This window comes from Pseudoalteromonas sp. C12FD-1, assembly GCF_037414265.1.
GTDB lineage: Bacteria > Pseudomonadota > Gammaproteobacteria > Enterobacterales > Alteromonadaceae > Pseudoalteromonas.
Genome location: NZ_JBBEVD010000031.1, coordinates 1 through 57,671 on the forward strand (window position 1 = coordinate 1; position 57,671 = coordinate 57,671).

The window sequence follows — 57,671 nt, forward strand, 5'->3', positions numbered from 1 at the left end:
GCATTTGCTATGTGAAAGTAGGACATTGCCAGGCTCCAAATAAAAGAAAGCCGCTTCAGAAATGAAGCGGCTTTTTTCCGTCTGAAGGAAAGTAATATTCAGCATTTTCTTCTCTAAAGCGTAGCGTCTCCTAAGCAAAGCGCCTCTTTGTGAACAGTGTTTTGGCTATTCAATGCATTGGCTAATAATAGTGCAGCATTTCACTGTGACTCTCTACCGCTGTGGTCACCACGACATAACAACAAGGCTCCAAATACGAGAAAGCCGCTTCAGAAATGAAGCGGCTTTTTTACTGTCTGTAAGAAAGTGAAAATATTAGCTATCAGCTGCACAGCGTCAACCCGTACTTCTTAGCATGGGTTGAGTATCATGAAACCCGTGGATAAGGCTCGCAACAGAGCTCAAACCCTTTGCAATGATACCAATACGCAATAATACTTAATCATTTTGCCTAGCTATCAACACGTTTTTCCACTCTCAAAATAGAACGCTTAATTAAGTGAATTGGTATTACAGTACAAGCAGATATCTTAAGTTAACCAATTTATTAAGATGTATAAAAATAATAACTTATAGTTCAGACTATTTTGATCCACACTCTTTAACTTTGACTATAGTTATACCTCATAATAATTATTCTGCAGAATTATAAAATGTCGTTACTTTTTAATATTCAGCGCTTTTTCATATAGGTTGCTGAGTGTCTATGCGAAATAAAATATTTCAGATATTCGTTTTAATCGTGGGCCTACATCACTTACCGGCTAAATCAGGTGAGTTTGATTTTTCAGGCTACGCGCGTGTTATTGGTGGCTATTTAGATGAAAAAGATATCGAATATAGAGGTTACGACGACACTCTTAACTTTTCACCATCAAGCTTAATAGGTCTTCAAGCTGAGTATCAGTTTAATAAAAACTGGTCAGTGACAGGACAAGGGTTACTTAGATCTGATAGCACAACGGTATCTGGTGAGAGTGGACTTGAATGGCTTTATTTAACTTATACTCCCACAACCAATCTGCAGATAAAAGTCGGTAAGCTGCGCACCCCATTTTTTACAATGAGCGATTTCTCTGATGTAGGATTTGCTTATCCATGGATCAATCCGCCACAACAAGTGTACGACACGTATTTATTTAAAACATTTAATGGTATTGATGCAATTTACAAATTTGGCTCAGATGACTTTGATATCAGTATTGAAGGGTACTATGGCGAAGAGTCTGGAAGTATTGGCATAGGCCGTTTTAAAACAGGCTTTGAGGTTGATAATTTAGTGGGTGTGATAGGGAAGTTGAATATTGAAAATATAGAGTTTAGGGCTTCAAGGTATAACGGTAACATAGCGTTAGATCTTAAATCGATTAACCAACTACAAGATATTTTAGAGAATTTTAATTTTAGCCAAAGTGCAGCATCGCTGACAACGCAGGGCAGTGCACATGCAGATCAGTTTGGTGTTATTTATGATAATTTAGATTATTTTTTTAGAGGTGAGTGGGTAAAGATTAAAACACAGTTAGATATAATTCCGATTATACAAAGTTATTACTTAACCGTAGGCTATAACGATGCACCCTTTACTTATCATTTAACCTTTGCAGACAGCGATGTAGAGATTAATGCCACGCAGAATGAAATCCCTATCGGTGCTAATGTAGAGCTTGATCAGCTGGCACAGGCTTATAACAACATATTTGCAGAGTCGGCGCCTGACTCACTAAAAACATGGACACTCGGTATACGATGGGATGTGCTACCTAATCTGGCGTTAAAAGCGGAAGTATCTGCTTTAGAAGGCGATGAGGTTAGTAATTCTTTTTTTGTTATCCCTGAGGATGTTAGCTTTAATAGAAAAACGAATCTTTACCTTATTGGCTTAGATTGGGTATTTTGACGATGTATTGTAAGTTAACTTATGTGATTAGACATATAATACTGCTGTGTATTTTTACTTGGTCATTATTGTTTATTAGCGTACAAGCCTACGCGGATAATAGCCACACAAGTAAAGTGATCATTGTTGTTAATACGGCCAATAAAAACTTAGCTTTGAGTAAGCAGCAGATTCGCCATATTTATATGGGCGGCGCGATAAGTCGTCAATTTAAAGCAGTAAATTTACCCGCCGGAAACCCGTTACGAATCGACTTTAATACGAAATTGGTTGGCTTAACCGAATCCAGAATTCAGGCTTATTGGGCTCAGATGAGATTTACAGGGCGTAGCAAGCCACCCGTTGAATTTAGCTCGACTAAAGAAATTATTGCGTATTTATTGAAAGAAGAAAATGCAGTTGCTTACTTACCTGCTGATATAAAAATTCCGGACGAGCTAACTGTTGTAACGCTAACGCCCTAGTAGCGCTGACTTATTTTAAAGTTAGCGCTTTAAATGCCTCTTTTGCTTGAGCTTTAGCTGCTGGAATGTGTGATATAGCTACAGGCTTTGCAAAATAATACCCTTGCATTTCATTACTGCCATTTTCAATCAGGTAGTTAGCCTGGCTGGCTGTTTCTATACCCTCACTACATACCTTTAAACCTAAGCGTTTACTTAAATCGAGTATGGCCTTTAATACCGCTGCATCCTTTTCTGAACTGTCAAATTGATTAACGAACATACGGTCAATTTTGATGGTATCGATATCTATTTTTGTAAGGTAGCTTAGCGATGAATATCCCGTTCCAAAATCATCAAGGGCTATAGAGCCGCCCATTTTTTTTATTTGATTAAAGAATTCATTGGAGTTTTTAAAATTATCCAAGTAGCTTGATTCGGTTATTTCAAACTGGATATTTGCAATGTCGACGTTGTATTTAACCAATTTATTTTTTACAACATTTATAAAGTGATTATCTTTAAGATCATGGCTCGATAGGTTTAAAGAAACGAGTACATGGTTACCTATAGTTTGTTTTAATGTGGGTAAATCTTGAAATACCCTAGAGACAACCCACTGTGTGATTGCTTTTATTTTACCTGCTTGCTCTGCAATGGGTATAAACTCGCCTGGTGAAATAAAACCAAGCTCTTCACTTTGCCACCTAATAAGGGCTTCAAGGCCATTAATTTCACCATTGGCAGCTATTTTTAACTGATAGACAACTTCAAACTCATTTTGCGCAATTGCATGACTAATTAAATTAGCAACTTGAGCCATTCGCTTGCTGTTTTCTAACATTTCTTTATGAAAAACAGTGTACGACCCTTTACCTTTTTCTTTTGAGGCATACATTGCTATATCTGCATTACTAATTAATGTATTAATATCAAACCCAGCCTCTTTGGCATGGGCAATCCCAATACTGACTCCGGTGGGTATATCCCATTGGTTAATAGTAAAAGGCGTTTGCATTGAGCTGATAATTTGCTCCGCAATAGTAGTAACCAGGGCGTAATTATTTATATTGCGCAGCATTATTAAAAACTCATCGCCCCCTAAGCGTGCAATAACATCGTTTTCGCGTATATGCTTTTTGATATTACTGGCTACCGCCTTTAAAAGTAGGTCGCCCGTTTCATGGCCAAGTGTATCGTTAACACCTTTAAAGCTATCTACGTCGAAAAACATGATTGCTATATCTTGCTCGTTGCTTTTACTGCGTGTTAACTCTTCTTGTAGTAAAGCCATAATAAACAGACGATTAGGTAAGCCAGTTAATATATCGTAGTTAGCAAGGTGCTCCATTGATTGCTTTTGCTTTAATAGTTGTGCGGTGTTTTTTTGATTAGTGAGTACTTGGGAGTGAATAGTGTTAAGCAAGTTATTAATATCTTTACCAAGTCGCGATACTTCGTCGCTGCCGGAGCTCTGATATTGAAGTTGGTAGTTAGTCGTTTTTTCTACTTTTTGCGTGAACTTAGAAAGTTTTAGTAGAGGGCTTAATAAATGTTGATATATCCAAAAAGAGATGATGATGGTGATCACTATACTAAAAAAAACGATTGGGGCTGCACTAAAAAATAAGCTCGCTTTGCTTTCATTTAGAGGCTTATTAAAGTCCTGAACAATTAATAAATAGCCTACAGGGAATTGCTCCTCACCAATTGTTTTTAAGGCTACTAAACCTTGGTTAGTCGCACTCACCGCATGAGGCAAACTTTGCGGCTTGATCCCTTGTAACTTGGGGGAAAACTCATCAAGCTTTAAGTAATTAGGATGAACATAGGACTGTATTAGTTGCCAATTACTATCAAATACATTTACAAACTTTATGTGCTCGTACCTATCTAACCCCAAAAGCTCAGTTGTGATAGAAAATAAGTCTATCTCTTGCGACATCACACGTAACAAATTATCTGAAATATTTGATGACATCGCATCGAGATTTTCTTCAACTGATTGGCGGTATAAATCCTCGTGCTCATTAATTGCTAAATAAAAAACAAAACTAGAGCTTAGTACGATTAAACAAGTCGTAATAATAATAAATTTGTTACGAATACTATGAAACATTTAGCCAAATCCCTTCTTACTGTCATGCTCTTTCACTAAAAGAGTTATTACTTATTGTTGTTATTTATTAATAGAAGGCTTACTCGTAGCGCTGATGTTACTTAACTAAATTTGTGAGTAACAGAATGTGTTTAAATTCATAGAGTAACTATAGCTGGTTATTTTATTTTAGGCAGACTTACTTTGTTGCAATTTCATTCTTGGCTTAATAAGTGACCTGTGTAAGACTAATGCGGTTATTTATTAAATCAGGTGACATGAATGTCGAATATAAAAGCTTGGAAACTTATGAGCCTGTTTTGTTTGTTTGCAGTGCTTATGGGTTGTCAATCTAAAGAAGAGCAACTACAACAAACAATTCAAGAGTCTATTAAAAAGGCAGATGTTGAGCTCGCACAGCTTGGTACCGCGCTTGATAATGGCACGATACGTAATGCTGTATTGCTTAAAGAATATGGCAAACTCCTTAAACAGCAACAGCCAGAACTTAGTCAGGTTGTTGATGTAATTACCCTTGATGCTACAAGGCAGGGTGCCCTTTACAGTGGTTTAGCACAACGACTTAAAGATATTAAAGGCACTTATTTAATCCCTCCTTACGAAGATACGCTACACAGTATTGATTTACTACGTGAGGCGGCTAAGCCTACGCTGTTTTCTGATGCGTTAACTGACCCGATTAATATGCTAGCCGATATGTCTAAGGGCAGCCTTGCGCGCGTTGGTGCTATTAGTAAAGAGGCAGAGGGCGCAGGCGAAGGTAATCAATTGGTGGGCAACCCTAATTACGGTAACTGGCAAACTAATAGTAATGGTATTAGCTTTTGGCAGTGGTATGGCATGTACCGTATTTTAGGCGATGTATTTGACCGTGTTGAATACGGACGTTGGAGCAGCCGCCGTAAATATAGCTATTACAACGATTACGGCCGCTATCGTTACTCAAGCCCTAAACAAATTAAAACGCAAAGTGCTTTAGAAACGCGTACGCGTCAATCGTACCAACGCCAAGGCAAACAGTTTACTAGCCCTTATGCGAGCAAAAAAACGGGTGCCTCGGGTTTAAGCCGCAGTAGTTATACACCGCCTAAAAGCCGCAGTAGTTACTCGCGTTCGAGTAGTTATAGCAACAGCTCTGGATCGGTACGCAATAGCGGTAGCAGAACCTCTCGTGGCGTGAGCCGTGGTAAGTAAAGAATAAGTTGGAGTTAGAAATATGTACGAATTTAATGGAATAACTACGTGGTCGCTACAAGCTTTGGCGATTGATTTTGCAATTATAGTGTTGTTATTTGTAAGCCTAAAATATATTAAAGGTTGGGTTTCAAATTTACATGCGAATGATGAAATAACAGAGCGCGATAACTTTGCGTTTGGTATTAGCTTTGCGGCAGGCTTAGTTGCTCTTGCCATTGTACTAACGGGTGTGAGTAGTGGCGCGTTTGCTGCGTCTTTACAACAAGAAGCCCTGCAAATGCTAGGCTATGGTGTATTAGCCATTATCCTGATTAAATTAGGCCACTTTTTTCAAGATAAGGTTGCGCTTCGCAAAGTCAGCCTGCACGACGAAATTGTAAAAGGTAATGTAACGGCCTCTATTATCGACTTTGGTCATGTAGTGAGTGTGGCTATTGTGATTCGCTCTGCACTTTTATGGGTAGCAACTGAGGGCTGGCACGGGCTGCCTATCGTTATTGCTGCTTTTATTATTGGCAGTGTTGCACTACTGCTTGTAAGCCAATACCGCGTACAGTTATTTAAGCGTACCAATAAGAGCGGTGATTGTTTACAGCAAGCTATTATTGATGGCAATTTAGCTGTAGGTATACGCTACGCAGGCTTTTTAGTGGGCAGTGCCTTAGCTATTACAGCAGCATCGGGTATTGCACCGTATGCGGCCGATAACATTAATGCTAGCCTGCTTTACTGGGCTATTAGTGCGATTACAAGTTTAGTGGCATTCATCATTTTGCATTTAATCACCATCAAAATAATTTTATCAGGTTGTGATATTTCAGATGAAGTTAACCGTCAAAAAAATGTGGGTGTAGGTGCTATTTCTGCTGCAGTGTCGTTTGCTGTTGGTATTACTATGGCAACTTTACTAGGCGCATAATCAGTGTCATCAACTACAACTAGCCCAAGTAAATCACGTTTACTTGGGCACGATATTTTACTAATCACTGTTATGGCCGTACTCGCTGGGTGCGGCCTTATTTATGAATACTTACTTTCGCATTACGCAGGGCGAGTACTGGGCTCTGTAGAAAGTGCTATCTATGCCATGATTGGCACCATGATAGTTGCCATGGGCTTAGGCGCATTTTTAGCCCGTTGGTTTAAAGATGCTTTTACCGCCTTTGCTTGGCTGGAAAGTATTATTGCCCTGATTGGTATGGGCTGTATTTTGGCAATAGCCGGTGTAATTGCTGTAAGTTACTCACTGCCTCATTTATTTTCTAGTATTTTTAATTTACCGCCAGATGTTGTGCTTAACGGCTATGTATTTCAAAAGCTGCAAGAGTGGTCACGCTTTTTACCTTATGTGTTTGGTTTAGTACTGGGTTTGTTTATTGGGATGGAAATACCGCTTATTGCGCGTATTCGCCAACATGTGTACGGGCGCTTTTTAGAAAACAATGCAGGCACCATTTATGGTGCCGATTATATTGGCGCCGGTATTGGTGCGGCTATTTGGGTAAGCATTATGCTGGCGATGCCTATAATGCAAGCTGCAGCGTGGACAGCGCTTTTTAATATATTGGCAGGGCTCGCCTTTTTATGGCGCTACCATACTCATGTGCGCTTTGCTAAGGCACTTTTAGTTTGTCATATAGTATTACTGGCATTGTTTGGGTTTATTTTAGTGATGGGAAGTAGCTGGATGAACAGCTTAAGTAATGTGCTTTACAAAGATAAAGTTATTTACTCACAAGCAACTAAATACCAGCATGTAGTATTAACTGAGCGCTTAAGCAAAAACCAGCCTGTGCCTATTACCGACTTGTATTTAAATGGGCGCTTGCAGTTCTCAAGTATTGATGAGCAAATATATCATTCAATGCTGGTGTATCCGGCAATGCTCGCATCAAACCGGCATGATAACGTATTAATTATTGGTGGTGGCGACGGGCTTGCCCTTAGAGATGTTTTAAAGTGGCCAGTGAGCAAGGTAACGTTAATTGATTTAGATGCACAGCTGCTTAATCTATTTGGCCATAAAGACGGTGATTTTACAGCACCTGAGTCTATAAGTAAGCGGTTATTAGCGCTAAATAAGCAATCGATGTTAGATCCGAGAGCCAATATTATTGTGGGAGATGCGTTTTTAGAGATTGAAAAGCTGCTTGATCAAGGTAAGCAATTTGACACTATTTTAATCGACTTGCCAGACCCTAATCACCCCGATTTAAACAAAATGTACAGCGACTATTTTTATAACCATGTGCGTCAATTGTTAGCCCCTGATGGCGCAATGGCAGTGCAATCAACCTCGCCTTATCATGCCAAAAAAGCATTTTTAAGTATTGCTAAAACGGTAAAAGCGGCAGGTTTTGATTATGTTGAGCAGTATCAGCAAAATATTCCTTCGTTTGGACAGTGGGGGTGGACTATTGCCACTAAAATGGGTCAACCAGCCAGTGGGCGAATTAAAAATGTAAGCGAAATGCCGGTGCCATCAAGGTGGGTAAGTAAAGAATATTTATTAGCCAGTTTTGTATTTCCTAACCAGTATTTTGAACAAGTTAAAAGTATTGAGGTCAATAGGTTAGGTTCAGGTCAGCTATATGATTACTACCGTAATGCGTGGCAGATAGAAAGCGAATTGTATAAAAATTAATAAAACATGGTTGACATAATATGTCGACCGTGCGAATCTTAACTCAGACATAATATGTCAAACAGCAAAAAGGCAGAGACATGGAATTAAATGAACTTTCAATAAAATTAGCTTCTTTTGAAACAGAAGGCGCTAACTTTGAGTCTTTCTTGATTGCCAACCCTGGTGAGCAAGATGTTTTACAAGTCATAGTTGATGGAAACGATGAGCTTCCAATTTTTGTAACGCAAACACAAGAGCAGTTGTTATGTATTAGCTACTTGTTTGGCGAAGATGAAGTAAAAAGTGAATTACGCAACGAGTTAAACGAAACACTACTACGTTTAAACGTGCCAATTCCACTGAGTGCATTTGCTAAAATCGATAACAAATACGCGATTTTTGGTGCACTGTCGGTAAATTCATCATTAGATGATATTACCCACGAACTAGTGACACTAGCAGACAACGCTATTGACGCACTAGAAGCCGTGACCTTGTATTTAAACGATTAGTAACTAGTTAGTGGAGTTAAGATTATGAGTATATTAAAAAAATTATTTACAGCAGTACGTGGCGGTGCGCGTGAAGCGGGTGAAGCAATTGTAGATGCAAACGGTATTCGTATTTTTGAACAAGAAATAGCAGATGCGCAAAATGCACTTAATCGTGCTAAAAAAAGCCTGACAGAAGTAATGGCTAAAGAAATGCAAACTAAGCGCAAAATTAGCGCGGTAGATGCATCAATTGCTGAGCACGAAGCGTATGCTGGCCAAGCACTTGAAAAAGGTAACGAAGCCCTAGCTTTAGAAATTGCAGAAAAAATTGGCGACTTTGAAGCTGAAAAAGCTGAAAACGAGCAAGTATTAGCAGGTTTCAGCAATCACATTGTAACGCTTAAGCAGCAAGTTAAAGACGCTGAAAAGTCGATTAAAGAAAACCAACGCCAGCTTACTATGGTTAAAACCACAGAAAGCGTACAGCAAGCAACAATGGCTGTTAACAGCACGCTTAATACTAATAGCTCGTCTATGACCTCGGCTCGTCAGTCGCTTGAACGTATTAAACAGCGCCAGCAAGATCGTAGCGACCAATTAGGTGCGGCAAAAGAGCTTGAAGCAGATGCAAACGGCGATGACTTAAAAGCAAAAATGGCTGAAGCAGGCATTGGCGATACAAGCCCAAAAAGTGCTGATATTTTAGCGCGCATTAAAGCCAAGCAAAACGGCTAATAGTTAGTACATTATTTATAAAAGGTAATTAAGCATAGCTTAGTTACCTTTTTTGCTTAAGGGATGCCTCATTATGTTTAATTTTTTCAAATCAAAAAAAGAGCCAGAACGTCAGCTTAACCATGCAAGTGAGCTTAAAAAGGGCGATATGTTTACTGTTATAGATTCATTTGCGTACCCGTCGTGGTTAAAAGGGCAAACGCTGCGTGTTATTGATATTCAAACCTATCAATATCAGCACAGTAGTGATACTGAGTTTGTGCTAGAGACGAACAGCGGTCAGGTAGTATTTTTACAAATTGAGCAAGATGATGGCGAGCAATGGGCTAATTTTTCAATAAAAATTCAGCGTGATGACGTAGAGCAAATATTTGGGCTAGACGAATTTGCACGTATTTTTGATGAAGAGTCGTTAACCCATATACAGGTGCAAAATACGCCAGAGCAGTTTATGCAGTTTTTAGCTAAAAGCTATCAGCAAAGTGAATCGCCTTATGTGTGTTATTTCCATAACAAAGATTTTCGTGGCCAGTCGTTACCGCGCTATGAGCAAGAAGGTGGCGAACCTTGTGAAATGATTTGTTTAGCGTCGCCGGACGAAGGGCACGGCTTAAATATTGAAATATGGGATGGCGGTGAGACTGAAGTGTCACTAACGTTAACACGCCCAATTACCGATATAGTCGACTTGTTTCCAGGAGATGCGAAGTGAGTGATGCTAAAGACAAGTGGTTACGTCAAGAGCAAGCCGTGCGTGCCACGCAAATGGCATTTGATTTAAGCAGCGAAGTACAAAAGTCGATAAAAAAGCAGGCGATTGACCAAGAGCTGACGCCCTCAGATATGATCCGTAAAATTTTAGGATTAGATGTAAAGTCTAAAAAAACACGTCAACGCCTATCGTTTAATTTAAACGATGATGAAATAGCCCAATTAGCAACACGGTTTAATGTCCAAAGTGACGATAAGCGAGCTGTAAAACAGCAAGTTGCCGAGCTTTTAATTACTCATACAAAAAAAGCTAAATAGTGAATCAACGCTCTGGAAAATTAATCTTTTTTAGAGCGTGGGCTCGATAAAAACAGTGATTTCACGTTCTTTGTATTAAGCCCTTATACTAATAACTATAAAGAAGTACTGCTTTGAATATTATACTAATTACCTACCTTATTATATTTGCTTTGTTTGGCACCGCAGCCAGCTATTTTGTGCGCTTTATTTATGCGTACTGGGTAAAAAAAGAAATGCCAATGAAATACATTGTTAAAGCAGGAATTTGCGTGGTGTTAGTAGTGGTTTTATCAGCGCTAATTCCGTTATTAAATTAACGCTTAATTTAAGGTTTAATAGTGTAAAGCTATTTTATATCAAACGCTTGGCATTGCTGATTAATACACAGGGTTTGTACTTCAAGCACGGGTGAGCAATCGGTTAAACCTTGCGCTTTGTTTTGCGCTTCTTGCTGCTGTGTAATTTTGTGTGCCACTTCTTCAGCATACTCTTGCGAGGTGTTAAGTGTTGAATACACAATATACTTACTTGGTCCACCACATGCTCGTGCACCGACTTCGAGTACCTTACATTGAAAGCTTGCGGTGCAACTATTATCACTCACAATGTTATTAAGATCGTAGTTCAAGTCAGACAAATTCTGATTTTTCTCAGTACCTGATGATGTGCTTGCACAGCCGCTAAGTAATAGCATAGCGCTGGTGGCAACACTCACAATTGATAATTTAATTGCTGATGGTAAACAACTCATAACCTTGTCCTTAAAATACACTTACCGCTGAGCCTTCAAGTTTAACACATTTATTTTCAACACACTGCGTGCTTGGCGAAGTTAAATGCTGGCATGTGCTCATCATTTCATTTTGTGTGTTGTAGGTTTTTTCAAGCGTTGTTATTTGCTTAGCAAGCGAACTGACTTGCCCCTCTTTAGCTGCTTTTGTTGAGTAAACAATATAATTACTTGGCCCGCCACAAGCTTTGCTTCCTACCGGCATAACTCTACATTGTGCCGATGTATCACACTGTGTATTGGCAATGAGCGTATTAAGTTCGCTTTTTGCGGTTTTAATGTCGTTAAGTGATACTTCTTTTTCAAAGGCTTTTATTGGTTGAGATGCATCAGTAGGGTTCCTGTGCTTGTTTTCACTGCTGGTTTGTTGAGGTACATCTTTATGCGGTACTTCTTTAAGCTCGTTCACCGAATTAGTGGGTGCATCTTGCGATGTTGTTTCGAGGCATGCAGTTAAACAAAGTGGTAAAAGTAGGGCTAACAGTGGAGTACGCATAACAAACCTTGATAGTGATGAATTATTCATCACTATCATACACGGTGCATTTTTAACGGCAATAAAAACTATATTATCAAGTAATTAAAGCCGTTTAGATTTACCTTTATAAACCGCCTTGGGTAAGTTTAGTGGGGTTAAGGAGTTTTTCTAATTCACTGCGTGGAAGGTCGGTTTCTTGCTCTGCTACATCAATTATTGGGCGAGCTTCTTTGTAGGCTTGCTTCGCTATTTTGGCTGCTTTTTCGTAGCCGATCACCGGATTAAGCGCAGTCACTAAAATTGGATTTTTGGCCAGTGCTTTATCAATATTGGTTTGGTTTACTTTAAAACTTGCAATGGCTTTATCTGCCAATGCTTGTGCGCTATTAGCAAGTAGCTCAATGCTTTGTAAAATATTATGTGCAATAACCGGTAGCATTACGTTTAGCTCAAAATTACCCGCTTGGCCTGCTACAGTGATGGTTGCATCGTTACCTATAACTTGAGCGCTTACCATGGCTGCCGCTTCTGGGATCACCGGGTTTACTTTGCCTGGCATAATCGACGAGCCAGGTTGCAGTGCTTCAAGTTCTATTTCACCAAGCCCAGCAAGTGGGCCTGAATTCATCCAGCGTAGGTCGTTGGCTATTTTCATTTGTGCTACAGCGAGTACTTTTAACTGACCTGAAAGCGCTACAATGGCATCTTGTGAGCCAATGTTGTAAAAAAAGTTACTGCTTGGTTTAAAACTTATACCTACATTTGCGCTTAAGTTTTTAGCAAATTTTGAGGCAAATTCGCCATCGGCATTAATACCGGTCCCAACAGCTGTCCCGCCTTGGGCAAGCTCGCACACTCGCTCTAAGCTATGGCGAATGCCAGAGGCTGCATTATTTACTTGTGATTGCCACGCGCTGAGTGTTTGCTCAAACGTAACGGGCATAGCATCCATTAAATGCGTACGTCCTGTTTTAACTATTTTGCCCACGTCTGCTTTTTTTTGCTCTAAGCTCTGCGATAGTTTTTCAAGTGATGGCAGTAATTCATAAACTACGTTAATTGCACTACTAAGCGCTATGGCTGTCGGCACTACATCGTTAGAGCTTTGCCCCATATTTACATCATCGTTGGGGTGAATAAGCTCATTACCAATGCGAGTTGCAAGCGTTGCGATAACTTCATTGGCGTTCATGTTAGAGCTGGTGCCCGAACCTGTTTGGAAAATATCAACAGGGAAGTGCTCGTAATGCTCGCCATCAATAATTTGTTGGCATGCTTGCTCAATAGCGTTGGCTTTACTTTTACCTAAGTGATTTAGCTCAAAGTTACTTTGTGCTGCTGCTTGTTTAATGTATGCAAGGGCTGTTACAAACTGTTTTGGCATAGTTAAGCCGCTAATAGCAAAGTTGTTAACTGCACGCTGGGTTTGCGCTTGGTATAGCGCATCACTAGGGACCTGTAATTCACCCATACTGTCCGATTCGGTTCTAAAATTGCTCATAAGTCGCTCCTTAAAAAGGGTTAAATTCGTGACTGAGTACGCGAGCTTCGCGCTCAAGTTTTAAAAATTTTTCAGTATCGTTATGTGCATAGTAAAAGCGTTTTAATGCCAATAAAGGTTTATATAATTGCTCAAGGCATTGCTTACGAATGGCATTGTGTATTAGAGGGTCGCACATTCTATTGATAATTTCATGGTAAGTGCGTAATAAATATAACTCTTGTAGTAAGGGGTTACGCTGTTTTTCAAAGCTTTTAGCAACGTTTAAAGCGGTTTCTATGTAGTGGGCTACCACCATAGGTGCGTGTAAGCCTGGACGTAAGCAGTTACAAGCAAGTTCATGATGATAAGGCTGTAATGCCTGAAAGGGAGACATAAAAAAACCGATTCAAGTTAACGATAATAGTTATCATTACATTTAATCGGTTTCAGTGTAAACAGTTATTATAAAAATTATTTGCAGCGTTTAATTGAGTATCAATTATAGCCAAGAATGAATATTTGGTCTGTTTCATGTTTTTTTAGCGCCTGTTGATTTTGGTTACAGTGAGAAAGTAAGTCGATTACAGTGGCTCTACTATCACAAGTGCTACTTGGCTTTTCGGTGCTTTTTTCTGTCACTGAGACAACGGCGTCTACAGCGGTGTAAGGGGGAGTATGCATAATTTTATCCTCGTATTTAATATTGGTAATACACCCTACTTAGGGTTGAATAAGTTAAAGCATAATACATACCATCGTATTAATTTTGTTCTAGTGCTATGAATTAACTTACTTTTATAAATTATCTATAAAACTTTAATTGTTTAGTGTCATTTTTTTGCGTTAATGTTGTGCAATAAGTTTCACTATTGGTGCAAATTATGAATAAACCTTTCTCACAAGCGTGTGAAAACAATAAGGGCCCTATTTTAGAGGTGCTTAAAACGGCTTTTAATAAAACAAAAACGGTACTTGAAGTAGGCTCAGGTACGGGGCAGCACAGCGTATATTTTGCTGAGAAATTACCGCATTTACAGTGGTATACAAGTGATCGCCGTATAAACCATGAGGGCATAAATTTATGGCATAAAGAGGCAAATTTAACTAATTTGCACGCCCCTCTTGAGCTTGATTTAAATTATGCATGGCCGGTAAATAATGTGGATGCCATTTACACAGCAAATACATTTCATATTGTAAGTTGGCAGTTGGTTGAGCAATTTTTTAAAGGGGTTGCAACGCACTTAGCAAGCAAAGGTGTAGTATGTATTTATGGCCCTTTCAAATATCAAGGGCAGTTTACAAGTACAAGTAATAAAGAGTTCGATCGCTTTTTAATGCAGCGTGATTCACTTAGCGGTATTCGCGATTTTGAGGCCATAGAGCAATTAGCAAAGCACGCTGGGCTTAAGCTCATCAGTGATACAGCCATGCCAGCTAACAATCAGTTATTGGTTTTTAAACGGCAGTAAATCAGCGCACTGCGCTTTATAAATTGCCATATGTTGTTGTTCTCTGTTTAGGTAGTCGTTTATTGCTGCTCTAAAGTCGGGTTCAACAATATAGTGGCATGAGTAGGTAAAAACAGGCTCAAACCCACGAGGTATTTTATGCTCGCCTTGGGCGCCTGAGTGAAAGCAATGTAAGTTATGCTTAATCGCAAATTCAATCCCTTGGTAGTAACACAGCTCAAAATGAAGGGAATCTATTTCTTCGCTGGCGCCCCAATAGCGGCCATACAAGGTGTTCTCACCTTGTAAGCTTAGCGTTGCCGCCACTATTTTGTTGTCTTTTTTGGCAAGCATAATAATTAGCTGATCGCCCATTAACGCCTGTAATAAAGCAAAAAACTCAATATTTAAGTACCCTAAATGCCCTGAGCGTTTTAAATAAGTACGCTGATAAAACTCACAAAATAGCTGCATTGTTTCAGGACTTAGGTGCGAGCCTTGTAGCCATTCAATGGTAATATTTTGCTGGGCTATTTTAGCACGCTCTTTTTTTAGCGTTTTTCGTTTGCGTGCGGTGAGTGTATTCAAAAAATCGTCAAAGGTTTTAAAGTCCTTATTAAACCACTGAAACTGAACGCCTACGCGCTGCATTATATCGTCAGTACACAGTGCTTGAGCCTGCATCTTTGGACAAAAGTTAACATGCCAGCCAGACCATCCTTGATCCACACTCGTTAAGTTTAATTGCCTTTTTATGTACTCGTATACGCTTTGTGTATCCGTATGTGCAATGGCAATGCGCTGACCTTCAATGGGGCTAAAAGGTACACCACATAGCCATTTAGGGTAATAGGCTAACCCGTGTTGTTCAAAGGCTTCTGCCCATGCCCAATCAAATACATATTCTCCGTAAGAGTGGCTTTTTAAATACCCAGGTGCCAGTGCGACTAATTCGCCACCTTCATAAACCGCTAAGTGCTTAGGCTGCCACCCAGTCTCGTTGTTTACACAGTGGCTGTGTTCTAATGCATATAAAAATGCATGGCGGGTAAAGGGTTCATTACCAAATAAACGCGTCCATTCGTGTACGTCTATTTGGTTAATATCACTAAACCATTGGTGGGTAAAAGTTGCCATTACTGCTTACCTTGGGCTGTATTATAGTGGGTGGTGACGTTTTAAACTAAAGTTAACACAAGCGCATTTATTTAATGCATTGTTGTTCTAATGCTCTTCAGTTTCAGCGTATTGCACTAAGCACGCGGTTAGCCTAACTAGATCTAGCGGTTTTGCAAGATGCTGATTAAAGCCAACAGCTAGAGCGTGGGCTTTATCCTCAGGCATAACATCGGCGGTCAGCGCAATAATAGGCAGCTCTTGCTCACTTTTAAATTGCCTAATGAGTGCTGTGGCTCTGTAACCATCCATTACAGGCATTTGGCAGTCCATTAAAATTAAGTCAAAGTGTTGCTCTTTTACTATATCTACTGCCGCTTCGCCATTTTCTACCATATGCGCAACAATACCCAATGAGCCTAGCATGGCTTTAATAACCATTTGATTTACAGAGTTGTCTTCTGCTACTAGCACTTTTAAGGCTGCCAATTTAATGCCCGAGTATACGAGCTCGGCTGGTTCTTGTACTGGGCTGGTGCGAAGCTCAACGTCAAATTTAAACGTAGAACCTACGTTTGGCTCACTTTGTAATGTGACGTTGCCGCCCATTAACTTACTGAGCTCTTTGACCACTGTAAGGCCCAGACCTGTCCCTCCATATCGCCTTGATGTTGAGTCGTCGGCTTGGGTAAAGGCGCTAAATAGCTTAGACTGCTGAGTAGGTTTTATACCGATACCTGTATCTGTAACGGTTACGGTTATTTTTACCCTGTCTGTACTAATAAACTCTCCGGCAAAGTCTATATGAACTTTCCCTTGCTCCGTAAATTTTATAGCGTTACTGCAAAGGTTTAGAACAATTTGTTCAAAGCGTAAAGGGTCGCCTATATACCAAGTATCTACCGGAAGATGGCTTGTAACTTGCCAGCCAATGCCTTTGTTGGCTGCACTTGCCTCAAACATTGTGTTAATGCGCTTTATAATTGTGCCTAGGTCGAACGCTGTGCTTTCGAGTTTGAGCTTATGAGATTCAATTTTCGAAATATCGAGTATATCGTTAATCAGATTTAGTAAGCTTTTAGACGAAGAATTTATTTTGTCTAAGTAACCAATAAGAGTCTGCGCGTTATCTTCTTTACGCGCTAGTGATGAAAAGCCAATAACTGCATTTAATGGCGTACGTATTTCATGGCTCATATTAGCTAAAAATCGACTTTTAGCTTGATTAGCTAAATCTGATTGCTTTTTTGCTTGCGCAAGGGAGTGAGTACGCTCTGCGACTTTGCGGGTAAGGGCGATCTGCTGCTGATTAAAAAGCAGTAAAACAATTAAAATTAACGCACTAACAACTAACTGCAAGGCCATTAAAAACAGTGTCAATTGGTTATTATGTGGGGCAAGGTATTTTTCTTTTAGGGCTAAATGTGCATTCCAGGTTTGTCCTCCAAAGTTAAGCTTTAGTTTCATAATGCGGCTACCCTGAGCAATATTTAAGTTTTTACCATAATTACTATAAAAGGCAGGTTTATTTACCTCCTCATAGAGCGCAATGGAAAACATTTCCGATTGTTGCTCGTTAATTGCTTGCTCAATAATATTACTTACTAAAAACACACCTGTTGCGTACCCCTTTATAATCGCTTTTTGCTGTTGTTGTTCGTACACAGGTGCAAATAATAAGTAGGCAGGCTCAGGCTCAGATGTTTGCACTAACTGAATAATTTTAGTACTGACTGGCTGATATCTAATTGCAGGGTTAACTAGTGATGCTTTTCGATCTGGATTTGAATACACATTAAAACCAACCGCCTTTTGGTTACCATTAAAAGGGGCAATATATTTAACGATAACCATAGGATCGTCAGATTCAAGTGGCTCCCCTACAATTTCAAAGTCTAGGTGATATATATCAGCAACTTCTTGAGTAAACGAAGCTCGCTCACTTTGGGCTATTTTTTGATTCCACGAAAGCGCTTTAATAAACGAATGCTGTGCCAATAGCTCGCTGGCATAGGTATAAAAATCTTGTTGGTTTAAATCTGGATTAGATTGCACTTGGCTGGCTAAGCTTTGCACCGCTATTAAACTTTGGTTGATATAGCGATATAAGCTGTTTTCAATAACCTGAATTTCTCGCTCGGCTACTTTAATAGTATTTTGCCTGTTTTCTTGGTTATAAAGCTGAGTTGTTACAGCAACAGATACAAATAAAATACTACACACCGCTAACGTAGGCAGCGGCGAGACAGGCCTATTTTGCCCTTTAAATTGAGTAAGCACCAACAGTAGAGGCGTAGCAATAATAACGCCTAATGAGTCTCCTAACCACCAAAATAAAACATTTTGCCAATGATCTTTAATATCGTACGCGGGGTTAAATTGGCTCAGCGCGAAGACCCCAAAATTTGCTGAAATTAAACTAACAGCAATGCCGACAATAAAAATAAAATAAATGATACTTGCACGTTTCTTAAAATACAGCGGGTGCCCTAACCAATACTTGAGTAGGGCTGCGCCTACCATTGCCTGCAACACAATGCCAATAGCAATACACATTGCTTGGCTAAAAGTGTTGCCCACCAACACCATATCGTGAGCTGTACTGTCAAAAATATTAAAGTTAAAAGCAAAGGCCGCTACAAAGAGCGCTGGAGTGAAGCGCCACCACCACATATAGCATCCGACTAAGGCAATGCCTGCAGGCAACCATACCGGGATAATTTGCGTATTAAAGGCGAGTTTAGTGAGTGAAATACCAATTAAAAAGTACGCTAATGAAAAAATTATGTAAAAGATAACTGAATGATATTTTGAGTTAAAATTTTTCACATAGCTCCCTGACTTTTTAAAAGTACTTAATTTTAAATATGAGTATAGCGAACAGTATGTTATTTGCGGTATTTTTTAATATATGTTGTAAAAAAGTGCACTATTGCACAGTGTGCAAATTGCTTTTTTGGCAGTTAAGGTTGTGTGCTTAGCTGCTGTTTTTTTTGCTGCAAAATAGAAATTTGTTGCTCTACAGCGCTAATTAATGCGTTATAGCGGTTTTGAATCGCCGTAGTTTTAGTGGCTATCGCATCGGCTATTGATTCGGCGCCCATTCTATTAGCTTGATCTTGAGTAACATAGCTGGCTTGTTGTTTGGCGTCGGCTAAGTCTTCTTTATAATTTTTGATAGTAAGCTGGTGGCGTTTAATTTCACGGTCAATTTTTTTAATCTCAATGTAGTTATCTACAGAGGCTCCAGGCATTGCAGGTGAGTTGGCATTATTGCCGTACTTATCGGCAACTAGTGGCTGCTTTAGCTTAATTACTTCTGCATTGTCAGCACAGGGCGTTTGGCTAAATGTAGCGACTCCTTTAATTGTGCATTTATAAACCGTAATGTCTTGGGCTGCGTGTGTACTTAAAGCCACAAGGCCTATTAAAGGTGTAATTAAACGAAACATAATTAAACTTACGTTATTGGAGTTGCTATTAATAATGCCGTAACTACCTAGTGTATTCAACGTGTTTTGATTCCCACACTTTTAATAAGAAATGGTGGAGAAGGAGGGATTAGCTTAATTATATCCATGTAATTAATTGCTTCGCAACGCCTACGGCGGCTTAAAGTGTTCCAGACACTTTATCGAACCCTAGCAAGGGTTCTCACCCTCCTTGATACATTGGTTGTTAAATTTTAGGCACAAAAAACCGCAACTAAGCGGTTTTTAATAAGAAATGGTGGAGAAGGAGGGATTAGCTTAATTATATCCATGTAATTAATTGCTTCGCAACGCCTACGGCGGCTTAAAGTGTTCCAGACATTTTATCGAACCCTAGGAGAGTTCTCACCCTCCTTGGATACATTGGCTGTTAAATTTTAGGCACAAAAAAACCGCAACTAAGCGGTTCTTAATAAGAAATGGTGGAGAAGGAGGGATTCGAACCCTCGATAGAGCTACAAACTCTATACTCCCTTAGCAGGGGAGCTCCTTCGGCCACTCGGACACCTCTCCAACGCATAACAGATTGTATTAACGGTAGTTTATTCATACCATTAATTAAATAGTGGTGGAGAGATAGGGATTTGAACCCTAGATAGGCTACAAACCTATGCCGGTTTTCAAGACCGGTGCATTCGACCACTCTGCCATCTCTCCGTGACGCAGAATAATACTTAGGTGATACCCTTGTGTAAATAGCAAATAAACTGTTTGCTTAAAAAGTAGGCGTAATTGCAGCTTTTTTTGTAAATTGAGGGAAATTAGAAGGATTTAAACTAAAAATTAAAGGGTGGCAGTAAACTAAGGGAGCTAAAGAAGCGCTTTCAATAGTGGTTAGTTGTTAACTGCCCCTGCTTAATAATCATAACAAAGTTGATTATTTGTATTGCGCGGCGCTGTTTAATGCTATTTTTTTGCCCATACGGTTTAATTTAGCAAGCATTTTAGCTTTACGGTTAGTTGGTTTTACGCCAACGTGGGCTGCAGCATTTTGGTTTAAGGTGTTTATTGGGTTCATGTCTTTGCTCCAAGGTGTATGTGTTTAAATCGCGAGCATTTTGACTCTTTTTTGTTTAAAAATACAACAATATAAACTAAGGCTTAGCTATTAGTTATTTTTATCTGAATTTTCATTGTTTTGTTTTTGTTTAAAACTGCTAAGTGCCCATTTTGCATAGTTATTTAACTTAGGGGACCTATTTTTAACTTGTTTTATAAGCACTTTTTGTATTCGTTAATGTTTTTAGTAAATTTTTACGCACTTTTATGATTAATTATTCAGATAAATTAATTTTAACTTAATTCTTATTTATGCTGGCGTACTGGCTAATAGGAGAATAATCACTTGCAGTTGTTAATAATAGTTAAACCAAGCGTAAAAAATGTGGTGTTAGAACACCTTGATTGGCTTAAAAAAATATGTCAGAAGAAAAATATTCACTATATCACGGTTAAAACGACAGGAAATTTTGAGCGCGACTTAGCAAACGTTAAATTAAATGCACAAAAAAGCCAAATAGCAGTGGCCATTGGTGGCGACGGCACGCTTAATTTGGCACTTAATGGCGTGATGAACAGTGCATGTAGTTTGGCAATATTACCTTGTGGTACAGGCAACGACTTTGCGCGTCGCTTTCACTGCACAGCTAAACAGTGGCAAAACGCTATTTTTAATGCCCCCACACACTTAATTGATGTAGGTAGAATTAATACTCGTTACTTTATTAATGTGGCTGGTGTTGGTTTTGATGCTCATGTAATTAAGCTGTTGGGTCATTTGCAAAGCATGCCAGCTTGGCGCTATAAGTGGACGAGTTTTAAATCGCTCTTTACTTACAAAGCAAGCACACTGGATGGATCATTTTTAAATAAGCAGTGTAGCTATCAAAATTTAATAACTGTATTTGCGAACTCTCAGTATTTTGGCGGTGGTATAAAAATAGCACCTAGGGCTAAAATTGATGATGGGCTGCTTGATTGCTACCAAATGCAAGCGAGTAGCATTGTTGATCATTTATATAGCTTTATTAAATTAATTTTTAAGCGCCACCATACTTTAAAAAAGCTTACCTATAGCCAGCTCAAACAGGCGCATATTAACACTAAAAATTTATTAATTGAGGCCGATGGCGAGCTAGTCGGTGTCACGCCTGCGGTTATTACTATTCATAAGCAGGCTATTAATTTTCATATACCAATAAAAAAGCGCCTACAGTAGGGTAGGCGCTTTTGTGTTAGTGCGTTAAAAACGCCTCTAACTGGGGACGGAGCCATTTTTAGCAACGCAGCGGCTTGCTAAAAAGGCGCTAATTCTTTTTGTGGGGGTAAGTACAATTGCATTCCCTAGTAGTACTAAACTAAAGCCGGCAAAGGTGTTTGCATGCCATTCAAAGCCTTCAAAAAAGCTGCTTAATGCAACGGCCACTAACGGAAACAGCACTATGGCGTAACTTGCTTTTTCGGGGCCAATGTTTTTTAACAAGGCAAAATAGCAGCCAAACGCAATCACGGTGCCAAAAACCGATAAATACAATAGCGACAGCCAATAGCTTGTAGGGGCACTAAAACTGACCGTTATACCATTTATTAATACATAAACGGCTAAACCTACTGCGCTATATAACATGCCCCATGCGTTACCCTGCAGCACACCTATTTGACGATTAGAATTACGTACACTAATCATATTGCCCAATGAAGCCACAAAGGTACCCCCGAGGGCAAGTAGTAACCCGACCAACGCCCCATTACTCAAGTCGAATTGCTGTAAATGCGGCCAAAACAGACAAATAATCCCCACCACGCCGATTAGTGCGCCGCAGTAAATACGTTTGGCAATGGGCTTTGCAAAAAATAAACGAGTGTTGATTATGTTCATTATCAGTAACATTGAAAAAGCAATAGAGGCCATTGCCGATGAAAGGTAATTTTGTGCCCAATACAAAAGCAAATAATTTAAGCCAAAGTTAGAAATGGCCAATAAAGCAAAAAAGCCATGATCGATTAACGAAAATCGCATATTAGGCTTTTTGTAGGCCACAAATAGCCACATACATGCAGCTGCTATGGCAAAGCGATAAAACAAAGAAAGCTCCACAGCAATATCGCCTAGCTGAAACGAAATTGCGAGCCACGTAGAGCCCCAAATTAACACTGTTGTGAGATATAGCGCTGCGCTTTTCATGGCAAACCTCTAAAAAACCGATTGAGTGGTTATTTTAGAGTCTATCTGTATACTTACCATATACAGAAAAGTATAAATGTAACCTATACAGATTTGAGGCGAGATATGCAGCCAACTGCCAGTAAGCAAAAAGCCGAGTTTTTATATCAACAAGTTATTGAGCTAATTAAAGACATGCAGGCGCAAAAGGTGTTACTACCTGGGGAAAAGCTTCCTTCGCTTCGTAAAATGGCCAGTAACTTAAATATTAGTATTCCGACTGTTAAGCAAGCGTATCAAGCGTTAGAAGATCAAGGGTTAGTAGAGGCACGTGAAAAATCGGGCTACTTTTTAACGGTGCTTAATACGGTTTACAGTTTGCCAAAGCGAGTAAAACTAAGCCGTGAGCCTGTCACTGTAAATAAGCAAGCATTAATAGAGCAGGTATACAGCGCTATTCATCAACCTAATGTAATTGCCTTTGGTATAGCCAATCCCGTTGCTGCAGCCCCTACCGATAAAGCGTTAGCACGTACTATGCGCCGGGTTATGACAATTGCTGGGGCGAGTGTTATTAATTATGGCCCTATTGATGGTTTTGCTGCGCTTAAAAAGCAATTAGTGCATAGATACTTAGGCTTTGGTATTGGCGTAAATATAGATGAACTGGTGATCACCAATGGCGCGCAAGAGGCACTGGCTATCGCACTTAAGTGCGTCACCAAACCGGGCGATGTGGTTGCAATTGAGACCCCGTGTTATCACGGCATTATTGAACTAATAGAGAGCTTAGGGTTAAAGGCGCTTGAAATCCCGCTATGCCCCGATAATGGTATTTGGCTTAACGACTTAGCTCAAGCGCTTGAACAACATGATATAAAAGCATGCTTGTTTTCGACCGCAATAAACAACCCAGTAGGCAGCTTTATGAGCGATGAAAGCCGTAAGAAAATGGTGGACTTAATAGAGTCACATAATGTTGTGCTTATAGAGGATGATGTGTACGGTGATCTGCACTTTACTGCCAAGCGTGGCACGCCCGCTTTAGCGTATTCAAAAAAGGGGCTTGTGATCAGCTGCGCTTCATTTTCAAAAACGGCTGCGCCAAGTTATCGAGTTGGTTGGTTAATAGCAGGCCAGTTTGCTGGTCAAGCGCGTCGGCATAAGCGTGCATTAAGTTGCTCTGCCTCACTTATAAATCAGTGGACACTTTCTGAGTTTATAGCAAGTGGTGAGTATGACCGTAATTTAAAGGTGCTTAGGCAGCGCTTACGTAATAACAAAGAGCGCATGCGGTGGTGTTTATTAAACGCGATGCCTAAAAATACACGTATTAGTGACCCTAAAGGTGGGTGTGTTATTTGGCTTGATTTAGGCCAAGGTGTGGACAGTCAAAAGCTATTTTTATTGGCTTTAGAGGCAGGTATAAGCATAACCCCCGGACTTATATTTTCAGCAAGTAATAACTATAGAAGCTGTATTAGGCTAAGTTATGGGGTGCAGTGGAGCGAAAGAATAGAACAGGCTATTACAACGTTAGGCGCGCTGGCCCACACACTAAAAGAATAAAAAAGCAGCACCTAATATACAAGTGCTGCCAAAGGGATGTTAAATACGGTGCGGAGTATTAGTTTTGTTTAATGGTAAATAATTCGTAGCCTTTTAGCTGAGGTAATTGCGCTACTAATTGCTCTTCTTGCTGTGCAATGCTGGCAAAGCTGTCGCATAAAGAGTTGGCGCGCTTTTCAAGCGCACTTGCATGCAGCTCTACTTTTTCTTCTATTTGCGCGCCCATATTTTCCATGCGTTGCTCAAATGCATCCATATCACCACCTGAACCAAGCAGCTCAGAGCCTAAAGCAACTAAAATACTGCCCATTGATTGCATAACGGCAGATTCAACCACGGTTTCTATTTGCTCCTCAAATTGGTGCTCAAAGTTTTCACCAAACTGATTAAAGCTTTGCTGGCCCATTACAAACGTACCTTGTTGATAAAATGTGTTTTCTACTTCAAATCTTATATCGTCCATGAGACCAGATAAGTCATCAAGGCCATCAATATTAAATGCGTTGGCTACTTCCTCTAATGCTACACCAGCTATTTTCACTCCTTCTAGGGCAATATTCGCGACCTCAGGCAGCTGTGTACGTAAGTTGTCTGAATATTGGGTAAGCGCTTGGCGTTGTTCGCTATTAATGGATACTTGCTCGCCATTTATAGTTAAGTTGCCATTGCTGTTAAAGCGCATGAATTGATTAGATGCAGTAAAAATTTCTAATTCGCTAGGTTTAATGCGTACATCGTTTTTAAACTCTACATTGCACTGCTCGTTGCTAAACGAAATGCCAGCATTGTTATCGCTATGTGCCATTGCTGCAGGTGTACAAATTAAAGCGCTTACTAATAGTAAATTTTTCATGTTTATTCTCTAATAATTGTTGATGACAGTTAGGTATTAACAAGTTTGGTGCCATTTTTTATTAGTGTTATAAAACAAATGCTTATGTATTTCCGTGTAATGTAACTAGTTTGTGGATTTAATAAATAAACTACTTTTTAGTCAAAAACACTAAAAATAAATAAATGATAAATTTTATTTGTCGAAACGATAAAAAACTCTCACTTCCCACTTTCTTAATTTAGCGCTATTTATTCACAATATTGACATGAAGACTATTTACATTAGTCACGTGGCTTTATTTTGGCGCTAATTTGTACGTATTTTAGCGTTAAACATTTTTAATCTGCCAATCACAGGACACAAGCCTGAGTTGGTCTCAAACACTTTATGGAGTGGGTTGTGGGTAAGACATTTAGTTACGATGCGCTAGATGATGATTTTGTTGAAGACGAGTACGAAATGGTCGGGCGTAATCAACATGACAAGAAAAAGCAAAAGGTAAAAAAGAAGCTGGAAGATTACCTTGAGCAAAAACGTTTGCGTAAAAATCTAGGTGAAGACGACTTAAACGATTACATAGACTAAATTGTGCTAGTTAAAATAATGCGCCTGTTTTAGGGTTTGAATGTGCGTATACGCATGTTTGAAGGCTAAATATTGGCAATAAAGAGGCTTTATGCCTCTTTATTACTTTTATGTACTTACTTTTTAGCGAGTGTTTGTTGAATGGTGGCTTCTAGTTTTTCTGGTTTTGTAAAAGGTGCATAACGTTTAATAGGCGTACCGTCGGGTGCGATTAAAAACTTGGTAAAGTTCCACTTTATTTTTCGTGTTAAAAAGCCGGGTAAGGCCGATTTTAAATACCTAAATACAGGGTGGGCGTGACGACCGTTTACATCAACCTTAGCGGCCATTAAAAAGCTTACCCCATAATTTATTAAACAACCTTGCTGTATTTGCGCAGTATCACCAGGTTCCTGTTGGCCAAATTGGTTACATGGAAAACCAATAATAACCAACCCGCTTTTTTCGTACTGACTATGAAGAGTTTGTAGCGACTCGTATTGCTTTGTAAAACCACATTCACTTGCGGTATTAACAATAAGCACAACCTTGCCTTCAAAGTCGCTAAAGTTAATCATTTTTCCGTCTAACGCAGTAGCCGTTAATTGATGAAATTCATGCATGATGGGTGCTTTTTTATTGTTGTTAGCTACATTCTACCCGCTACAGCGTGTTACTAAAAGTATAAAGTTTAGGCATTGTTAATGGGTTGGCTGTTATTTAGGGCGTGTTGAACTTTGCGGATTGAAATTTGTTCAACCTAGGGGCGATCAAATCGCGGCGCGAGGTTTGTAACCTAGTGGGCTAAGTAAAAACCGAGCAAAGCTTCCGCGTCCTGCTCACGCCCCTTACCTACATCCATGTAGGCAACAAAGAGTTTATCGCCCCTAGGCAGAACCCAAAGGGCAGCGCATGTTTGGCATTTATGCTACGTTATCGCCTATTTATGGGGAATAACCACACTTCATAGGCTCTGCCTTGCCTAAAAACCAAACATACTGCTGCAAATTCAAACGCCAAAGGTCAACACGCCCTAATTTAAAATTAAAAATAACCCCATACTAGCAAGCGTTGTGTAATAAATATTATGTGTTTTATAGGCAACAATAATGGCAACGATAGCTGCGCTTAAGTAAGGGTTATGCCAGCTTAGGTTTAGTCCGTCTTCATTTATAAAAATAATAGGTACCCAAATAGCGGTTAGTACAGCGGGTGCGCTAAAGCTTAAAAACTGCTGCATTTTAGGGCCTACTTTAAAACCAAGGCGTTGATGTAAAAATAAGTAACGAGTAAAAAAGGTAATACACGCCATTAATAATATAGTGAGCATCATAATGGGCTGTCCTTTTTTTGTATAAACCTTGCAGTAAAGTAGCCTGCACTCATTGCAAGTAGAGCAGCACAAACCAACCACAACTCAAATCCCGTGCTTTTTAAAACGGTGGCGCTAATACCCGCAACAATCACTGTAACCAGTGAGGCTAAATTTTTTATGCCCGGTACCACAAGCGCAATAAATGTAGCTGCAATAGCAAAGTCGAGCCCTAAATTTGTTAAATCAGGGAGCACACTTCCTGCAACTATGCCTATGAGTGTCCACAGGTTCCATGCAATATAAAAACTAAAACCCGCGCTTAAAGCGTATATTAGGCGCGCTTTTGTTTTATAGGCTTTGCGGTGATGCGAAAAGGCAAACAGCTCGTCGGTTAGTACAAAACTTATTGGTAAGCGCCACCGTAATGGCTGTGAAATAACTTTATGGCGTACGGCTAAACCGTATAAAAAATGCCGAGAGCTAATAATAAATGTGGTAAATAGAATAGTCAGTAAAGGGGTGTTACCGGCCATTAGTTCAATGGCAACTAATTGTGCAGAACCGGCGAATACAAGTAATGACATTGCTTGTGTTTCAAAGGCACTAAAGCCATTTTGAATCGCTAAAGAGCCACATAAAATTCCCCAAGGTACGACCGCTAAGCAAAGCGGAAGCATATCAAAAAACCCTTCTAATACTGCGCGTTTAGTTATATTCATTAATACAAGTAAGTAATAAGTTTGTGCGTTTAGTGTGCCATAAATAGCGCTTTATGTAATATCATTAATGCAGCGCTAGTAAAACTTTGGAATAATGGCTTTAGTATCAAAATAATGTACCAGAGCCTGGCAACAAGTTGAGGATTTATATGCAAAGTATAAAAGTATGGGATGGCTTTATAAGAAGCTTTCATTGGTTATTAGTGATTAATATTGCTGTGCTTTACTTTAGCATTGACGAGGGCATGATTGAGCTTCATTTTGTGGCTGGCTTTTTTGCAATCGCATTAATAGTGACCCGTTTAGTTTGGGGGCTGGTGGGCAGTAAAACGGCAAAATTTGGCGCGTTACTGCACTCGCCAGTAGCAGTATTTAAAGAGTTTAAAAACCCCAGTAAAGGGGTGGGTCATTCGGCGCCAGGTAGTTACATGGTTTTGTTGTTTTTTGTACTTATTATAGTGCAGTTAGTGACCGGGCTAATGAGCAGTGATGGCATTTTGACAGATGGGCCTTTGGTTGAGTATGTGTCGAGCTCAACGGTTGATTTTGCAAATTGGCTGCACCGCCTTAATTTCGATATTTTATTTTATGCCATTTGTCTGCATGTTACTGCCATTGTTGTGTATAAAATAAAAGGAAAACCACTTGTCAAAGCAATGATCACCGGTAAACAGGCAAACAGCGAACAAGCCACTCAAACTAATATAGATAACACCAAGGCACCTTGGTTAGCGTGGGCTATTTTTGTTGGATTGTTAGTGCTATTGGCTGTTACGTGGGGCAAAGAACCACTTAGTTATTTGCTAAGTTAATAGCTAACATAAAACAAAACGGCGCATAAAGCGCCGTTTTAGTGTGCGTTGTTTAAATTGTTATTAGTCTTTAAATTGCTTGTGGCAATCTTTACAGCCTTTGGCCCATGCGCCAAATGCTTTACCGATTACCGCCTTATCGCCAGATTGAGCAGCTAAAGCAAGCTTATCTGCATTGGCTGCAAAGGCATTGGCTTTTTTAACAAAGGTCGCATTGTCAGACCATACATCAGCTAATGCTGCTGTATCACCTTTATTAGTGCCTTCGTAAAACGCTTCCCATGGCATTTTAGAAAGGGCAGCTGCGTTATTTGCGCGCATTTTAAATTGCTCTGCGTCAAAAGGAATTTTACCTTTTAGCATTGCGCCCATATCACTAATTTGCACTGAAATCATAGAGAATGCAGCTTGACGGTACTCAATAGCATCACTTGGCTCTTTAAATGCAGTATTTGCAGATACGCTAAGTGTACATGTTGCTAAAGCAACCCCAGCTAAAAATTGTTTTAATTTCATGTTTATTAATCCCTGTAATTTATTTCTCGACTAGTGCTTTTGTATCTTAGCTACTGCTTTTATTCAAGTAAATACAGTAAAATTAACTAAAAGTTAATCGTTTGAATCTATATCGGCAAATATCATCCCTCGGCGCATACTACGCGTGGCCAAAAATACCTCCCCAAGTAACGACATGAACCCACAAATTAATAAGGCCATTGCGGCTACAAAACAGCTGGCAATGGTTACCCCTAAATTAATTGACTGAATGTGCGATAAAAATAGCAACATAACTACAGCACATACTAGCAGAGCACTAAGCACGCTCATACTAAAAGCAATGTGAATACATCGAGAGCGCTTTAGCAGGGCTCGCAGCTCAGTAGTTAGAGATTTATTAAAATCTTCATCGGTACTTACTTTTAGTTTTCGTTCAAGTTGCCGTGCGCGGTCGGTAATACGTGCTAAACGATTAGATAAAACCCCCAGCGTGGCGGCAATCCCCGTAATTAAAAAGACAGGAGCGACGGCAGTCTGAATGACTTTAGCCATGGTTAAAATATTAATAACATCGTTGCTCATTCAGTTTTTCCATAAAAAGTAGGTTTTGTTTACAGTGGTTTACAAATATGAAGTTTGCAAAAATAGCTTAAAATACAGCTGGTTAAGTGTTGTTTTGAACGTGCGTTATTGTGGGTTGTAACTTGTTTGTAATCTCACTGTTGCTAGCATAGGTGCTGAAGTTTTATATTAAAAATCACAATTCTAATAACATTGAATTGAGTAAATACAATAATATAAAACTCACTCCAGGGGAAATAATGTCTAATTTAACACTAAAAAGAACCGCTATTTCATCAGCTATAGGTTTAGCTATGATGTCATACGGTGCAGCAGCCGCACCTGATTTATCTAAAGGTTACGTTCCTGAAATATCAAATGTAAAAACATACTCTCAAGATAAAACCATTTCTACTAAAGCTCGTTATATTATTCAGCTTGAGGACGAACCACTGGCAACATACAAAGGTGGTATTGTAGGCCTTGAAGCAACTTCTGCAGCAGTTACGGGTGACAGCAAAGTTAACCTATCTTCTGCTCCTGCCTTAAAGTACAGCAGCTACCTAAAAGCAAAACAAAAAAGCGTAGCACAAGTAGCCGCATCTGTTAGCGGTGGCTCAGTTTCTCACTCATTTAGCACATTATTTAACGGTATTGTTATTGAGGGTGAGCAAGGTCAACGTGAAAAACTTGCTAAGCTTGCAGGTGTTAAAAAAGTATTTTTAGATACTGAATACCACACTCTAATGGACGCTTCTATTGATGTAATTAAGGGCGTTGAAGCTTGGCAAGCGCTAGGCGGTCAATCTGAAGCCGGGAAAGGCGTTAAAGTTGCTATTATTGACTCGGGTATTCGCCCAGAAAACCCAATGTTTTCAGATGTGGGTTTCGCAGCTGCAGAGTTTAGTGAAGAAGAAGCTGCTTATATCGCAGAAAACCCTGATTACTGTCGTATAGAGGGCGGTGAAGCCGATTTTTGTAACAACAAATTAATTGTTGCACGTGCATTTGGGCCAACACCAAGTGACGTACACCCTGACGAATATATTGGCTCTCCACTAGGTTACGACGGTCACGGAACGCATGTTGCGGGTACTGCTGTAGGTAACCCAATTGAAATTACTTACCAAGACAATAACGTGTCAATTTCAGGTGTTGCACCAGCAGCACAGTTAATGGCTTATAAAGCGCTTTGGCATACTGCCGATGGACGAGGTAGCGGTACAACTATTGCTTTAATGGGGGCATTAGAAGCTGCGATTAAAGATGGCGCAGACGTAATTAATAACTCGTGGGGCGGCGGTGCTGGTGGTAACCCTGCGAGTAGTGCATACAGTGACTTATTTACTGCAGCAGAAGAAGCGGGTGTAGTGGTTGTAACCGCAGCAGGTAACGATGGTAACGGCGCACAGACTATTGGTTGTCCTGGGTGTATTGAGTCTGGGCTAACAGTTGCTAATACGCAAACAGGGCGTTTCTTCTCTCAACAAATTGAAGTTGCTGGCGAAACCTATTTAAGTATTGAAGGAAGCAATGGTTTATTAACAGACCCTATTTCACTTCCTATTATTTCGGCGCAAGTGATTGCTCCTGATAACTTTGAAGGGTGTGAAGAGTTTGCTGAAGATATTTCATTTGCAGATTCTGTTGCGCTTATCTCTCGTGGTAGCTGTGCATTTTCAGCCAAAGCTGAAAATGCGGCAAAAGCAGGTGCAACGGCGGTAATTATCCACAACAATGTTGCTGGTGGTGCAATGGGCATGTCTATGGATGATGCCACTATTCCAGCCTCAGCGATTAGCCAAGAAGATGGTTTAAGTTTGGTTGAGCTTTTAACTGCAGCTGAAGAGCCGGTTATTGCTTCACTCGATCCTAGCGTTAAAAGAACGATTCAAGAAAAATTTACTGATGCAGTAAATTCTTCAAGTTCGCGTGGTCCTAATGGCGAGCCTAGCTTCTTAAAGCCTGATATTGCAGCGCCAGGTACAGATATTTTATCTGCGTACTCGCCAGATGAAGGTAACGGTATCACCTTTAATGCTATTTCGGGTACAAGCATGGCAAGTCCACATGTTGCAGGTGCAGCAGCGCTGATGAAGCAAGCTCACCCAGAGTGGAATGCTGTACAAATCAAAACGGCACTTATGAGCTCATCTAAGATGGATGGCTTACATAAAGAAGACCTAGTAACCAAGGCTGATGCATTTGATGTAGGCGCTGGTCGACTAGATGTGCCAAGTGCTTTAAACGCTGCACTTACTTTTAGCCACGGTTCTTACGCCGACCCGAGCTGTCTAAGTGTATGTAGTTTCGAGAATACTGTGCAAAACATGACGGATACTGAGGGTGAGTGGACTGCAAAAGTAGTAACCGATATGCAAGGCGCTGAAATTACTGTTTCTCCTAGCACTATAACACTTGGTGCGCATGGTTCTACCTCTACTGACTCAGAAGGGGTTGAAACAAGCACTGATATGGCTGAGTTTAACCTAGATATAGACTCAACATTTAACGATGTGAAAGGTTGGAACTTCGGCCACGTAGTGTGGACGCATACTGAGACAGGTCAAGTCGCTCATTTACCATTTGCTATTCATGACGATGAAACAACCAATGCGGCTGTGTTAAACGCGTCTGTAGATGCAGATTCATTAAATACTTCAACTCCGGCTAAAGTTGACGTGAGCTTTGAAAATACTGTTTATAGTGATGAGTTTGAAATCAATATTCAGCTTGATGAAAATGCTGAGCTACTTAAGGGTTCAACGCCTGTTGCCACTGAGAAAAACGGCTCAGGTACAATTACGTTAAGCGAAGATCGCAAAGAGATTAATTGGAAAGGTCAAGTTGCTCGAACTGGTTTTACAATTGATGACGAGGAGTTTTTAGGAACTTTATCGCTACCTGATTTAGGAGTTGAGCCATTCGCATGTAGTGGTGATTGTGATGAGTTCAGTGTCTCTGTTAATGCAGAATTTATGTTTGATGGTAAAGAATACTCTGCATTTACTGTCTCTGATAATGGTTTTATTGCTGTAGGTGATGGGGTGAGTACCACGGGTGCTTGGAACCCACAAAATATGCCAAATCTGTCTGCACCAAATGGTGTTATAGCTCCTTTATGGGCTGATTTTGACTTAGCCGGTGGAGCTACCGGTGGTGGTGAACTATATATTGGTGTGCTGACTGGCGGTGATGATACTTACTATGTTGTTGAATGGAATAACGCTCAAATTTACGCAGGTACAGGTGAAGAGTACACGTTCCAAGTAATTATCAAAGAAGGCAGCGATGAAATTAGACTTAACTACATTGATGTGCCTGTATTACCTACTCCTTATTCAGCAGGAGTGGAGTCTGAAGACGGCAAGATAGGTAAAATGCTAGATACGCTTACAACAGGTACAGGCTTAGGTAAAGGGTATATCATTAATCGAGTTGAAGGCGGAAGTGTGGCAATAGAATACCAAGCCTTTGCAAAAGATCGTAGCCATTACACAGCTGCAGATGCAATAGAAGTTGATGAAGAGCAAACAGTAACTATTGATGTGCTAGCTAATGATATGGCTGAGTCGCGTTTTGTATTTGACGTAGTAGCCTCTTCAGAAACAGAAAATGCAGAATTTTCTGCTCATAAAGGTGTAAAAGTAAATGGCAGCTTAGTTTCATCAACGGTTGAGGTGGTTTCTGCACCTGCAAATGGTTCTACAACCGTGAATGAAGATGGCACGATTGATTATACGCCAAATGCACAGTTCTCAGGTGAAGATAGCTTTACATACACAGTGCGTGAAGCATCAGGTACGACAGCTGAAGAAACCATGGTGTCAATCGTTGTTAACGATACCATTGCAGACCCTCAGCCTGTAACACCTACACCAACACCAGAGCCTCAAAGCAATGGTTCATCGGGCTCACTTGCTTGGTTAACGTTACTTGCTGCGCCGTTTGCATTTATGCGTCGTCGTAAACAAAAGTAATTTTATAACTAACACGTTATTTTAAAGGGAGCCTCGGCTCCCTTTTTACATAGCTTCACAAACTAAATTACACCACGCTTTATTATTAGGTATATTTAATATCACCAATAATAAAAAACATAGAGACTTCATAATGATTCGTTCTTCATTCACACTAGCCGCGTTATCACTCGCTGTGCTAGCCGGGTGTGATAATGCGCCAAAAAGTACACCTTCAGATACCACAACAACTATGCAAGCACAACCAACCGAGAAACCAGTGAGCGCTGTGGCGCCGATTGCTAAAAAAGTACCGCATGAAATGACTATTCATGGCGATACGCGAATTGATGATTACTACTGGCTACGGGATGACGAGCGTAAAGCGCCAGATGTTATAAGTTACTTAAATGCTGAAAACGCTTATACCGAGGCAATGCTTGCGCATACTCAAACATTACAAAGTGAGTTATTTGAAGAGTTAAAAGGGCGTATTAAAAAAGACGATGACTCGGTGCCAGTAAAAAGAGGTGATTATTTTTACTCATCACAAACCCGTGGCGAAAACGAATACCCTACTTATGTTCGCAGTAGCGACTTTAAAGGCAGTGATCAGCAAGTTATTTTAGATGTAAATGCGTTGGCCAAAGATCACGACTATTTTGCTGTCAGTGGCTTATCTGTAAGTACTAACGGCAATTTAATGGCGTACGGGGAAGACACCGTTAGCCGTAGAATTTACACCATAAAGGTAAAAGATTTAACCACTGGCCAGTTGCTCGAAGATACGCTTGAGGGGACAAATGGCGGCGTTATTTGGGCAAACGATAATAAAACCTTTTACTACATTAAAAAAGATGCACAAACCTTACTTGGCTATCAAGTTTTTCGTCATACGTTAGGTACACCGCAAAGTGATGATGAACTTATTTACGAAGAAGCTGATACCAGTTATTACACAGGTATTAGTAAGAGCAAAGATAGCTCAGAAATATATATTTGGCACAGCAGCACCAATGCCTCTGGTATGTCGGTACTCAGCGCAGATGATAATAAAGCAAAACCTAAGCGCTTAATTGAGCGTGAGGACGACCTTGAATACAGTATTTCAAAGCTTGGCAATACGTATTACATCGTAACTAACTTAAATGCGGTTAACTTTCAGCTCATGAAAGTGGATGTAGATAAAGCGCATGATAAAGCAAATTGGCAAACGGTGATTGGCCCACGCGATGATATTAAGCTTGAAGGCGTTGATTTACTTAAAGATTACCTTGTATATCAAGAGCGTGAAATGGGTCAATCTCGTCTTATAGTGCGCAACCTGACAACAGGCGATGAACAAACACTAAGCTTTAACGACAGTGCCTATACCATTGCAAGTTATGGCAACAACGAAATCAATACCGACATGCTGCGTGTTTACTATACGAGTATGACTACGCCGGGCACCTCGTACGATATTGACCTTAAATCGGGTGATAAAACCCAACTTAAACAGCAAACTGTGTTAGGTGATTTTAACGCAGATAACTATGCCTCTGAACGTATTTTTGTAAAGGCTCGCGACGGTATAAAAGTGCCGGTAAGCTTAGTGTACCGTAAAGATGCATTTAAAAAGGATGGCACAAACCCCTTACTTCAATACGGCTATGGCTCGTACGGCGCAACAATGGACCCTACTTTTTCAAGCTCACGCTTAAGCTTATTAGACCGTGGGTTTGTGTTTGCTATAGCGCATGTACGTGGCTCGCAAATGTTAGGTCGCCCATGGTATGAAGATGGCAAATTATTAACTAAAAAGAACACGTTTAATGACTTTGTTGATGTAACTAAGTCATTAGTGACACAAGGTTATGGTGCAAAAGACGAAATATTTGCCTACGGAGGGAGTGCTGGTGGTTTATTAATGGGCGCGGTGGTTAACCAAGCACCCGAGTTATATAAAGGGGTGGTTGCAGCAGTACCTTTTGTTGATGTAGTCACCACTATGCTTGATGAAAGCATACCGCTTACAACCAATGAATATGGTGAGTGGGGTAACCCAAATGAAAAAGAATACTACGATTACATGTTGTCGTACTCACCGTATGACCAAGTGTCTAAACAAGCGTACCCTAATATGCTAGTGACGACTGGCTTACATGACTCGCAAGTTCAATACTTTGAACCAGCTAAGTGGGTTGCAAAGCTACGTGACTATAAGACAAATAATAATAAACTGCTATTTAAAATAGATATGGAAGCCGGCCACGGCGGAGCGTCTGGTCGCTTTAAGCGCCTAGAAGATACAGCGCTTAATTACGCCTTTATGCTTGATTTAGCCGGCATTAAAAACTAACTACATAAAAATTAAGTAATGTCCTAAAGGTATAGCCGTTTGGCTATACCTTTATTTTTTGCGGCAAGTTAAAGCTAAACATAGTGCCTTTACCCAGTTCGCTCTGTACGTTTATTTCGCTATCCATCAAGGCAAGTAAACCTTTACAAATAGCCAGTCCTAAACCACCTTGTTGACGCCCTTCGTTATTAGAATTAGATGCTTGGTAGTGCGGATTAAAAATAGCATCTAACTCATCATGTTTTATACCCACACCAGTATCAGAAACCTGCACAAATAACTGTGCATTATCTATATGTTTAACGTGTACAGCTATATTGCCGCCTTTGGGTGTATGCCTAATGGCGTTATCAATTAAATTACTCAACACGCGCTCAAGTTTTGCAATATCCGCTACAACAGGAAAATCGCAAATAGCAGGCTCTACGCTTAACTTAATACCTTTGCTGTCAGCAGCCAGACTAAATTTGGCAATACAATCGTAAATTAGCTCACCTAGGTTAAAGGTTTCTTTGTGTATGCTTATTTCGCCGTTTTCTAAATGAGCGAGTTCAAAAATTTGCTCAATAAGTTGTTTAAGTTGTGCGCAATTGTTGAGTGAAACGTGTAAGTACTCTTGTTGCTCATTAGCGCTTAGCTGCGAACCAGATTGATTAAGTACCTCTAAAAAGCCTTGTAAAGAAGCAAGCGGTGTACGTAAGTCGTGAGATAAATGAGTCAGTAGCTCTTTGCGTTGTTTATCGCTTTGCTCAAGTGCCTTAAATTGCTCATTAATACGGGTCACCATGGCTTGTATGCTTCGGCCTAGGCTATGCACCTCGTTACTTTTTTGGGTCGAAAAGTGACTTAGCTTAGTGTCTGTTAAGCTGTAATTTGCGGCTTCAATATTACTCACATCGCGAGCTAAACGTTGAATTGGATTAGTAAAAAAGCGTAGTAAAATAAGCATCGCAATCAGTAAAAATGCTAAGGCCGATGTTAGCCACAATGCTGCAAGCCATAATCGGTCGTTACTTTTTATATTATTAAGTGAAGTATCGTAAGCTTCTCCACCAATAATGACATACAGGTACCCTTGCAATGTGTCGTTATTAAACACAGGAGCGACAGAAAATATTTTTTGTTGATTTTGATCGCGTGGGTTATCGCCATATATAGGGGCCGCATCAGGATTATTTATTAATGTTTTAAGGGGCGCTAAATTAATGTGTGTGCGTTTTACCTTACCGGGCTCAGCTGAATAAGTAAGGATTTTGCCGTTTTCATCAACAAAATAAAACTCAAATGCGGGGCCTAATAGCATTAAGGTATGAAATAGGTTTTCAAGGGCTTTGTAATCGTAAACCCCCTCTTTTATAAGTGGGTTATCTTGAACTAAGTGTTCGGCCAGCGCTAAGTGCAGGTTTTGCTCACCATGGTGTTTGGAGTTTAGTTCTAGCTGTTTACTCCAGCTATAAACAAGTGCACAAATAAAACAAAAAATAATTACCAAAGAGATAGCTAGCTTTTGATATAAAGACAAATTGAACATAAAAGTTACCCAAGCTGACTAGGGTTGAGTTTATAGCCTACACCCCATACGGTTTCTATAAAGGGGGCTTGATGGTGCTGCTCAAGCTTGGCGCGTAAACGGTTGATATGTGAGTTAACCGTGTGCTCGTAGCCACTATGTTGGTATCCCCACACTTTATCTAATAGTTGCTGGCGACTAAATACATGGTTAGGGTGACGGGCAAAATAAACCAATAGATCAAACTCGGTAGCGGTTAAATTAAGCGCTTGCTCATCTAAATAAACTTGGTGTGAGCTAAATTCAATGTTTAGCGAACCTACACTTAATGTTTGTTCATTATGCACTGGTTCATTGTCGTTATTTTGAATGGCGAGTAATTGTGCTCTGTGGCGCAACTGTGTTTTTACGCGTGCTTGTAATTCGCGAGCAAAAAAGGGTTTACAAATATAATCATCTGCGCCCATTTCAAGCCCAATTACACGGTCCATATCGCTACTCAGCGCGGTAAGTAAAATAACGGAAATGGTAGGGTAGTGCTCTTTAATTTTACGGCATAGGCTTAAGCCATCCATTTGCGGCAGATTTATATCTAATAAAATAAGCCCGTAAGGCTGTTTTGCTATCTTTTTAAGTGCAAGCTCAGCGCTTATAACATGATCAACATGTAGATTTAGCGTGGTAAGTTGAGTTGTTATTAATTGACCTATTTCTCTGTCGTCTTCTACTACCAGTATTTTTTCGTGACGCATGTATTAACCTCGTAAAAAAAAGGGACCTCCATGTCTCCTCACATCCCCATTACAAGCTGGTTATTACTGTGTGCGCTCAATCATTATTTTAGAGACAGGGTTATCAAATTTTTGCCCTGCTCCGAGTACAGAAGTTGATAGCCCATCTTGATTAGACACAACACCTGGATGCATTGTTATTAAATCAATAATGTCGTCGCGTATTTCGTTAAACCCTTCGCCATTTGCAGCCGGGCCTGGCACAGTTTCAGCCGTTTCGGTATTTGCCTCTGTACCTGCATCATAAGCTAAGGTGGTGCGCGTTAGCGTATCGCCTACTGCTAATGTAGATACATCTATAGAACTAAGACCGGTAAAAGCATCATTTGTATTCCCAAGCATGGCAGCAAAAGACAAATTAAGTACATCTTGCGCTTCAACCGATAGCGTTACAGACGTCGTTTCGCCAGGGCCAATAGGGCCTTCTGCTGAGGCTGAAGCAAGTGCATTTTCATCACTAAGGTACTCTTCGTTAGCGCCGCTTTCTGCAATCATTTCTAAGCCTATGGAGGCTGTTTCACCAAATTGCCATGGTGCGGTTTCATCAAATGCAATAACAGAAAGTGGCGATAGGGGTTGTCCAGCCGTTAAGTTACTAAAGGTAATCGTAAACTCATACACTACAGGTTCCGGCTCAACAACAACGACAGGTTCTTGATCTTCAATTGGGTCGCTATTGTCGTTGTCACTACATGCCGCTAGCGTAGTGGCTAGCATTAAAATAAGCGCACTTTTTTTAAAATTAGAAAGAGATGACATAATTAACTCTCCTATTTAACCGTCACAGTTAATTTTGCAACTGGGTTTAACCATCTGTGAACGGTGTTACTTAAATCACTGCTACCGGCGTTTAAGTCGTCATCACCTAAATTACCCGGATGAATATGTACATTCACATTGCTATCAGTACTGGTTAAACCTGCGCCGCCTGTACCTGCATCACCCCCTGGTGCTGCTGGGATCCCCGGTGTACCAGGCGCGCCTGAGCCTTCAACTACTAACTCATTGTTTTGTTCAGTACCTGCATCGTAGGCATTTAGATATACTGTATAGGTACCTGCTTCGGTTGGGATTTTCCAGCTATCAAGCCCAACAAAGCCATCATTGGTAGGTAATAGCATGGCAGTAAGCGAAAGGTATTCGTTAGTGTCTGCTGTCATAAGGGTGGCAGAGGCAGAGGCCGTTGGGGCAAGCAATCCTTCAGCTGGATTTGCTGCCATATCACTACCCGCTGCACTTGCTTGAGCCATTAGCTCGGCAATATTACCGCCCTCAGCCATTGTTTGTAGCGCTGTAGAAGCTTCGGTTGCTACTTCAAACAATTTATCTTCAGCGTCGTGCGCTGTTATTAGCACAGGGGTAAAGTGAATACCTTGGGTTAAATTAGTCAATTCTAAATCAAGCTCTGCAGCTTGTGTTGTTTGGCTTGCTACGGCTAAAAGAGTGGCAAGTGTAAGTGCTGATGTTTTCATTATTATTTCCTGTAAGTGATGATTCAGGTTAAGTATTGAATAACCACCTCAAGAAACTCTCACAAAGTTATCACTTTTTTATCACAGCGGGTTAGGGTGTGATATTTAACAATATAGTTATGATTTATAGACACCTGCTCAATAAAAAGGCAGTATGTAATAACTAAAAAGGAGAGCGTAATGGAAGAAAATCAACAGCTTGAGCCGTTATCAAAAGACGAAAAAACATGGGCTATGCTTTGTCATTTAAGTGCAGTAGCCGGTTTTGTAATTCCGTTTGGCTCTATACTTGGGCCGTTAGTGGTATGGCTTATAAAAAAAGATGAAATGCCAATTGTCGATTTACACGGTAAAAAATCGCTTAATTTTCAAATTACTATGGCTATAGCTTACTTTGTATGTTTTTTACTTGTGTTTGCTGTAATAGGCTTGGTTTTGCTGCCCCTTGTGGCTATTTTTTCGTTTATTATGGTGGTTCTAGCCAGTATTAAAGCCAACGAAGGCAAAGAGTTTAATTACCCGCTGAGTTTAAATTTGATAAAATAAAGCGTTAGCTATTATTCTGCAAACCCAGCTATAAGCTGGGTTTTTACGTTTAGCCTAAGGGCATTATGCTTTATATCACCTTATTTTTTAGTGCGTTTGTGTCCGCGACTTTATTACCAAGCTCTTCAGAGGTGGTACTTGTTACTATGATCAGCCAAGCAAAAGCTAATGTATGGCTGCTGTGGTTAGCCGCTACGTTAGGTAATGTACTGGGAAGTTGTGTTAATTATTGGTTGGGGACTCATGTGCTGCGTTTTAAGCACAAAAAGTGGTTTCCGGTCTCTGAGCAGGGGATAGTTAAAGCACAATCTCAGTTTAAAAAATATGGCGTATATAGCTTATTGTTTGCTTGGCTGCCGGTTGTTGGCGACCCACTAACGGTAATTGGCGGCATATTTAAAGTGCGCTTTAGTCTGTTTTTATTATTAGTGAGCATTGGCAAAGGCGTGCGGTATTTAGCCGTTATCGCCCTTGCCAGTGGTGCTCAAGCTGTTATGTAAAGTTACTTTGACCAATCAAGCGTGAGCGAAACTGAGTCAGCAAAACGCAGTGCATGTGGTTTATCTACTCTGGCTTTGGCGTAATGCACGCTTGGGTGTGTATGGCATACTGCAAGTATTTCGGCAACCAGCTTTTCAAGCAACAAAAAGTGTCCTTGCTCTACTAGGCTTATCACTTCTTTGGTGATCACTTTATAGTTAAGCGCTTGATCTACTTCGTCTGTTTTACAGGCTTCATCTGCAGGGTAGTGAATTTCTAAATTAATCACTACATCTTGCTTTTTTTCCCGCTCTTCAGGGTTAAAGCCAATAAATGTACGTAAGCGTAAGTTGGTTACGTTAATAATTGCGTTGGCCATAATTTAACCCTTAATAAGCTGTAAAAACTCGTTACGCGTTTTAGAGTCACTTCTAAAGTTACCCAGCATTACAGAAGTACGCATGCTTGAGTTTTGCTTTTCGACACCGCGCATCATCATACACATATGTTTAGCTTCAACAATAACACCCACGCCTTTAGCGCCGGTTACTTCCTCAACGGCTTTAGCAATTTGATGAGTAAGCTGCTCTTGTATCTGAAAGCGTCGTGCAAACATATCAACAATGCGCGCAAACTTAGATAAACCTAGTACTTTACCATCGGGAATATACGCAATATGACAACGTCCAATAAAAGGTAATAGGTGGTGTTCACACATAGAGTAAAGCTCTATATCTTGTACCAGTACCATATCGTCTGCGTCTGAGCTAAATACCGCATTATTGGTAATTTCATCAAGCGTTTGACGATACCCTTTTGTTAAATACTCCATGGCTTTTGCTGCACGTTTTGGTGTATCGAGAAGGCCTTCTCGGCCTGCATCTTCACCCACAGCGGTAATAATGTTTTGGTAGCTTTGCTTTAATTCGTCATGCATAAATTTCTCAGTTTTAATGTGTGTTTTACTTTAAATGGCGGCCGCCATCTACAGGCAAAGCGCGGCCTGTGATGTAGTGGCTGCGCAGTAATAAATCAATACTATTTATTATTTCTTGGCAACCAGGCTCTATTCCCATTAATGATTTTTTAAGGGTTTTAGCACGATAAGCTTCATCGTCATGTTCATTAAAAATAATCAACGATGGCGCAACCGAATTTACCTTTATGTTTGGTGCGTACTTAGCGCTAAACGACTTGGTTAAGTTATCAAGTGCAGCCTTACTTGCAGCATAGGCAATGTGTTTTGGGCTACCTGTTTCAACAACGTAATCGGTAAGATGAATAATGTCAGCCGGTGTGCAAGTATCAGCTTGGTATGCCATTAATAGTTGTGCACAGGCATTATTAATTAAATACGGTGTTTTGGCATGAATGCGCATCATGTTATCAAATAGACTAGAAAAATCGGGATTGTTGGCTTCGCAGTCCCAGCTTGAGGCATTATGCACAATGGCACGTAAAGAATGCGTATGCTGTTTAAGGGTTTCAATAAAGCTAGTTATACCGGCGTCGCTGCTAAAGTCGGCGTGTATGCATACGGCGCCATGCTGTGCTAGGTAGTTGACTGCATCGTGGCGCGTACGATAGGTAATAATAATAGCTTGGCCTTGCGATAAAAAGTGCTTAGCAAGCGCAAGGCCAATACGTTGACCAGCGCCTGTTATTAAAATAGGAGATGTCATGTAATGCAGTTTTCTCTTTGGCAGGCGTTAATATTAACTATAAATCTTTACGTAACATTACGGCAAATAGATCAGCTAGTGCATACGCAGCACTAGCTGTTGAGCCATTATAAATCATCGTAAATAGTCGGAATGGGTTGGCGCTTATGCTGAGTGCGAACATAAATGTCAGTTAGCTTTTGCTCAACCTCTGCAGCGACCGGCTTACCTTCTAAAAAGTCGTCAATTTGCTCATAGCTCAGTCCTAACGCTTCTTCATCAGTGAGGCCTGGGCGGTCACTTTCTAAATCAGCTGTAGGGGCTTTTGTTACTAGTAGCTCTGGCGCACCTAAGGCTGTTGCAAGTGCACGAACTTGACGTTTTGATAAGCCAAATAATGGGGCTAAATCACATGCGCCATCACCAAATTTGGTGTAAAAACCGGTTATGTTTTCAGCGCTGTGATCGGTGCCCACAACTAGGCCTTGGCAAAAGCCCGCTATTTCGTATTGCGCTACCATGCGTTGGCGCGCCTTTACGTTACCTTTTACAAAGTCAATCTTAGCTTGCTCTGGTAGCTCTTCACCACTGCCTACTACAGCTGCCATAGCTTGCTCGTGTAATGCATCTGCAGCAGGTTTTACGTTTACGGTCATGCGCTTACTTGGCTTGATAAAATCAACGGCCATTTGCGCTTCGTCTTCATCTGCTTGTACACCGTATGGCAAACGAACTGCAATAAATTGATACTTATTCGTGTTTTGCTCTGCGTTTAGTTCATCTACTGCTAATTGACACAAGCGCCCGCAGGTCGATGAGTCAACACCGCCGCTAATGCCAAGTACAAGCGATACACTATGGGCTGCCACTAAGCGTGCTTTTATAAAGTTAACTCGACGGGTAATTTCGGCGTTTACATCAATAGTTGGCTGAACTTTCATTTCAGCCATAATTTCGGCGCGCATGGCCAGCTCCTTGTTATTTAATAAGTAGTTTTTAAATAGGCTTACATTATCTGGTTTAGTGGTTATTAATTAAAGTCCTAAATGTGCTTTTATACGGCTAAGCTCGGCTTTTAGTTCCTCAATTTCTGCAAGTAACTCGTTAATTTCATCGTTTTTAACTTCTGTGACTTGCGGAGCCGAGTCTGGGCTTGGCGCTATTGCTGGGTCAGCAAAAAGGTGCATGTAGCGACTTTCTCGTTTGCCGGGCTCACGCTCAAGCTTTGTGACATAGTCATCTTTTGCTAGAGCGTTCAGGGCTGTTTCTACTTCGCTTACGTTTGTAAATTCAGCTAGGCGAGCGCTGCGCGTTCTTAGCTCACCGGGTGTTTGAGCACCGCGCAGTAGCAGTAAACATAGTATTGCTCGCTGTTGCGTACTCAACTGTAAACTACTAAATTCTGTATTACAAAAACGGTGGTCGTATTTATTAACTCTCCCCGATAGCCCTTCGTCTAGCGTTACAAGGCGCTGACTTATAAGCTCATCAAGTGTTTGTTGCACCTCACTTTCGCTCAAGTTTACAACCGGATCTCGATTTGATTTTTGGTTACACGCATTCGTCAGTGCGTTCAACGATAGTGGATAATGCTCAGGTGTAGTGCTTTGCTTTTCTAAAAGGCAGCCAATAACGCGCTGCTGATTTGCTGATAAATGCATGGCTTTTCTTTATTAATAAACAGTATTTTTAGCTTACACCTTTATTGTGTACCAAGCCATTGTTGTAATTTAGGCTCTAGTGCTGCGGAATCTAAAGGTTTGGTTAAATAATCGTTCATACCTGCATCTAGGCACTTCTCTTTATCACCTTGCATTGCGTTTGCTGTTAACGCAATGATTGTAATATGTTTATTATGTTTGCCCGCTTTGCCTTCGCGTATAGCTTGCGTAGCTTGATAACCATCCATCACGGGCATTTGGCAGTCCATTAAAACTAACTGGTATTTTTTGTCTGGGCTGCTGTTGAGCTTATCTAGTGCATCTTGGCCGTTTTGTGCAATATCAAAGGTAAGCCCAACTTGTTTTAACAACGCTGAGGCCACTACCTGATTTACTTTGTTATCTTCTACTAAAAGCACTTGCGCGTGCGCTGATATTTCTTTGGGCTTTTCGGTTAACTCATTTTGCAGTTGTGCTTGGCGCTGTTGTTGCTCAATGAATTTATCGTTAGTGAGTGAATCAAATAAATCTGACGGGGTGAGCGGTTTAAATATCAGGCAGTCTATATTTATGCCAATGTTGTTATGCTCTTGCGAATAACTCATCGGTGCCATAACAACCAGTTTGCTTTGCTTGGTGGTTACTCGGTTTTTTAATGTATTTATTTGTGGGTGCGCAGCTTGCTCAAAAAAATGATAATCGACCAGTAATGCATCTGGCTGGGTATCGCAGTTATCAAAATAATTAATGATGCCGCTATAGTCACTTAAAATATTAACGTGTGCGCCCCAAACGCGTAATTGTTTGGCGGCAATATTGGCGTTAAGAGTACAGGTATCAATAATTAAAATATGTTTGTTATTAATTAAGTGGCTGGGTAAATCTTGCGCTTTAGTTAGGCGTGGCTGTATTTTTATAGAAAACGAAAAAGTACTGCCCTCATTTAGCATACTGGTTACGCTTACCTCGCCTTCCATTAGTTCACAAAGCTGCTTAACAATAGCAAGGCCTAGGCCCGTGCCGCCAAATTGGCGGGTGGTTGAGGCATCGGCCTGAGTGAATGAGTCGAATAAGGTTTTTTGTTTTTCTGCGTCTATTCCTATGCCGGTATCAATAATAGAGCAATGTAAAAAACTGCCATCGGTAGTTTCATCAATTTGCGCAGTCACCAAAATTTGCCCATCAATAGTAAACTTAACGGCATTGCCAATCAGGTTATTTAAAATTTGACGTAGCCTATTCGGATCGCTAATTATTTCGCTGATAGTAATTTGGGTGGCATCTAAAATGAGGTTGGTATTATTTTGCTCCACTTTAAGCGCAAACGACTCAACCACTTCACCAAGTAATTTAGGTAAGTTAAATTGCACATTTTCTATATCGAGCTTACCAGCTTCAATTTTAGAAAAATCTAAAATGTCGTTAATTATATTTAACAGCGATTGAGCAGACGACTGTGCAAGTTCAATGTGGTGCTCTTGCTGCTGGTTAAGTTGGGTGCGTTTGATAATATTTAGCATGCCCAGTACGCCGTTCATAGGGGTTCTTATTTCGTGGCTCATACTGGCTAAAAATTCGCTTTTAGCCATTACTGCTTGCTCTGCAGCTTCTTTGGCGGTAACTAACTCTTGCTCGGTTTCAATACGTTGCTGGCTTGAATGCAGACTGCCCACTAAAGCAGCAATGGCAATTAAAAAGCTTTCTTCATTGCGTGACCACGGACGCATAGATACGCATTGTTCTGCGCAAACAATCCCAATGGTACCATTGCCTGCAGGTATGATAACGCACAGCATGGCGTTAATTTGTAGTGGTTGTAAGTAATGCTTATTCAGTGGAGATAGCAAAGGGTTATGTTGTGCATTGATTGCGCTAAATACCGCTTGTTTTTCCAATGTCTCAAAAAAATCGGGGGCACTAGCGCGAGACCATGATGAATTAGTGTTGCCAACTTTATTCTCAACATTAAATGAGGCTATCGGGCTTAGTTGAGACTTGTCATCGTTAAAAAACCAAATACTGGCTTGCTCTATATTTAAGGCTTGGCATATAGATTGGGTAATAACATCTTTAGATTGACTAAGTTGCCCACTTAATATCAATTCATTAGCAGTGAGAGATGCCAAAATTTCGTTATGAAGGGCAATCTTTCCGTTTTCTAGTTCGGTGCGTTTACGTATATCAATATTTTGTATAGAGCCAAATATTCTGATGCAACGGCCATTTTTGTATTCAGCTTCACCGTGAACAAGTACCCAAATCTCTTGGTCTTTTGCATCAATTATTTCTAGCTCAGTTTCATAGCTTTTTCCTTCCTTAATTGCTTGCTCTATTAGTTCAGCAATAAGTAGGCGGCTTTCACCCGCTTTAAAATAATGTAAATCTTCTGGCCAAGGCGGTTGTTTATTTAGAGGATATTTAAATATTTTTTTGGTTACTTCTGACCAATAAACTTGTTTGGTTTCTAGGTTAAACGACCATGCCCCAATTTGTGCAAGGTCACTCATTGCCTCCAGCATTTTTTCGTTTTGCTGTTGGCGGTTTAGCATTTTTAAAAAGAATAAGAACGCCCATATTAGTAATCCGCAAATAATTATAATGGCGATTCTAAGCGGCCATATAGTTGAAAGCGCTGGGCTCCAGCCTTTTTTAGGTGCTACGTATAATTGCCAGCTGCCACCTTGAAAATTAAGCGTAAAGTCAAGCGGCTCTTGTGTAGTTATATTACTATTGCCATAAAAAAACTCGCCTTTTTTACCTAAACCATGACGCCCTTGAATAGCAATGTTGTAGTTTTTTTCAAGCTCTTTTATGCCTGAATTTTTATAGACTTTTTCAATATCGAGTACCACCGATAATAGCCCCCAAAAGCGGTTATCAGGTGGGATATAAACAGGCACTCTGGCAATAAGGGCAATGTCGCCTTGTACGAGCTTAAGTGGCCCTGCCATAACAATGGTATTTGTATCACGGGCTCTAATGGCGTCTAGGCGCTGGTTTTTGTTTTCTAAAAAGTTTAAACCAATGGCTTTTTCGTTACCTTTGAGTGGGTAAGACATACGAACAATCATGTCGGGTGCACCGCCAATATGGCGCAATTCACTGGAGGTTTTAAACAAAGGCGCAGCAATTTGTTCAAACCGTGCTTGCTGTAACTCGGGTTCAGCTGATATAGCAACTGCTAATCCACGAACTAGCTGAATGTTTGATACCAAGGTGGCTTCGAGTTGTGCACGATACGTACTTACCTGAGATAAAATTTGTAGGCGGTGGGCGTCTTTTGCGCGATTGTAGTTAATTCTATCAAGTACAATGCTTACTAATATTATTAGCGTAAGCGATAACCAAAAGGTCAGCTTATAGTTGCTGGTAGTGTTTTTTTTATTGTTATTTTTTGGCGGCATTGGCTAAGTCATGCTGTTATTTTAGGCAATTTAACTATAGCTAATTTATTGCATAAATAAAAACGGCGCTGATAAATTAGCGCCGTTTTATTTTTATAATTAGTAGTTTAAGCATTAAGCGTCGGTTACTTCTCGTGCCCAATGATTTTGTTTAGCGACATGTAATTTACGGTAACCATCAAGTAGTGCTGCATGTTTTTTAAAGCCTTCAAGCGATAAACCAGGGAAGGTTAAACCATTAAATAATTTACGGCCTTCTGCTATTTCAATAGCAAGCGTTACGTTATCGCTGCCAAACATTAAACCTAGTGCATCTTGGTAGTCGGCGTAGTTGCGCTCGTTATCGTATTTAATTTCAAGAATGGCTTTTAAACAGCGAAAATGACGCATTGCCTCTTCGTTTACTTGGCCTGTGTGTAGTATCCAGTCTACCCAATCAATGGCTTCTTCGTTGCCTGCGGCTAAACATAAGTGCGCTTTAAGCTCACCAATACGCAGTGTATGCCATGGTGTGTCGGCATCGGTGGCAAGGCCAATAAATTCAGCAGCACGAATAATATCGCTGTGGCCTGCTTCTTCTAGGCTATCGTAAATGTCCATCCACTGCTGCGCATCGTACTGATCAAGCGATAGGAATGCTTCACGGAATTTAGCGCCTTCGTTGTTGTTACGCCAAATTAGTTCATCAACTGGGTAAATGTCTGACATCCCTGGTACTAAAATACGACATGCATACACGTTTAAGTGTGTGTAATCCATAATGTAAATGTCGTGGCCCATGCTGTGAATTAAGTCAGTACAGAAGTTGTATTCTTGCTCTGTTGTACCGCTAAAGTCCCAATGCACAAAGTCAAAGTCTGCGTCAGCGCGGAAAAAGTCATGCGAGATTAACCCACTTGAGTCGATAAAGTGCAGCTCAATGTTTTCAGGTGTTGCTACTTCATCGTTATCAAACGTAGCCGGTTGGAATACATCAAGTTGATCAAGGCGACGTCCTTGTAATAGCTCGGTAACCGTACGCTCAAGGGCAACTTCAAATGACGGGTGAGCACCAAAAGAGGCAAAAACAGAGCCATCAACAGGGTTAATAAGTGTTACGCTCATTACAGGGTATTTACCGCCAAGTGATGCATCGGCAATACGTAAATGAAAACCATGGCTGCGCAGCTCTTCACACGCTTCGTGAATTTTAGGGTATTGCTTTACAACCTCTTCAGGGACGATAGGTAAACAAAGCCCTTCAGCGATAATGCGGTTTTTAATGGCGCGCTCAAATACTTCTGATAGCCCTTGTACGCGAGCTTCAAATTTAGTGTTACCTGCGCTCATGCCGTTAGAAACAAAAATATTACCAATCACGTTTACCGGAATGTATACGTCTTGGTTATCGCGTTGGCGCGTGTATGGCAGTGTACAAATGCCGCGCTCGTTATTACCTGAGTTAAAATCAAAAAGGTGTGATGCATTAAGCTCACGCTCTGGGTCAAAGTAATCCCAAAGGCTTTCGTCCATTATGCCCTCTGGTACTTCATTGCCTTCAACTTTAAACCATTTTTCATTTGGATAATGAGTAAAGTCGCTGTTTGCAAACTCTTCACCTAAATAAAAGTCGGCAAAAAAGTAATTACAGCTTAATCGTTCAAAGTATTCACCGAGCGCAGAGGCGATAGATGCTTTATCGGTTGCCCCTTTACCATTGGTAAACATAACACCGCAGTCGCTGTCTTTTATATGAACTGAATAACAGTTAGCTACAGGGTTAAGCCAAAGTGCCTCTTCAATATTGATGTTTAGCGCTTTTAGCTTGTTTTGCATGGTAGAGATAGACGATTCTAGGTCGCGGTCTTTACCTTTGATAAATGTTTTTTCAGTCATATGAGTCTCAACTAGATCTGCACAAAATGTGGAATGGTTATTATCGTGGATTTTGATGTTTATTTCACCCTTTGCGAGTAAGAACATTATTATTTAATAAAACTATGGTTATTATATGTGCAACAAATAGTGTAAAGGACATATTAATGTTTAAAGTAATCAAATGGCTAGTATTGCTCATTGTGGTTTTAGGATTAGCAGGTACAGCGCTGGTGTACGGTGTATTAAGTTTAAGTGTGCCCACGCTTGATGGTAAAGGCCAAAGCACAGCAATTAATAAACCGGTTACTATTTCGCGTGATGAACTAGGGCAGGCGGTTATAAAGGCCGAAAACCGCCATAACGCTGCATACGGGTTAGGTTATGCACACGGGCAAGACCGTTTTTTTCAAATGGACTTATTAAGACGTAACGCCGCAGGTGAGCTTAGTGAGTTATTTGGTAAAGCGGCCCTTGGGCTTGATAAAAAAATGCGCTTTCATCAATTGCGTAAACGCAGCCGCGCTATATTAAACACCTTACCCGAAAGTGATAAACAACTGTTAAACAGCTACGCACAAGGTGTAAACGAAGGACTGGCACAAGTTGGCTTTGCAAGCTTTGAGTATTTACTCGCAGGCGCAGCGCAAAAACCTTGGCAAAGTGAAGACAGCTTATTAGTTATATTTAGCATGTATCTTGATTTACAAAGTGCCACCTTTGAGCGCGATGAAGCCCTTATACACATTGAGCAAGCATACGGGCAAAAAACGGTTGATTTTTTAACACAACCTAGCCAATACCAAGCGGCGCTTGATGGCAGTAAGCTTGTCTCGTTTACAGGTACCATTCCTCAGCTACCAGCGCAAGCACAGCACACGGTTAAAAATATTCAGGTAAATCAAGAGCGCGGTAGCAATAACTGGGCAGTAACCGGCGCGCACACACAAACGGGTGTAGCCATGCTCTCTGATGATATGCATTTATCTATGGCGGTGCCGGTTATTTGGTACAGAGCGCAGCTTAATTACCAACAAAATGGCGAGCAAGTTCAGGTAACTGGCGTGTCACTCCCTGGCGCACCCGCTATTGTGGTGGGTAGCAATAATAAAATAGCGTGGGGCTTTACTAATGGCTATATAGATACCGCCGATTGGATAGCGCTAAATGATGACAGTAAAACATGGCAAGTAAATGAGCCAATAGCGCTACCAAATGATGAGGTAGAAAACTACGTATTAACTTTAAGCGAATACGGCCCAGTAAAATATATTAATAAAAAGCCTTATGCACTTAGTTGGGCGGCGCATCAGCCTTATGCCGTTGATATGGAATTAGTAAAACTTGAACAAGCAAATACGGTTGATGATGCATTAGCAATAGCGAGCAATGTGGGTATTCCGGTGCAAAATTTAATGGTGGTAGATAGCCAAGGCAGTGCTGCATGGCAACATATTGGCGCTATACCGGCACGTAAAACGCCGAGTGAGCTAAGTGTGAATACACATGAGTACTCACCCGACTGGCAGCAAAATGAGCATCAACGCCCCTATGTTAAAAACCCGAAAAATGGACGATTATGGACAGGCAATTCGCGCGTTGTGTCGGCCACTGATAATACCCGTTTTGGTAACGGTGGTTATGCACTAGGCGCTCGTTCGAGCCAAATACGTGATAGGTTATTTGAAAAACAAACCTTTGCTGAGAGCGACTTTTACGCGTTACAGCTCGATAACCAAGCCCGCTTTTTAACGCCTTGGCACACATTGCTACTTAATCAACTTAAAAAAGACAAAACCAAAAACGCACAGTACATAAGTGCACTTGAAAACTGGCAGCAGTGTGCATGTGCAAGCTCGGTAGGTTATACCTTAGTTAAACACTACCGCAGCACATTAATTAATATCGTATTTGCAAGTATGGAGCACACACTCAATGAGCAAGACGCTACGCTTAAATACGTAAAACGCGATCTTGAGCCGGCAATATGGCAGCTTATTAATACACGGCCCGATTCGTGGGTAAACCCTGAGTATAAAAGTTGGGATGAGCAGTTATCAGGTGCATTTAACCAAACAGTGACAGCACTTAGGTCTGAGTACGGGGATAACGTGCAAAATTGGCAGTGGGGTAAAGTAAATGCACTTAATATTGAGCACCCGTTTGCTAAACAAATGCCCATATTGGCTAAGCTTTTAAATATGCCTGTAGCGCCAGGTTTTGGTGATAGCTACATGCCCGCCGTACAAGGCAAAAGCTTTGGTGCATCGCAGCGCTTTATTGCACAACCTGGGCATTTAGAAAACGCCATTATGGCAGTGCCCGGTGGGCAGTCGGGGCATCCGCTATCCGCGTTTTACCGTGCGGGGTTTAGTGACTACATTGAAGGTAAACACACGCCTTTATTACCACAAACGCTTATACATCAAATAATAATAGAGCCCGCTCAATGAACTAAAATATAACTAAACACGTTCTATATTTATTAATTCATATAACAGGTAAAAAATAATGAAAAAAATACTACCCGCATTAATAACAGGCTTATTACTTAGCAGTGCAACACATGCAGATGAAAACCCGGTAACGGCAGAAAAACTAAGCGACAGTGTGTATGTACTGTTTGGCCAAGGCGGTAACATTGCCGCAAGTGTTGGGGACGATGGTATTTACATTATTGATGACCAATTTGCTAAGCTCTCAGACGACATTAAAAAAACCATTAGTGATTTAAAACCCGGTAGTGCAGAGTTTGTAATTAATACGCACCATCATGGGGATCACACTGGTGGCAACGAAAACTTTGCCAAAGCCGGTGCGCACGTTATTGCGCACGATAACGTTCATAAGCGATTAGAAGAAAAACACGGAGCAAATTCAGATTATTTGCCACGTATTAGTTTTGGCCACGATTTAAAGCTGCATTTTAATAACGAACACGCCCATGTAGTGCACTATGCCCGCGCACATACCGATGGTGACTCGGTGATATTTTTTAATAACGATAACATAGTGCACATGGGCGATATTTACTTTAATTTTGGCAGCTTGCCGTTTGTTGATGTAGATAGCGGCGGCAGTGTTGACGGAATACTTGCAGCCGTAAATGACGTTATTAAGCAAATAGACGAGCGCACTATAGTGATACCCGGGCATGGACCGGTAAGTGACCGTTCAGGGCTAGTAACGTATGCTAAACTTGTTAAAAAAGCTAAAGATTTAATGCTAAATGCAATGCAAAATAATACAAGCTTAGAGCAAGTACTAAAAGCCGATCCGCTGGCCACGCTTAATCTTAAGTACGCAGGCTGGTTGCCAAAAGAGAAAGTGACTACACTTTTTTATCGCAGCTTAAAGTAGTACGCGTAACGTAAAAAACATGATACAAAGCTGAGTGTACTTTAAGCTACATTCGGCTTTTATTTTATTATGCCCAAAGGAGTTGTGTATGTCGGCAGAAAAAACCCACCTAGAAATTTGTAATCTAACAAAAGAGCAGTATCCGCAAATTAAAACCTTAATGGATCAGGCTTACCCAGATTTAGGTGGCGCGTGGCCAAGCCATACTATTTTTAGATTGATTGATCAGTTTCCTGAAGGGCAAATAGGCATTGTAGATGATGGTGTGCTGGTGGGCTTAGCACTAAGCGTGCAAGTAGACTATGCGCGTTTTTCAAACCCGCATACGTACGAAGATATAGCTGATGGCCACGACCGTGTATTTAGTGACTCCGATGGTGATGCGCTATACGGTTTAGATGTAGCCATTAGCGAAACCCACCGAGGCATGCGCTTAGGGCGTAGATTATACGATGCTCGTAAAGAATTGTGCCGCCAATATAACTTACGCGCTATTTTAGCCGGTGGGCGTATTCCACGTTATTACAATCACAGCAGTGAAATGACGCCAATGGAATACATTGAAAAGGTTGACCAAAAAGAGCTTTACGACCCAATTTTAAGTTTTCAGCTTTCTAACGATTTTCAGGTAAAGCGGTTACTTAAAAAATATCTGCCAGAGGATCAAGAGTCAGTAGGTTACGCCACGTTACTTGAGTGGAATAACATAATGTACGAACCAACCGATACGGTACTCGAATCGACTAAATCGATTGTGCGGGTAGGCGCGGTGCAATGGCAAATGCGTTGTGTTGAGTCGGTTGAAGAGCTACTTAAACAAGTGGAATACTTTGTTGATACAGTCTCTGATTATAAAAGTGACTTTATATTATTCCCAGAGTTCTTTAACGCGCCACTAATGGGACTTACTGAACAAAGTAATCAAACTGAGGCAATTCGCTATTTAGCCGAATATACAGAGACATTCCGTGATGCGATGTCGCGTATGGCGATAGAATATAACGCTAATATTATTACCGGCTCTATGCCCCTTGCCGAAGACGATAAAATTTATAACGTAAGTTACTTATGCCACCGTAGCGGTAAAATAGACGAGCAGCGCAAAATACACATCACCCCGCATGAGCAAAATGACTGGGTGATTCAAGGCGGCGACAAAATTGCCGTGTTTGATACCGATGCTGGGCGAGTAGGTATTCAGATTTGTTATGATGTAGAGTTCCCTGAGCTTTCGCGCATATTAGCAAAACAAGGGCTTGATATACTCTTTGTGCCGTTTTGGACCGACACTAAAAATAGTTATTTACGGGTTCGCCATTGTGCACAAGCGCGCGCAATCGAAAACGAATGTTACGTGGTTATTGCAGGCTCAGTGGGTAACTTACCTGAAGTAGAAAGCTTAGACGTACAGTACTCGCAATCAGCTGTGCTAACGCCATCTGACTTTTCGTTCCCACACGATGCAACATTAAATGAAGCCACACCTAATACCGAAATGTTATTATTTAGCGACCTTGATATGGATAAGCTAAAAATTCTTCATAGCGAAGGTACGGTGCGCAATTTAAAAGATCGCCGCGAAGATTTATACGACGTAATTTTGAAAAAGAGAGATGTTTAATGGCATGGGTTTATTTAATCATTGCAGGCCTGCTTGAAATAGGATGGCCGATAGGTTTAAAGGTATCGCAAAACCCTGATACTCGTTGGCAAGGTATTGCAATGGCAATTGCATTTATGGTGGCCAGTGGCTTTATGTTGTGGCTTGCACAAAAACAAATATCAATGGGGACTTCCTACGCTGTATGGACCGGAATAGGTGCTGCGGGGACGTTTTTAGTGGGTATATTATTTTACGGTGATGCAGCCACGTTTGGCCGTATTGCAGGTGTACTGATGATCATTTGCGGTGTGATAACGCTAAAAATAAGCTCTTAACACTTGCTTTAAAAGTTATAAGCAGCTTTACAGTAGCGCAGGTTTAAAAGCCTGCGTTTTTTATGTTCTCAATTTGGTAGCATCACCAAAATAGCGGCAATGGCTATTAAAATTAAGCCCGCGGTATCTTGCTTTTTAAGTGGCTGTTTTAACCAAAGTACGGCGATTAGCATGGTAAAAAATACCTCTACCTGACCAAGCGTTTTAACATACGCCACGTGCTGTAAACTCATTGCGCTAAACCAGCCAATAGAGCCTACACAACTAAAAATACTAATTGCTGTTGTAATGCCTTTATATTGCCAAAGTTTGCCAAGAGTGTGTGGCTCTTTAAGTAATAAATAGCCAAGTAATATAAGCGTTTGTAGGCTTATTACAAACAGTAAAACCCATGCAGCCGAGTGCGGAAATAATAACCCTGAATTTAAGCTCGCTTCACGCACCCACAGCGATGTAAGGGCAAAGCTGGTACCACAGGCAAGGCCAAGTAACGCTGTTTTAGCATCAAAATGTTTTACGCTGGTTATGCCGCTAAGTAAAAGCACCGCAATAGCGCCTAAAAATACACCCAGCCAACCAAGAAGGCTAAGCGCAGAGCCAAAAAACAACACCCCTAAAATAGCCGCGACTAACGCCTCACTTTTAGCAAGGCCTGCACCTATGGCGTAATTGTTCATTTTAAACAGCTTTACCATTAAACCCGTGGCGAGTATTTGCATAACGCTTGCGCCAATAATAAATCCCCAAAAGGCATTATTAAATGTAGGCATGGCGGTATCTTTATATTGATAGAGGCCATATAAATACATTGCAGCAATGGGGCCCGCTAAAATAAAACGCGAAAGGGTAACCCCTGCCACACTTGCATGTGTACTTAATTTACTTTGTAGGGCATTTCGCCATGCTTGCATAAAGGCGGCTAAAAATGTGAAAAAGATCCAAGTCATGGTATTCGTCGATTAAAAATAAGGTCTTTACGTTAACAATCTTTAGTTATTAATGCGATGCATTAAGCGTGATGTTGAATATTCATCACCTGCGACATTATGCCGCACTGCTTTATAGGTAAACTTAGCTATAGTAAGTATGATGTTATTGTTTAGCCGCCAGCGTATGTTAAAAACGTTTGGGCGGCTTTTTTGTGTATGTGTGTTATATGTATTGGTTAAATAACTAGGTTTTAAAATAAGAGAATAAATTATGACAACATTAGTAGTATGCGCATTACTTGCTGTATTAATGCCTTATTTTGCAAAAATACCAGTTGCCATTGCTATGGCAAAGCTTGGCCAATACGATAATAAACACCCGCGTTCCCAACAAGCAAAATTAACGGGCTTTGGTGCGCGAACGCTCGCTGCCCATCAAAATTGTTTTGAATCACTTGCAGTGTTTGCCGTTGCTATTGCGGTGGTACTGGGAACTAACTCGGTAAATGCAGTAACCGAAACCTTGGCGGTTACTCATATAGTTTCGCGTACTTTGTATTGTATTTTTTATTGGTTGAACCTAGATATTATACGTTCGTTAGTATGGTTTATTGGCTTAGGCACTGCCATTGCCATGATTGTAGTGAGTATCTAATTTTATTGTTAAAACCACAAAGCAAGCGACCTAAAAGGGCGCTTGCTTTGTGCTCTTGCATCACTCAATAGTATTAATGCGATACTTTAATTCGCTCTATTAAATCAGTATTAGCAACCTCGCTGTTCATGGCAAAATCCAGCTGTACGAGTACATCATTAAAGCCTGACTCAGACATTTTATATTCCCACTTTGCCAAGGCCTCCTTAGCTGATTTGTCAAACACGTCTGACGGCTTAGATTGAATTACGCTGATGTTTTTTGTTCTGCCATTGGCGGCAATATCGTATTTTAATACTACCGAGCCGCTAATCCCTTGCTTAGCTGCTTGGGCAGGGTAGCGTGGTTCAATGCGTATTGTTGGTGAAATATGATCCTCTTTCGTTATTTCAGCTTGGGGCTGTTTTGCAATGGCTAAACCGCTAAGCATGCTTGCCGCTATTAGCAGTAAGCCACCTTTTGCAAAGCGAGAGTGATTGCCGCTGTACTTTATATTGGTAAGTCGTTGTAACATGGTTTTTTTATCTCCGTAGTGTGAATAAGCCATTAGGCCTGCGGGCGTTGCTGCCGCGCAGTTAATTAGGGCTTTACTGTATAAAATGTGTTGGTGTGTGGTTTTATTGGCAAGTACCCGTTCATCACAAGTCAGCTCTTGTAGTCGGCGCATGCTTGCGTAACAAAACCAAGCAAGTGGGTTAAACCAAAGTAAAATAGTGGGTAGCAGCATGAATGCGTTTGTTAAGTTGTCTTTGCGTTTAATGTGTACGTTTTCGTGCTCTAAAATAAGCGCCAATGTGGCTTTATCAAACTGGGTATTATAGTTGCTCGGTAACACTAGTTTACTGTTTAAAATACCCACCACCATTGGCGTGGCTACATGTTGGCTGATATAAGTTTTAGCACTTGTAGTAAGTGTATGGTTAAAGTGTGTTAGCTCAGTTAGCTGCAGGCTGTTAACAAAACGAGTATGTGTAATAAAGCTGGCTATTAATAACCCCGCGGTAATAAGTACATACATAAGTGCCCAGTTAATCCCCATTTGGTGTGTAAAAGGTTGGTTAAGGGTAATTAAGTAATGGCTAATATTGCTAATATTGCTATTTTGCAGTGGTTTAATCGCATTGGGTAAATTAGCGATAACTAATGCCGCAGGCAGTAACCACGCTAACTTGTATACAAACCGCGCGCCAAGGGTTTTTAAACCAAATCGCTCGAGAAGAATAAATCCACAAAACAAAATACTTAATAATAGTTGTTGTTCAATCAACCAATTAAACCCAGTTTGAATAACCATGTTAATTCCTTACTTTTGGTTTTTTTCCCAGTCATCAATGACTTTTTTAAGCTCGTTTATATCTTGCTGAGAAAGCTGCTCCGATTTAGCAAAGCCGCTTACCAGCGGCGCTATGCGGCCACTAAAAAAGCGCTCAATAAAGTTTTGGCTTTCTTTTTGGGTGTAGTCGGCGCGTTCCATACAAGGGGTATAAATATATTGGCGACCGTCCTTTTCAAACGACAGAGCACCTTTTTTAACTAATCGACCCAGTAAGGTTTTAATGGTTTTTTCGTGCCATTGTTTGTCACAGCTTAAGCGCTCAATTATTTGGCTGGCGGTTGCTGGGTAATTAATCCAAAGTGCGTCAAGTACTTCAAATTCTGCTTTTGATAACTCAATCATTTTATTGCCTACAAATGTAATCTTTAATTTAAGACTACACCTGTAATCTATTTTTGCAAGGG

The 57,671-nt window shown here is 40.6% G+C and carries 55 protein-coding genes and 2 tRNA genes; 24 read left to right on the plus strand and 33 right to left on the minus strand.

Annotated features, from left to right (window positions below):
- The first annotated feature begins 706 nt into the window (after positions 1–706).
- Positions 707–1,900 (plus strand): hypothetical protein, encoded by a 1,194-nt coding sequence (locus WDB87_RS00385; RefSeq protein WP_337848681.1) that lies wholly within the window; start codon positions 707–709, stop codon positions 1,898–1,900.
- 2 nt (positions 1,901–1,902) lie between these two features.
- Entirely contained in the window at positions 1,903–2,364 is a 462-nt protein-coding gene (locus tag WDB87_RS00390) for a hypothetical protein (protein ID WP_443197897.1), read from the plus strand.
- A gap of 10 nt (positions 2,365–2,374) precedes the next feature.
- On the opposite strand, the gene WDB87_RS00395 is transcribed toward WDB87_RS00390, so the two are convergent.
- Complete coding sequence (locus WDB87_RS00395; protein ID WP_337848683.1) at positions 2,375–4,462, minus strand: putative bifunctional diguanylate cyclase/phosphodiesterase; 2,088 nt, start codon at positions 4,460–4,462, stop codon at positions 2,375–2,377.
- A gap of 261 nt (positions 4,463–4,723) precedes the next feature.
- Here WDB87_RS00395 and WDB87_RS00400 point away from each other — a divergent pair, with 261 nt between their 5' ends.
- The 8 genes from WDB87_RS00400 (at position 4,724) to WDB87_RS00435 (ending at position 10,842) form a co-directional block, all read left to right on the plus strand.
- Positions 4,724–5,656 (plus strand): CHAD domain-containing protein, encoded by a 933-nt coding sequence (locus tag WDB87_RS00400; protein ID WP_337848684.1) that lies wholly within the window; start codon positions 4,724–4,726, stop codon positions 5,654–5,656.
- 22 nt (positions 5,657–5,678) lie between these two features.
- On the plus strand, positions 5,679–6,578 hold the full coding sequence (locus WDB87_RS00405) for a DUF350 domain-containing protein (protein ID WP_337848685.1): 900 nt from the start codon (positions 5,679–5,681) through the stop codon (positions 6,576–6,578).
- 3 nt (positions 6,579–6,581) lie between these two features.
- A complete protein-coding gene (locus tag WDB87_RS00410) occupies positions 6,582–8,303 on the plus strand; it encodes a polyamine aminopropyltransferase (protein WP_337848686.1) in 1,722 nt (573 codons plus the stop codon).
- 80 nt (positions 8,304–8,383) lie between these two features.
- Positions 8,384–8,797 carry a YjfI family protein gene (locus WDB87_RS00415; protein ID WP_004589139.1) on the plus strand — a complete coding sequence of 138 codons (414 nt, stop codon included), beginning with the start codon at positions 8,384–8,386 and terminating at the stop codon, positions 8,795–8,797.
- Between the two features lie 24 nt (positions 8,798–8,821).
- Positions 8,822–9,514: a PspA/IM30 family protein gene (locus WDB87_RS00420; protein ID WP_286245718.1), complete on the plus strand. Its 693-nt coding sequence runs from the start codon at positions 8,822–8,824 to the stop codon at positions 9,512–9,514.
- A 73-nt stretch (positions 9,515–9,587) separates the two neighbouring features.
- The gene (locus WDB87_RS00425) at positions 9,588–10,226 is read left to right on the plus strand and encodes a DUF4178 domain-containing protein (protein WP_286245719.1); all 639 of its coding nucleotides are present in this window, start codon (positions 9,588–9,590) and stop codon (positions 10,224–10,226) included.
- A complete protein-coding gene (locus WDB87_RS00430; RefSeq protein WP_286245720.1) occupies positions 10,223–10,543 on the plus strand; it encodes a hypothetical protein in 321 nt (106 codons plus the stop codon). The genes WDB87_RS00425 and WDB87_RS00430 overlap by 4 nt, the downstream gene beginning before the upstream one ends.
- Before the next feature lie 113 nt (positions 10,544–10,656).
- Positions 10,657–10,842, plus strand: a complete 186-nt coding sequence (locus tag WDB87_RS00435; protein WP_286245721.1) for a hypothetical protein — start codon at positions 10,657–10,659, stop codon at positions 10,840–10,842.
- 29 nt (positions 10,843–10,871) lie between these two features.
- Here WDB87_RS00435 and WDB87_RS00440 read toward each other — a convergent pair whose 3' ends face one another.
- The 5 genes from WDB87_RS00440 to WDB87_RS00460 form a co-directional block, all read right to left on the minus strand.
- Positions 10,872–11,276 (minus strand): hypothetical protein, encoded by a 405-nt coding sequence (locus WDB87_RS00440; protein ID WP_286245722.1) that lies wholly within the window; start codon positions 11,274–11,276, stop codon positions 10,872–10,874.
- A gap of 10 nt (positions 11,277–11,286) precedes the next feature.
- The gene (locus WDB87_RS00445) at positions 11,287–11,850 is read right to left on the minus strand and encodes a hypothetical protein (protein WP_443197898.1); all 564 of its coding nucleotides are present in this window, start codon (positions 11,848–11,850) and stop codon (positions 11,287–11,289) included.
- 67 nt (positions 11,851–11,917) lie between these two features.
- The gene (locus tag WDB87_RS00450; RefSeq protein ID WP_337848688.1) at positions 11,918–13,294 is read right to left on the minus strand and encodes a class II fumarate hydratase; all 1,377 of its coding nucleotides are present in this window, start codon (positions 13,292–13,294) and stop codon (positions 11,918–11,920) included.
- A gap of 10 nt (positions 13,295–13,304) precedes the next feature.
- On the minus strand, positions 13,305–13,670 hold the full coding sequence (locus tag WDB87_RS00455; protein WP_286245725.1) for a hypothetical protein: 366 nt from the start codon (positions 13,668–13,670) through the stop codon (positions 13,305–13,307).
- A gap of 101 nt (positions 13,671–13,771) precedes the next feature.
- Positions 13,772–13,957: a hypothetical protein gene (locus tag WDB87_RS00460; RefSeq protein ID WP_004589148.1), complete on the minus strand. Its 186-nt coding sequence runs from the start codon at positions 13,955–13,957 to the stop codon at positions 13,772–13,774.
- Positions 13,958–14,157: 200 nt separating this feature from the next.
- On the opposite strand from WDB87_RS00460, the gene WDB87_RS00465 reads away from it, so the two are divergent.
- Positions 14,158–14,748 (plus strand): DUF938 domain-containing protein, encoded by a 591-nt coding sequence (locus WDB87_RS00465; RefSeq protein WP_337848689.1) that lies wholly within the window; start codon positions 14,158–14,160, stop codon positions 14,746–14,748.
- Here WDB87_RS00465 and WDB87_RS00470 read toward each other — a convergent pair.
- The 6 genes from WDB87_RS00470 to WDB87_RS00495 all read right to left on the minus strand — a co-directional run bounded on the left by WDB87_RS00470 (position 14,725) and on the right by WDB87_RS00495 (position 20,352).
- A complete protein-coding gene (locus WDB87_RS00470) occupies positions 14,725–15,864 on the minus strand; it encodes a GNAT family N-acetyltransferase (protein ID WP_337848690.1) in 1,140 nt (379 codons plus the stop codon). The genes WDB87_RS00465 and WDB87_RS00470 overlap by 24 nt on opposite strands.
- An 87-nt stretch (positions 15,865–15,951) precedes the next feature.
- Positions 15,952–18,672: a CHASE domain-containing protein gene (locus WDB87_RS00475; protein WP_337848691.1), complete on the minus strand. Its 2,721-nt coding sequence runs from the start codon at positions 18,670–18,672 to the stop codon at positions 15,952–15,954.
- Between the two features lie 134 nt (positions 18,673–18,806).
- The gene (locus tag WDB87_RS00480) at positions 18,807–19,295 is read right to left on the minus strand and encodes an RNA-binding protein (protein ID WP_286245729.1); all 489 of its coding nucleotides are present in this window, start codon (positions 19,293–19,295) and stop codon (positions 18,807–18,809) included.
- A 459-nt stretch (positions 19,296–19,754) separates the two neighbouring features.
- Positions 19,755–19,847: transfer RNA gene (locus WDB87_RS00485), tRNA-Ser, on the minus strand.
- A gap of 53 nt (positions 19,848–19,900) precedes the next feature.
- Positions 19,901–19,991 (minus strand) — tRNA-Ser (locus WDB87_RS00490).
- 220 nt (positions 19,992–20,211) lie between these two features.
- Positions 20,212–20,352, minus strand: coding sequence for a hypothetical protein (locus WDB87_RS00495; RefSeq protein WP_337848692.1), 141 nt, complete (start codon positions 20,350–20,352; stop codon positions 20,212–20,214).
- A 327-nt stretch (positions 20,353–20,679) separates the two neighbouring features.
- On the opposite strand from WDB87_RS00495, the gene WDB87_RS00500 reads away from it, so the two are divergent.
- A complete protein-coding gene (locus WDB87_RS00500; protein WP_337848693.1) occupies positions 20,680–21,552 on the plus strand; it encodes a diacylglycerol/lipid kinase family protein in 873 nt (290 codons plus the stop codon).
- A gap of 36 nt (positions 21,553–21,588) precedes the next feature.
- On the opposite strand, the gene WDB87_RS00505 is transcribed toward WDB87_RS00500, so the two are convergent.
- The gene (locus tag WDB87_RS00505) at positions 21,589–22,518 is read right to left on the minus strand and encodes a DMT family transporter (protein WP_337848694.1); all 930 of its coding nucleotides are present in this window, start codon (positions 22,516–22,518) and stop codon (positions 21,589–21,591) included.
- A gap of 105 nt (positions 22,519–22,623) precedes the next feature.
- On the opposite strand from WDB87_RS00505, the gene WDB87_RS00510 reads away from it, so the two are divergent.
- On the plus strand, positions 22,624–24,066 hold the full coding sequence (locus WDB87_RS00510) for an aminotransferase-like domain-containing protein (RefSeq protein WP_337848695.1): 1,443 nt from the start codon (positions 22,624–22,626) through the stop codon (positions 24,064–24,066).
- A gap of 58 nt (positions 24,067–24,124) precedes the next feature.
- Here the strand turns inward: WDB87_RS00510 and WDB87_RS00515 are convergent, their stop codons facing one another.
- Positions 24,125–24,919, minus strand: coding sequence for a YggN family protein (locus tag WDB87_RS00515; protein WP_337848696.1), 795 nt, complete (start codon positions 24,917–24,919; stop codon positions 24,125–24,127).
- A gap of 381 nt (positions 24,920–25,300) precedes the next feature.
- Here WDB87_RS00515 and WDB87_RS00520 point away from each other — a divergent pair, with 381 nt between their 5' ends.
- Positions 25,301–25,486, plus strand: a complete 186-nt coding sequence (locus tag WDB87_RS00520; protein WP_004589020.1) for a PA3496 family putative envelope integrity protein — start codon at positions 25,301–25,303, stop codon at positions 25,484–25,486.
- Between the two features lie 116 nt (positions 25,487–25,602).
- Here the strand turns inward: WDB87_RS00520 and WDB87_RS00525 are convergent, their stop codons facing one another.
- The 3 genes from WDB87_RS00525 to WDB87_RS00535 form a co-directional block, all read right to left on the minus strand.
- Complete coding sequence (locus WDB87_RS00525) at positions 25,603–26,088, minus strand: glutathione peroxidase (protein WP_337848697.1); 486 nt, start codon at positions 26,086–26,088, stop codon at positions 25,603–25,605.
- A 410-nt stretch (positions 26,089–26,498) separates the two neighbouring features.
- The gene (locus WDB87_RS00530; protein ID WP_286245734.1) at positions 26,499–26,798 is read right to left on the minus strand and encodes an AzlD domain-containing protein; all 300 of its coding nucleotides are present in this window, start codon (positions 26,796–26,798) and stop codon (positions 26,499–26,501) included.
- A complete protein-coding gene (locus WDB87_RS00535) occupies positions 26,795–27,499 on the minus strand; it encodes an AzlC family ABC transporter permease (protein WP_337848698.1) in 705 nt (234 codons plus the stop codon). The genes WDB87_RS00530 and WDB87_RS00535 overlap by 4 nt, the downstream gene beginning before the upstream one ends.
- 149 nt (positions 27,500–27,648) lie before the next feature.
- Between WDB87_RS00535 and WDB87_RS00540 the strand changes: the two genes are divergently transcribed.
- Positions 27,649–28,311: a cytochrome b/b6 domain-containing protein gene (locus WDB87_RS00540; protein ID WP_286245736.1), complete on the plus strand. Its 663-nt coding sequence runs from the start codon at positions 27,649–27,651 to the stop codon at positions 28,309–28,311.
- A gap of 63 nt (positions 28,312–28,374) precedes the next feature.
- Here the strand turns inward: WDB87_RS00540 and WDB87_RS00545 are convergent, their stop codons facing one another.
- A complete protein-coding gene (locus WDB87_RS00545) occupies positions 28,375–28,827 on the minus strand; it encodes a c-type cytochrome (protein WP_337848699.1) in 453 nt (150 codons plus the stop codon).
- A 93-nt stretch (positions 28,828–28,920) separates the two neighbouring features.
- Complete coding sequence (locus tag WDB87_RS00550; protein ID WP_286245737.1) at positions 28,921–29,391, minus strand: DUF2721 domain-containing protein; 471 nt, start codon at positions 29,389–29,391, stop codon at positions 28,921–28,923.
- Positions 29,392–29,630: 239 nt separating this feature from the next.
- Here WDB87_RS00550 and WDB87_RS00555 point away from each other — a divergent pair, with 239 nt between their 5' ends.
- Both WDB87_RS00555 and WDB87_RS00560 read left to right on the plus strand, forming a co-directional pair.
- The gene (locus WDB87_RS00555) at positions 29,631–33,350 is read left to right on the plus strand and encodes a S8 family serine peptidase (RefSeq protein ID WP_337848700.1); all 3,720 of its coding nucleotides are present in this window, start codon (positions 29,631–29,633) and stop codon (positions 33,348–33,350) included.
- 133 nt (positions 33,351–33,483) lie between these two features.
- Positions 33,484–35,670: a S9 family peptidase gene (locus WDB87_RS00560; RefSeq protein ID WP_337848701.1), complete on the plus strand. Its 2,187-nt coding sequence runs from the start codon at positions 33,484–33,486 to the stop codon at positions 35,668–35,670.
- A 43-nt stretch (positions 35,671–35,713) separates the two neighbouring features.
- On the opposite strand, the gene WDB87_RS00565 is transcribed toward WDB87_RS00560, so the two are convergent.
- The 4 genes from WDB87_RS00565 to WDB87_RS00580 all read right to left on the minus strand — a co-directional run bounded on the left by WDB87_RS00565 (position 35,714) and on the right by WDB87_RS00580 (position 39,443).
- The gene (locus WDB87_RS00565) at positions 35,714–37,201 is read right to left on the minus strand and encodes a sensor histidine kinase (RefSeq protein WP_286245740.1); all 1,488 of its coding nucleotides are present in this window, start codon (positions 37,199–37,201) and stop codon (positions 35,714–35,716) included.
- Positions 37,202–37,206: 5 nt separating this feature from the next.
- Positions 37,207–37,932 (minus strand): response regulator transcription factor, encoded by a 726-nt coding sequence (locus tag WDB87_RS00570; protein WP_286245741.1) that lies wholly within the window; start codon positions 37,930–37,932, stop codon positions 37,207–37,209.
- 63 nt (positions 37,933–37,995) lie between these two features.
- Entirely contained in the window at positions 37,996–38,730 is a 735-nt protein-coding gene (locus WDB87_RS00575) for a spondin domain-containing protein (protein ID WP_337848702.1), read from the minus strand.
- A gap of 11 nt (positions 38,731–38,741) precedes the next feature.
- Entirely contained in the window at positions 38,742–39,443 is a 702-nt protein-coding gene (locus tag WDB87_RS00580; protein ID WP_337848703.1) for a spondin domain-containing protein, read from the minus strand.
- Between the two features lie 180 nt (positions 39,444–39,623).
- Between WDB87_RS00580 and WDB87_RS00585 the strand changes: the two genes are divergently transcribed.
- The gene (locus WDB87_RS00585) at positions 39,624–39,989 is read left to right on the plus strand and encodes a DUF4870 domain-containing protein (protein WP_024032093.1); all 366 of its coding nucleotides are present in this window, start codon (positions 39,624–39,626) and stop codon (positions 39,987–39,989) included.
- 65 nt (positions 39,990–40,054) lie between these two features.
- Positions 40,055–40,489: a YqaA family protein gene (locus WDB87_RS00590; protein WP_337848704.1), complete on the plus strand. Its 435-nt coding sequence runs from the start codon at positions 40,055–40,057 to the stop codon at positions 40,487–40,489.
- Between the two features lie 2 nt (positions 40,490–40,491).
- Here WDB87_RS00590 and folX read toward each other — a convergent pair whose 3' ends face one another.
- From folX to ycaO, 7 genes are all read right to left on the minus strand, one after another.
- A complete protein-coding gene (gene folX, locus WDB87_RS00595; RefSeq protein ID WP_286245745.1) occupies positions 40,492–40,848 on the minus strand; it encodes a dihydroneopterin triphosphate 2'-epimerase in 357 nt (118 codons plus the stop codon).
- Positions 40,849–40,851: 3 nt separating this feature from the next.
- Positions 40,852–41,406 (minus strand): GTP cyclohydrolase I FolE, encoded by a 555-nt coding sequence (gene folE / locus WDB87_RS00600; protein WP_286245746.1) that lies wholly within the window; start codon positions 41,404–41,406, stop codon positions 40,852–40,854.
- 25 nt (positions 41,407–41,431) lie between these two features.
- Positions 41,432–42,151, minus strand: coding sequence for a dihydromonapterin reductase (gene folM, locus WDB87_RS00605; protein WP_337848705.1), 720 nt, complete (start codon positions 42,149–42,151; stop codon positions 41,432–41,434).
- 107 nt (positions 42,152–42,258) lie between these two features.
- A complete protein-coding gene (nadE, locus tag WDB87_RS00610; RefSeq protein ID WP_337848706.1) occupies positions 42,259–43,095 on the minus strand; it encodes an ammonia-dependent NAD(+) synthetase in 837 nt (278 codons plus the stop codon).
- 69 nt (positions 43,096–43,164) lie between these two features.
- Positions 43,165–43,791, minus strand: coding sequence for a YceH family protein (locus WDB87_RS00615; protein ID WP_286245749.1), 627 nt, complete (start codon positions 43,789–43,791; stop codon positions 43,165–43,167).
- A 41-nt stretch (positions 43,792–43,832) separates the two neighbouring features.
- Positions 43,833–47,195: an ATP-binding protein gene (locus WDB87_RS00620; RefSeq protein ID WP_337848707.1), complete on the minus strand. Its 3,363-nt coding sequence runs from the start codon at positions 47,193–47,195 to the stop codon at positions 43,833–43,835.
- Positions 47,196–47,309: 114 nt separating this feature from the next.
- Complete coding sequence (gene ycaO / locus WDB87_RS00625; protein ID WP_337848708.1) at positions 47,310–49,070, minus strand: 30S ribosomal protein S12 methylthiotransferase accessory factor YcaO; 1,761 nt, start codon at positions 49,068–49,070, stop codon at positions 47,310–47,312.
- Positions 49,071–49,216: 146 nt separating this feature from the next.
- Between ycaO and WDB87_RS00630 the strand changes: the two genes are divergently transcribed.
- From WDB87_RS00630 to WDB87_RS00645, 4 genes are all read left to right on the plus strand, one after another.
- Positions 49,217–51,502, plus strand: coding sequence for a penicillin acylase family protein (locus tag WDB87_RS00630; RefSeq protein WP_337848709.1), 2,286 nt, complete (start codon positions 49,217–49,219; stop codon positions 51,500–51,502).
- A gap of 58 nt (positions 51,503–51,560) precedes the next feature.
- Positions 51,561–52,409, plus strand: coding sequence for an MBL fold metallo-hydrolase (locus WDB87_RS00635; RefSeq protein WP_337848710.1), 849 nt, complete (start codon positions 51,561–51,563; stop codon positions 52,407–52,409).
- A gap of 88 nt (positions 52,410–52,497) precedes the next feature.
- Entirely contained in the window at positions 52,498–54,030 is a 1,533-nt protein-coding gene (locus WDB87_RS00640; protein WP_256851715.1) for a bifunctional GNAT family N-acetyltransferase/carbon-nitrogen hydrolase family protein, read from the plus strand.
- Positions 54,030–54,347 (plus strand): DMT family transporter, encoded by a 318-nt coding sequence (locus WDB87_RS00645; RefSeq protein ID WP_286245755.1) that lies wholly within the window; start codon positions 54,030–54,032, stop codon positions 54,345–54,347. Before WDB87_RS00640 ends, WDB87_RS00645 begins: the two co-directional genes overlap by 1 nt.
- 68 nt (positions 54,348–54,415) lie before the next feature.
- Here WDB87_RS00645 and WDB87_RS00650 read toward each other — a convergent pair whose 3' ends face one another.
- Entirely contained in the window at positions 54,416–55,294 is an 879-nt protein-coding gene (locus tag WDB87_RS00650) for a DMT family transporter (protein WP_337848711.1), read from the minus strand.
- A gap of 253 nt (positions 55,295–55,547) precedes the next feature.
- On the opposite strand from WDB87_RS00650, the gene WDB87_RS00655 reads away from it, so the two are divergent.
- Positions 55,548–55,931, plus strand: a complete 384-nt coding sequence (locus tag WDB87_RS00655; protein WP_121636797.1) for an MAPEG family protein — start codon at positions 55,548–55,550, stop codon at positions 55,929–55,931.
- A 73-nt stretch (positions 55,932–56,004) separates the two neighbouring features.
- Here the strand turns inward: WDB87_RS00655 and WDB87_RS00660 are convergent, their stop codons facing one another.
- Together WDB87_RS00660 and WDB87_RS00665 are read right to left on the minus strand one after the other, a co-directional pair.
- Positions 56,005–57,225: a M56 family metallopeptidase gene (locus WDB87_RS00660; protein WP_337848712.1), complete on the minus strand. Its 1,221-nt coding sequence runs from the start codon at positions 57,223–57,225 to the stop codon at positions 56,005–56,007.
- Between the two features lie 9 nt (positions 57,226–57,234).
- Entirely contained in the window at positions 57,235–57,609 is a 375-nt protein-coding gene (locus WDB87_RS00665; protein WP_337848713.1) for a BlaI/MecI/CopY family transcriptional regulator, read from the minus strand.
- Positions 57,610–57,671 lie beyond the last annotated feature (62 nt).

What these genes read in the sequence shown, in the direction of transcription:
- WDB87_RS00585 (WP_024032093.1), top strand. Translation starts at nt 39,624, where the DNA reads ATGGAAGAAAATCAACAGCTTGAGCCGTTATCAAAAGACGAAAAAACA.
- WDB87_RS00535 (WP_337848698.1), bottom strand. Translation starts at nt 27,499, where the DNA reads ATGAATATAACTAAACGCGCAGTATTAGAAGGGTTTTTTGATATGCTT.
- WDB87_RS00495 (WP_337848692.1), bottom strand. Translation starts at nt 20,352, where the DNA reads ATGAACCCAATAAACACCTTAAACCAAAATGCTGCAGCCCACGTTGGC.
- WDB87_RS00655 (WP_121636797.1), top strand. Translation starts at nt 55,548, where the DNA reads ATGACAACATTAGTAGTATGCGCATTACTTGCTGTATTAATGCCTTAT.
- folX (WP_286245745.1), bottom strand. Translation starts at nt 40,848, where the DNA reads ATGGCCAACGCAATTATTAACGTAACCAACTTACGCTTACGTACATTT.
- WDB87_RS00540 (WP_286245736.1), top strand. Translation starts at nt 27,649, where the DNA reads ATGCAAAGTATAAAAGTATGGGATGGCTTTATAAGAAGCTTTCATTGG.
- WDB87_RS00515 (WP_337848696.1), bottom strand. Translation starts at nt 24,919, where the DNA reads ATGAAAAATTTACTATTAGTAAGCGCTTTAATTTGTACACCTGCAGCA.
- WDB87_RS00390 (WP_443197897.1), top strand. Translation starts at nt 1,903, where the DNA reads ATGTATTGTAAGTTAACTTATGTGATTAGACATATAATACTGCTGTGT.
- WDB87_RS00640 (WP_256851715.1), top strand. Translation starts at nt 52,498, where the DNA reads ATGTCGGCAGAAAAAACCCACCTAGAAATTTGTAATCTAACAAAAGAG.
- WDB87_RS00650 (WP_337848711.1), bottom strand. Translation starts at nt 55,294, where the DNA reads ATGACTTGGATCTTTTTCACATTTTTAGCCGCCTTTATGCAAGCATGG.
- WDB87_RS00570 (WP_286245741.1), bottom strand. Translation starts at nt 37,932, where the DNA reads ATGCGTCACGAAAAAATACTGGTAGTAGAAGACGACAGAGAAATAGGT.
- WDB87_RS00575 (WP_337848702.1), bottom strand. Translation starts at nt 38,730, where the DNA reads ATGTCATCTCTTTCTAATTTTAAAAAAAGTGCGCTTATTTTAATGCTA.
- WDB87_RS00530 (WP_286245734.1), bottom strand. Translation starts at nt 26,798, where the DNA reads ATGATGCTCACTATATTATTAATGGCGTGTATTACCTTTTTTACTCGT.
- WDB87_RS00635 (WP_337848710.1), top strand. Translation starts at nt 51,561, where the DNA reads ATGAAAAAAATACTACCCGCATTAATAACAGGCTTATTACTTAGCAGT.
- WDB87_RS00470 (WP_337848690.1), bottom strand. Translation starts at nt 15,864, where the DNA reads ATGGCAACTTTTACCCACCAATGGTTTAGTGATATTAACCAAATAGAC.
- WDB87_RS00400 (WP_337848684.1), top strand. Translation starts at nt 4,724, where the DNA reads ATGTCGAATATAAAAGCTTGGAAACTTATGAGCCTGTTTTGTTTGTTT.
- nadE (WP_337848706.1), bottom strand. Translation starts at nt 43,095, where the DNA reads ATGCGCGCCGAAATTATGGCTGAAATGAAAGTTCAGCCAACTATTGAT.
- WDB87_RS00615 (WP_286245749.1), bottom strand. Translation starts at nt 43,791, where the DNA reads ATGCATTTATCAGCAAATCAGCAGCGCGTTATTGGCTGCCTTTTAGAA.
- WDB87_RS00415 (WP_004589139.1), top strand. Translation starts at nt 8,384, where the DNA reads ATGGAATTAAATGAACTTTCAATAAAATTAGCTTCTTTTGAAACAGAA.
- WDB87_RS00645 (WP_286245755.1), top strand. Translation starts at nt 54,030, where the DNA reads ATGGCATGGGTTTATTTAATCATTGCAGGCCTGCTTGAAATAGGATGG.
- WDB87_RS00505 (WP_337848694.1), bottom strand. Translation starts at nt 22,518, where the DNA reads ATGAAAAGCGCAGCGCTATATCTCACAACAGTGTTAATTTGGGGCTCT.
- folE (WP_286245746.1), bottom strand. Translation starts at nt 41,406, where the DNA reads ATGCATGACGAATTAAAGCAAAGCTACCAAAACATTATTACCGCTGTG.
- WDB87_RS00405 (WP_337848685.1), top strand. Translation starts at nt 5,679, where the DNA reads ATGTACGAATTTAATGGAATAACTACGTGGTCGCTACAAGCTTTGGCG.
- WDB87_RS00425 (WP_286245719.1), top strand. Translation starts at nt 9,588, where the DNA reads ATGTTTAATTTTTTCAAATCAAAAAAAGAGCCAGAACGTCAGCTTAAC.
- WDB87_RS00550 (WP_286245737.1), bottom strand. Translation starts at nt 29,391, where the DNA reads ATGAGCAACGATGTTATTAATATTTTAACCATGGCTAAAGTCATTCAG.
- WDB87_RS00555 (WP_337848700.1), top strand. Translation starts at nt 29,631, where the DNA reads ATGTCTAATTTAACACTAAAAAGAACCGCTATTTCATCAGCTATAGGT.
- WDB87_RS00465 (WP_337848689.1), top strand. Translation starts at nt 14,158, where the DNA reads ATGAATAAACCTTTCTCACAAGCGTGTGAAAACAATAAGGGCCCTATT.
- WDB87_RS00480 (WP_286245729.1), bottom strand. Translation starts at nt 19,295, where the DNA reads ATGTTTCGTTTAATTACACCTTTAATAGGCCTTGTGGCTTTAAGTACA.
- WDB87_RS00560 (WP_337848701.1), top strand. Translation starts at nt 33,484, where the DNA reads ATGATTCGTTCTTCATTCACACTAGCCGCGTTATCACTCGCTGTGCTA.
- WDB87_RS00545 (WP_337848699.1), bottom strand. Translation starts at nt 28,827, where the DNA reads ATGAAATTAAAACAATTTTTAGCTGGGGTTGCTTTAGCAACATGTACA.
- WDB87_RS00455 (WP_286245725.1), bottom strand. Translation starts at nt 13,670, where the DNA reads ATGTCTCCCTTTCAGGCATTACAGCCTTATCATCATGAACTTGCTTGT.
- WDB87_RS00450 (WP_337848688.1), bottom strand. Translation starts at nt 13,294, where the DNA reads ATGAGCAATTTTAGAACCGAATCGGACAGTATGGGTGAATTACAGGTC.
- WDB87_RS00660 (WP_337848712.1), bottom strand. Translation starts at nt 57,225, where the DNA reads ATGGTTATTCAAACTGGGTTTAATTGGTTGATTGAACAACAACTATTA.
- WDB87_RS00565 (WP_286245740.1), bottom strand. Translation starts at nt 37,201, where the DNA reads ATGTTCAATTTGTCTTTATATCAAAAGCTAGCTATCTCTTTGGTAATT.
- WDB87_RS00440 (WP_286245722.1), bottom strand. Translation starts at nt 11,276, where the DNA reads ATGAGTTGTTTACCATCAGCAATTAAATTATCAATTGTGAGTGTTGCC.
- WDB87_RS00525 (WP_337848697.1), bottom strand. Translation starts at nt 26,088, where the DNA reads ATGCATGAATTTCATCAATTAACGGCTACTGCGTTAGACGGAAAAATG.
- WDB87_RS00395 (WP_337848683.1), bottom strand. Translation starts at nt 4,462, where the DNA reads ATGTTTCATAGTATTCGTAACAAATTTATTATTATTACGACTTGTTTA.
- WDB87_RS00445 (WP_443197898.1), bottom strand. Translation starts at nt 11,850, where the DNA reads ATGATAGTGATGAATAATTCATCACTATCAAGGTTTGTTATGCGTACT.
- ycaO (WP_337848708.1), bottom strand. Translation starts at nt 49,070, where the DNA reads ATGACTGAAAAAACATTTATCAAAGGTAAAGACCGCGACCTAGAATCG.
- WDB87_RS00460 (WP_004589148.1), bottom strand. Translation starts at nt 13,957, where the DNA reads ATGCATACTCCCCCTTACACCGCTGTAGACGCCGTTGTCTCAGTGACA.
- WDB87_RS00590 (WP_337848704.1), top strand. Translation starts at nt 40,055, where the DNA reads ATGCTTTATATCACCTTATTTTTTAGTGCGTTTGTGTCCGCGACTTTA.
- WDB87_RS00420 (WP_286245718.1), top strand. Translation starts at nt 8,822, where the DNA reads ATGAGTATATTAAAAAAATTATTTACAGCAGTACGTGGCGGTGCGCGT.
- WDB87_RS00620 (WP_337848707.1), bottom strand. Translation starts at nt 47,195, where the DNA reads ATGCCGCCAAAAAATAACAATAAAAAAAACACTACCAGCAACTATAAG.
- folM (WP_337848705.1), bottom strand. Translation starts at nt 42,151, where the DNA reads ATGACATCTCCTATTTTAATAACAGGCGCTGGTCAACGTATTGGCCTT.
- WDB87_RS00580 (WP_337848703.1), bottom strand. Translation starts at nt 39,443, where the DNA reads ATGAAAACATCAGCACTTACACTTGCCACTCTTTTAGCCGTAGCAAGC.
- WDB87_RS00630 (WP_337848709.1), top strand. Translation starts at nt 49,217, where the DNA reads ATGTTTAAAGTAATCAAATGGCTAGTATTGCTCATTGTGGTTTTAGGA.
- WDB87_RS00510 (WP_337848695.1), top strand. Translation starts at nt 22,624, where the DNA reads ATGCAGCCAACTGCCAGTAAGCAAAAAGCCGAGTTTTTATATCAACAA.
- WDB87_RS00665 (WP_337848713.1), bottom strand. Translation starts at nt 57,609, where the DNA reads ATGATTGAGTTATCAAAAGCAGAATTTGAAGTACTTGACGCACTTTGG.
- WDB87_RS00385 (WP_337848681.1), top strand. Translation starts at nt 707, where the DNA reads ATGCGAAATAAAATATTTCAGATATTCGTTTTAATCGTGGGCCTACAT.